The organism is Phaeovulum sp. W22_SRMD_FR3 (genome assembly GCF_052113705.1).
GTDB lineage: Bacteria > Pseudomonadota > Alphaproteobacteria > Rhodobacterales > Rhodobacteraceae > JBGQOG01.
Genome location: NZ_JBGQOG010000002.1, coordinates 56384 through 110754, shown reverse-complemented (window position 1 = coordinate 110754; position 54371 = coordinate 56384). Strand labels below are relative to the sequence as shown.

Here is a 54371-nt window from a genome sequence, read left to right as displayed (position 1 = left end):
ATCGGGGTCGGATTGCACCCGGGGCGCGGCATAGCTGCCCAGCACGTTATAGGCCAGAACCAGCTCGCCCGATTGCACCGCGTCGATCATCGCGTTCGAGCTGTCGAAGAGCCGCGGTGACAGCCCGCCCATCACCTCGGCCAGCCGCCAGAATGTGTCAGAGAGGCGGGCATCCTGCGTGTCAAAAAGATAGCCCACGCCGGAGATCGCGGGGTCATAGGTGGCGATGCGGCCGTCGAACCGCTCCGGGTGATCGCGCAAGAGCTGCGTCAGATCGCGGCGGGTCTGCGGCAGCGGCAGCCCCTGCAACGCCTTGCGCGACACCAGCATCACCACCGGCTCTTGCGCAAAGGCGAACAGCCGGTCCTGCCAGCGCGCCCAGGCGGGCAGCGCCCCGGTCAGCGCGCTGTAAAAGGGCTGCGCCAGACCGTCATTGGCCAGCTTCATCTGCAGATCCATCGCGGTGGAGATCACCAGATCATAGGGGGCGTTCTCATCATTGATCGCGGCAAAGACCTGCAGGCTGTTGGCCACGGTGTAGCGCACCGAAAGCCCGGGATTGCGGGCCTGAAACGCCAGGATCGCCGGGGTCAGAACCTGGGTATCGGTGGTGGAGATGATCGCCACTTCGCCCTGCACCACCGGGCCGAGCGCCGGAAAGCTTGTGTCTTCCTCGATACCAAAGCCAAGGGCCGGGCCAAAGCCAAGGGCCGCCAGCCCGAGGATCAGACCAAGGGCAAATAAAGCGCGGCGCATGTGCCACCTCCTTCACGTTCTTCGATGCTGAAGCGGCCGCCATGCGCGGCGGCGACTTCCTCGACGATGGTCAGCCCGAGACCGGAGCCGACGATGTCGCCGACATTCTCGCCGCGGCCAAAACGCCGTGTCAGAGACGATTGATCGCTGCCCGACAGGCCCCGGCCGCGGTCGCGCACGCTGACGCAGGCCATTTCGTTTTCCGTGGTCAGCGAGAGGGTGATGTCACTTTCGGGCGGCGAATATTTCACCGCATTGTCCATCAGATTGCGCAGCGCCGCCTCGATCAGCAGCCGGTCGCCGGGGATCGGGGGCAGGGCCTCGGCCCGGGTGATCAGCGTCAGATCTTTCAGCTCGGCGGTGGGGCCAAAGCTGCGTTCCAGCCCGGCCAGAAGCGCGGGCAGATCCACCGGCGCGCGGGCCTGCCGGTCGGTGCGGTAGACGACCGTCGCGTGATCGAGAAGCTGACTGGCCGAGCGCGCGCTTTCCTCCACCGCCCGGATCACCGCGCGCAATGTCTCGCGCGCCTCTTCGGTTTCGGCGCGGCGCAGCGCGATCTCGGCCCGCGCCCGCACGGTGGCCAGCGGTGTGCGGATGTGATGCGCGGCCTCGGTGATGAAGGTCTCGGTCCGGCTGAGCGCCGCGCGCAGCCGTGCGATAAAGCCATTCAGCGCCAGCACCAGCGGCACCAGCTCTGCCGGGGTCGGGTGATCCACCGCCCGCAGATCGCGCGGCCCGCGCCGCCCGACAGCCTCGGCCAGCCTGTCGATCGGGCGCAAGGCCGAGCTGGTGGTGATCAGCGACAATACCGCCGCCAGCACGAAAACCCCGAGGCCCAGGGCGGCCGCGCGGTTCGCCACCTGCGCCGCCACCGCCTCTTGCCCCGAGCGGGTCTGCGCCACCATCACCGTCACCGGCATCGGGCGGTCCTGCACCAGGACCGTGCGTTGAAGGGCGGCAATGCGCACCTCGGTGTCACGGTAGGGCAGGGTGTAGAAATAGGGCTGGCTCAATCCGGCGCGCCCGGCCTCCTCCGGCGGTGGCGGCAGGTCATCATAGCCGGTCAGCGTGCCGCCTTGGGTCAGGATGCGGTAAAAGATCCGGTCCTCCGAGATCGAGCCGAGGATGGCAAAGGCTTCATGCGGCAAGTCGATGGTCAGCCCGCCATCGCCGCCGCGCAGCTCATCGGCAATGGCCAGCGTGGCGGCGCCCAGCACCCCATCCAGCGTCTCGCGCGCGGCATCGCCCGCCACGGTGCGCACGATGATATAAAGCAGGATGGCCAGCACCGCCGCCAGCGCCAGCAATTGCAGCATCAGCCGCCGCCGCAGTGAGAGCGGGGTCTGGCGGGCCAAAGACCGTCTCATGCCGCGGTCAGCCGGTAGCCCATGCCGCGCACCGTCTCGATCCGCACCCGGCTGCCCTCCAGCTTTTTGCGCAGGCGGCCGACGTAGACCTCGATCGCATTGTCGGTCACGGATTCCGCATAGGAGAACAACCGGTCGCAGAGCTGGGCCTTGGAAAAGATCCGCTCGGGTGCCGCGAGCAGGATTTCCAGCAGCCGCAGCTCGCGGTTGCGCAGCTCGCGCGCCTCCTCGCCCACGGTCAATTGCGCGGACAAGGGGTTGAAGGTGACGTCAGCGAATCGCTGCACGGTCTGAGTCGCACCGCCGCGCCGGCGCAAAACCGCGCGGCACCGGGCCTCCAATTCCGCAAAATCGAAGGGTTTGGTGACATAATCATCGGCCCCCAGATCGAGCACATCGACCCGGTCTGCCACCCCCGCCCGCGCGGTCATCACGATGATCGGCACATCGCGCCGCGCCCGGCGCTGGGCGATCAAAAAATCACGCCCGTCCCCATCAGGCAGTGAAAGATCAAGCAATATCAGATCATAAGGGGCAACGCCCAGACAATCTTCGGCCTCAGACAGGCTGCAGGCGCGGTCCACCGCATGGCCATCAAGGCGCAGCCTGTCAGCGACCGAGCGGGCCAGTTCATCGCTGTCCTCAACCATCAGATAGCGCATGTTCCAGCCCTCTCCTCGCGAATATGTGACCCCGTGACAGGTTGCTGTCAGGTTTCCCCCGAATCGTTGGCTTCTGCAAGGGAGGACCGGGCCATCGGCGGCGCGGTTTTACCGGCACATAAATGTCTGGGAGGACACCAATGAAAATCACCCTTCTGAAGGCGCTGGGCACCAGCGCCGTGCTGGCTGTGACCGCGGCTCAGGGCGCTTGGGCGACCGAATGCATCGCGCCGGCAAATGCGGGCGGCGGCTGGGACTTCACGTGCCGTCAGATCGGCAAGCTGCTGTTCGATGAGAAGCTGGTGGCGGCGCCGGTTCAGGTGACCAACATGGCAGGCGCCGGTGGCGGTCTGGCCTACTCCTATGTGGTGAACGAGCGCTCCAGCGACGAAGACCTCATCGTGGCGGCCTCCTCGGCAACCACCACCCGTCTGGCGCAGAACGCCTTTGGTGGCGCAACCGCTGACCAAGTGCGTTTCGTGGGCGCCATTGCAGGCGACCCGGGTGTCATCGTTGTGGCGAAAGACAGCCCCTATATGACGCTGAAGGATCTGGTTGAGGCGATCAAGGCCGATCCGGGCTCGGTCACCTTCGCAGGCGGTTCGGCTGCCGGTGGTTTTGACCACATGAAGCCGCTGCAAGTGCTGAAAGCTGCGGGCTTCACCGACATCCGCAAGGTGAAATACATCGGCGTCGACGGTGGCGCGGATGCGATCACCCAAACCATCGGTGGCCACACCCAGGCGATGACCGGCGACATGTCGGAAACCATCGGCTTCATCAAATCGGGTGAAGTGCGGGCCTTGGCGGTGCTGTCGTCTGAGCGGATCCCGGGCTTTGATATCCCGACCGCAAAAGAGCAGGGTTATGACGTTGAAGCCGTCAACTGGCGCGGCCTCTATGTGCCCAAAGACATCTCGGACGATGCGTTCAATCTTTGGGCGAGCCGTCTGCAAGCAGTGGCTGACAGCGCCGAATGGCAGGCCGTGATGGAATCGAACGGTCTGGCGTCCTTTACGCTGGTCGGCGATGATTTCCAGGAATGGGTCAACGGCGTTGTGGCTCAAACCACTGAAATGTCGAAAGAAATCGGGGTTATCCAATAATGAAATCCGACCGGATCTTCGGTCTGGTCGTGGCTCTGGTGGCACTGGCGTATATCGTCAGTGCCACACAGATTCAGACCAGCTTTTTGTCCGATCCCGTGGGCTCGAAGATCTTTCCGATCATCATCGGAGCGGTCGGGGTTCTCTGCGGCATCATGATTATCCTGAAACCCGATGAGGAACCGTCCTGGCCCGACCTGCCGACCTTCCTGCATATGGGTGTCGCGCTGGTGGTGCTGATTGCCTATGCCTATGCGCTGAAACCCTTTGGTTTCCTGTTGCCCACCGCGCTTGCGGCGGGGATCGTCAGCTATCAGATCGCGCCGCGCGTGCAGACGGCGGTGTTCTCCGGCATCGGTCTGTCGGTGGGTTTGTTCGCCCTGTTTAAATTCGGGCTGGGTCTCGGGCTGGTTGCCCTGCCCCGCGCTCTGCTCGGTTAAGGGACCCTCATCATGGAACTTTTGCACAACCTCGCCCTCGGTTTTTCGGTGGCGGTCAATCCCTTCACGCTGATGCTCTCGGTCATCGGCTGTTTCCTCGGCACGATCATCGGCGCGCTGCCCGGCCTCGGGCCGTCGAATGGCGTGGCGATCCTGATCCCGCTGGCCTTCACGCTGGGGCTGGATGCGACCTCGGCGCTCGTGCTGCTGACCTCGGTCTATTACGGCGCGATGTATGGCGGGCGGATCTCCTCGATCCTGCTGAACATCCCCGGCGATGAGCCGGCGCTGATGACCACGCTCGACGGCTATCCGATGGCGAAACAGGGCCGCGCGGGCGATGCGCTGGTGATTTCCGGCGTGGCCAGCTTTGTCGGTGCGCTGTTTGCCACCATCGGCCTGATGTTGGTGGCACCGCTCGTCGCGCGCATCGCCTATCTCTTTGGCCCGGCCGAATATTTCGCGCTTTATCTGCTGGCCTTCACCACCCTCGGCGGCGTCGGTTCCAAGAACCAGGCGAAAGCGGCGCTGGGCGCGGTGATCGGTCTGGGCATTGCGATGATCGGCCTCGACAATACCTCCGGCATGCCGCGCTTTACCGGCGGCAACATGCACCTGAATGACGGCGTCGACTTTCTGGTCGCCATCGTCGGTCTTTTCGCCATCACCGAGGTTTTCTCCTTTATCGAAAGCCACGGCAAAGACAGCGCGATTGGCGTGAAACTTGAGAAAGTGACGCTGCCGGTCAAGGATCTGATCGCCACCTCGGGCGTGATGCTGCGTTCCTCGGTCATCGGCTTTATCGCGGGCATTCTGCCGGGCGCGGGCGCCTCGCTGGGCTCGTTCCTCGCCTATACGACGGAAAAAGGCATTGCCGGGCCCAAGGGCTTTTTCGGCAAGGGCGATCCGCGTGGTGTGGCGGCGCCTGAGGCCGGGAACAACGCGGCCGCAGGCGGTGCGCTGATCCCGATGCTGACGCTGGGCGTGCCGGGGTCGGGAACCACTGCGGTGCTGCTGGCGCTCTTGATGACGCTGAACATCACCCCGGGGCCGACGCTCTTTGCCGAGCAGCCGGAAGTGGTCTGGGGCCTGATCGTCTCGCTCCTGATCGCCAACTTCGTGCTGTTGGTGATGAACATCCCGATGGTCAAAATCTTTGTGCGCATCCTGCAGGTGCCGGCCTATGTGCTGATGCCGGGCGTCACGATGATCTCCTTTGTCGGCATCTACTCGCTGACCGGCAGCTATTTTGACCTGGTGATGATGATGGCCTTCGGCGCGCTGGGCTATTTCCTGCGCAAGCTGGAAGTGCCGACCGTGCCGGTGATCATGGGCATCCTTCTGGGCAACCAGATGGAGGACAACCTGCGCCGCGCGATGGTGATCTCGGATGGTGATTGGACCTATCTCCTGTCGAGTGGTATCTCGGTCGGGCTGTGGGTGGCCGCGATTGCCGGCTTTGTGGCGCCGTTCTTCCTGCGCCGTTTCCTGAAAAAACCGGCAGCTCCGATGGAGGCGCTTGAAGACTGATGACACGTGTACTGATACCGACCGGGGCGCTGGGCCTTGGATATGACCGGGCGGCGCTCGCCCTGGGGGTGGCCAACCGGCCGGATATCATCGCGGTTGATGGGGGGTCCACGGACAGTGGGCCCTCTTATCTTGGGCGGGGGGTGTCAAAGTATTCCCGCGCCTCGACCAAGGCGGAATGGCGCGACCTGATGCGGGCGCGGGCCGAGGCCGGGGTACCTCTGGTGATCGGCACATCGGGTACCTGTGGTGCCGATCTCGCCGTTGACTGGCTCTATGACATCACCGTCGAACTGGCGGCCGAGCTGGGGCAGAGCGTCAAGGTGGCGCGGCTCTATTCCGGCCAAAACGGCGCCGAGATGGCACGGGCTTTGGCGGCGGGGCAGATCCGCGCTTTGCCCGCAGCCCCTGAGATTTCCGAAGAGCTGCTCTTGTCCTGCACCAATATCGTGGCGCTGGCGGGGGCAGAGCAAATTCAGGCGGCATTGGCGACCGGCGCCGATATCGTGATTGCCGGGCGCACCACCGACACGGCGATCATCGCGGCGCTGCCGCTGGCGCGCGGCGATCATGCGGGCGGCGCCTGGCACGGGGCCAAGGTGGGCGAATGCGGCGCGATTGCCACCACGCATCCCGCCTCCGGAACGATCCAGATTGATTTTGACGCGACGGGCTTCACCTTCACCCCCCTGGGCGAGGAGGCGCGGGCAACGCCCTTCACCGTTTCGGCGCATATGCTCTATGAAAACTCCGACCCCTACATCCTCTATGAGCCGGGCGGCCATCTGGATGTGACCGCCGCGCGCTATCAGGCGCTGGACGCGCGTCAGGTGCGGGTTGAAGGCTCGGTCTGGGTGCCGGGCGATTACACCGTGAAACTCGAAGGCGCGCGGGTGGCGGGCTATCAAGTGGTGGCGCTGGCGCTGCTGCGCGACCGCCGCTATGTGGAAAATGCCCGCCGTTGGGCCGATGACTGCATCGCGCAGACCCGCGCGAAAGTGGCAGAGCGGCTGGGCGATATCGACTATGATCTCGAGATCCGGCTGATCGGCGTCGATGCGACGCTGGGCGCGCTGGAAACCCGCCGCACCCTGCCGGTGGAGGTGGGGGCGCTCGGCATCATCACCGCCCCGAGTGAGGCGCTTGCGGGCGAGATCGCGAAATTCCTCAATCCCTATCTCTTGCACCATGCGCTCGAAGCTGAAGAGGCGATGCCGACTTTTGCCTTCCCCTTCTCGCCTGCCGAGATGAATCGCGGGGCGATTTATGAGTTTTGCCTGAACCATGTGCTGCAGTTGCAGGACCCGATGGCCGCATTCCGGCTGGACGTGACGGAGGTGAACCATGGCTGAACTGGGCGAGATTGCGGAAAAGGTCCGCTCGAAAAACGCCGGGCCGTTCTGGCTGACGATTGATGTTTTCTGCGGAAACAGTGACGTTTTTCAGCGCGTGGTGGCCGGTGTGGATACCGCGCGGGTGGCGGATCTGTTCGGGGTCGATTTGCAAACGGTCAAGCGCTTCGACATCGCCGATCTGAATGTGGTGAAGTTTTCGGTGCCGCGTCCTGTGGTGCAGGGCACCCGCGCCGACCGTGACATGCACGGGGCGGGCTGGGGCGCCTTGTTGGCGGAACTGGTGATCGATTAAGCCTTCGGCACAACCCCATCGGGGGCGGCAAAGATCAGCCCCCGATGATCGGCCAGATAGATGGCAAGCCAGGCGCTGTAGCGCGCCGGATCGCGCGCGACATCTGTGGCGAGGCTGTCCAGATCGACCCAGCGCGTCTCGGCCACTTCGGCGGGGTTGAGCGCAAGGGGCAGATCGGCGGGCGCCTCGGCCACGAAAATCTCGACCAGCTCATGTTCGGTCAGGCCATTGCCCACCTCGGCGCGGTATTCCACCTGCCCCACATGGCGCGGCGCGAGGCCGTGGATGCCCAGCTCCTGCGCGAGACGGCGCTGGGCGCAGTCCAGCGGTGTCTCCTCCCACAGGGGGTGCGTGCAGCAGGTATTGGCCCAGAGACCCGGAGAATGGTATTTGCCCGCCGCCCGTTTCTGGATCAGCACCGCATTGCCCCGCATCACAAAGACCGATACGGCGCGATGGCGCAGCCCGCGCTGATGCACCGCCAGCTTTTCCACCGGGGTCAGCGTGCCATCAACCCAGGCGGGGATCATCTCGGACATGGGGGTTCTTCGCAGCGGCCCGTCGGCGCGGCATCGCGCGGATGGGGGGAGAGGGAGTGGCCGGGCCCCCGCCGTCGCGGCGGGGCCCGGCGCGGGGATCAGGAAACCGGGGCGTCAGCCGGGCGCTGCGCTTCAGCGCGGCGGGCGAGTTCGGCGCGGTAGAGCGCCACGAAATCCACGGTGTCGAGGTTATAGGGCGGGAAGCCGCCATCGCGGGTCACATCCGAGACGATGCGGCGCACGAAGGGGAACAGCATGCGCGGGCATTCGATCAGCAGGAACGGGTGCAGCTGCTCTTCCGGGATGCCTTCGACCTGGAAGATGCCGGCATAATCCAGCTCGACCACGAAGAGCGCGACGCCGTCGGATTTGTTCTTCGAGGTCACCTTGAACTTGGTGATCACCTCATATTGGTGCTCGGCCGGGCGTTTGCGGGCATCAAGGCTGACCTGCACGGTGATTTCCGGCTGCACATCGGCATTGGCCAGACCCTTTTGCGCCACGACATTCTCAAACGACAGGTCGCGCACGAATTGGGCCAGCACGCTCATTTTCAGTTGCGGGGCGGCGGCGGTGCCGTTGGTTTCTTCGGTCATTCAGGTTCTCCGTCCTCAGGTTGCCGATGGTGTAGCATCGCCAACCCGGTCACTCAATGCCGTGTCCAGCCCGAAGGGCCCTGATTTCCCCGGTTTTCCGGGGTAATTTCGATGAAATCACCGTCAATCACCTCGGGCGGCTGACCCGGGCGGGGCGGGCGGGCGTCAGAGAAATCCGTATGCGCCGTGCCGGTCCCCATCTCGAACCGCGCCATCTGCACGCGGGCCGCCACCGCGCGCATCACCCAGCGGCGCACGGGAGCGATCAGCAACAGCAGACCGCAGGTGTCGGTGAAAAACCCCGGGGTGAGCAGGAGCGCCCCCGCCAGCAGGATCATCGCCCCATGTGCGAGCGGCGCCGTCGGATCGCCCAGATCCCGCATCGCCACCCGCAGGTCATTCAGCGCCCGTGCGCCCTCTTGTCGCACCAGAGCGGTGCCCAGAACCGCCGTCAGCACCACAATGGCCAGCGTCGGCCAGAGGCCGATCAGCCCGCCGACCTGAATGAACAGGGCAATCTCGATGACCGGCACGGCCAGAAATGCGATAAACAGCCACATGGGCGCTCCTTTCCCGGCCCAAAGGGCCGTTTCCGCGACAGGTGGACTTGATCCTGCCCGCACCCTACATAAGTTGGATAGCATAGGGTACCAACCCCCGCCGGTGGAATCCCGCCAGCCCGAAGACCTGAGGAAAACCTGACCAATGTCCAATGCCGTTATCCAGCTGCTGGTTCTTGCCGGAATCGCGATCTTTCTGATCCTGCGGCTGAAGAATGTTTTGGGCACACGCGAAGGGTTTGAAAAGCCCGCGGTCCCGGCCGAGGTTGCAGCCCCCGCGCCCCGCAAGGGGTTTGAGGTGATCGAGGGCGGCCCTGACCGTGACATCACCGATCATGTGCCCGACGGCTCTGACAGCGCGCGGGCGCTGGCCGGGATGAAGGGGGCAGAGCCCTCGTTCAACGTGGGCGGCTTCCTGCAAGGGGCGCGCGGTGCCTATGAGATGATCCTGATGGCCTTTGAACGCGGTGAGCTGGACAAGGTGCAGGCGTTTCTCTCGCCCGAAGTTCACGCGGCTTTCGCCGGGGTGATTGCGCATCGGGAAGAGCGCGGGCTGGTGGTGCAGGCGGAGTTTCTGGGCCTGCGCGAACTGGCGCTGAATGAGGCGAGCTTCAACCCCAGCACGCGGGAAGCCGAGCTGACCGTGCGTTTCGTGGGCGAGGTGATCTCTTCGGCGCGCGATGCTTCGGGCACTGTGGTGGAGGGCGATCCGAAATCCGCCCGCAAACAGCGCGATGTCTGGACCTTCGCCCGCGTGATGGGCAGCCCGGACCCGAACTGGCAACTGGTCGCCACGGGCGCCTGAGCCGGTGCCGCGGCTGGCCGATATCCCCGGCTGGGCGGCAGAGGATGCGGCGGCGGCGCTCGTCGCCTACCGCCAAACCTGCGATCTGTGGCCCGAAGCGCCGATCCCCGATGCTGATACGGACCCGCGCCGCTTCTTTGAGGCGGCGTTTGTCGTTTCCGATCCCGGCCCCGCGCATCTGACCGCCTATTACGAGCCGGAACTGCCCGCCGCCCTGACCCGGACTGCGCGCTTTGCGCATCCTTTGCATGGCCTGCCCGAGGGCTGGAGCGATGCCTGCTGGCAGGCGGGCATTCCCTATGCCACGCGGGCCGCGATTCTGGCGCGGGGTGACCTGCCGGTTCTGGCCTGGGTCGAGACGGCGGTGGAGGCGTTTCTGGCGCAGGTGCAGGGTTCGGTCCGGCTGATGCTGGCCGAGGGCGGGCGGATGCGGCTGGGCTATGCCGGGCGCAACGGGCACGCCTATGTTTCGATCGGCAAGGCGCTGGTGGCGGCGGGGCAGGTGCCCGCCGACCGGATCAGCGCCGGGGCGATCCGCGAATGGTGCGCGGCTTCTCCCGATGGTGGCGCGGCGTTCCTCAACACCAACCCTTCTTATGTCTTTTTCCGGCGGCTGGACCTGCCCGAGGAGAGCGGCCCCCTGGGTGCGATGGGGCGGCCGGTGACGGCGGGGCGCAGTCTGGCGGTGGACCCGGCCTTTGTCCCGCTCGGTGCGCCAGTTTGGGTGGAGGTGCCGGGCCTGCCCGGACGGCTGATGGTTGCACAAGATACCGGCAGCGCGATAAAGGGCGCGGCACGGGGCGATATCTTCTTGGGCACCGGCGAGGCGGCAGGCAGACGTGCCGGCGCCTTGTCGGCGCAGGGGCGGATGCTGGTCCTGCTGCCTGCCGCCCCTTCTGTCATCCCACCCGAGGACCTGCCCTGATATGAGCCGCCGCCGCAAACTTACGCCCGAGGAACGCGACCTGTGGTCGCGCGTGGCGCATACGGCGGCACCGATGCATGCCGCACGGCCGGTCACCATGCCAGAGCCGGAACCGGATCAAACCGCCAAGCCCCGCCCGAAAAAGCCGGAACCACTGGCCAAGCCGATGCCGCGCGATTTCCGCATCGGGCAGATGGCGCGCGCAAACCTGCGGCACGATCTGGCCCCGAGCCCGGCCGAGGCTTTGGCCGCCGCGCCGCTGCGCATGGACCACAAGGCGCATCAGAAGATGACGCGCGGCCGGATCGAGCCGGAGGCGCGGATCGACCTGCACGGCATGACCCTGGCCGAGGCGCATCCCGAACTGATCCGCTTTGTGCTGAACGCGCATGATGCGGGCAAACGGCTGGTGCTGGTGATCACCGGAAAGGGCAAGCGCGGCGAGGATGATGGCCCGATCCCCCGGCGGATGGGCGTGCTGCGGCATCAGGTGCCGCATTGGCTGCATCTGCCGCCCCTCGGGCCGGTGGTGCTGCAGGTGACGCCCGCGCATCTCAAACACGGCGGCACCGGGGCCTATTACGTCTATCTGCGGCGGATCCGCTGAGGCCTCAGGGCGTCATCACCACCTGCGTCGCCTGCTGCAGCGTCAGCACCACGCCGGGCAAAAGCCCCGTCCGCCCCGCCTGATCCCGCGCCAAAGCCCGGTCCAGATCACTGACCTGCGCCAGAAGCGCCAGAAGCGCGGGCGAGCTGCCGGGGGTGAAATGCCCGTCCCCGGTGGAATAGGCCCCCACCTCGACGAGTGTTACCTTGAGATCGGCGACGCGGCTCAGATCCTCGAGATTGCCCAGCCGGTTCGTCTCGCCCGAGAGTTTCGCTGCCAGCGCCAGTGCCCGGTCGCGGCGGGAAGTGAAAATCAGGAAGGGTTGCGGCAGGGTGCCGATGCGTTTGGCCTGGGCGCGGAACACATCCACATCAAGATCGGGCGAGATGAGGACGACGCCCGCGATCCGGTTGATCACCCGCCGATCCCCGGCAATGGCCATCTGCCGCAGCGTCTCCATCGTCAGCGCGCCGCCCATCGAATGCGCCACCAAGGTGATCCGTTTCGCCCCGGCGGCGGCCAGCTGATCCAGCGCCTCTTCGAACCCATCCCGGGCAAACAGCGCGGAATCGCGGTCATAGGCATAGCCAAAGGCCTGCCCGCGCGAGGGCCAGGAATAATGCACCAGCACGCCGGGCAACTTCAGGTCATGCCCCAGCTGTGCCAGACGGTAGAGCCCGTCGGCCATCGTATCATTGTACCCATGCACAAAGACCACGGCGTCACCGCCGTTCGCCGCCATCGCCCGCGACAGATCCTGCCGGAACGGCGCCGCGCCGGGGAACAGCACCCGGTCGGTGACCAGAAAATCCTGCGCCGGATCCGGCGCGCGGCCGGGTTTGGGAAAGCTGATGGTGCCGGGCTGGTGCCCGGGCGGCACGGTGATGTCAAAGCGGGCGTAGCGGACGCTGGCCGAGCGGCTGCGCCCCATCTGCACCCCCGCCTCCACCGGCCCATCGGTTCCGCGGGTGGTGGCGAGGTATATTGCGCGGGGAGTCACGGTTTCCGCCGCCTGCGGATAGAGAGTCAGCCCCCCGCGCGGCGCGCAGGCGGCCAGCAGCACAAACAATCCGACAAATAGTCTCTGCATCTCGCCCCCCCATTCGCCCGGCAGGCTAGCACGGGCAGCGGGCGAGGCCAGCCCCCCAGACTGCCACGGGCGGGCATGCCGGGGGCTGACGTTGCGGTATCAGAGCACGTAGCGGCTCAGATCGGTCGAGGCCGCCAGATCGCCGAGGTAAAGCTGCACAAAGGCCTCGTTCACCTCAACCGACTGGCCGCCCCGGTCAGGGGCGTTGAAGGACAGCTCCTCAAACACCCGCTCGAGCACAGTATAAAGCCGCCGTGCACCGATGTTTTCCACCGAACGGTTCACCTCGGCCGCAATCCGCGCCAGCGCGGCGATGCCGTCGGTGGTGAAACTCACGGTGACCTCTTCCGTGGCCAACAGCGCCGTATATTGCCGGGTGAGCGCATTATCCGTCTCGGTCAGGATGCGGACGAAGTCATTCTCGGTCAGCGGTTGCAGCTCGACCCGGATCGGCAGGCGGCCCTGCAATTCGGGCAAGAGGTCCGAGGGTTTGGCGATGTGGAACGCGCCAGAGGCGATGAACAGGATATGGTCGGTTTTCACCGGGCCATATTTGGTCGAAACCGTCGTCCCCTCGATCAACGGCAACAGATCGCGCTGCACCCCCTCGCGGCTGACATCGGCGCCCCGGGTTTCGGCGCGGGCGCAGACCTTGTCGATTTCATCGATAAAGACGATGCCCTGTTCCTGCACCGCTTCCAGGGCGGCCAATTTCACCGCCTCGTCGTCCAGCAGTTTGTCCGCCTCTTCCGAGATCAGATAATCATAGCTCTGCGCCACGGTGAGTTTCTTGCGGGTCTTGCGGCCGCCAAAGGCCTTGCCAAAGAGATCCTGCAACCCCTGCATCTGCATTTCCATGCCGGGCATGTTCAGTCCCATCGCCGGGGTCGAGGCGGTATCGGCAATCTCGATCTCGATCACCGTATCGTCCAGCTCGCCGCGCTTCAGCTTGCCGCGGAACATCTCGCGCGTGGCCTCGCGGGCGTCCTTGCCGGCGATCACCTCCACCACCCGCTCTTCGGCGGCGGCATGGGCGCGGGCGGTCACCTCTTCGCGCATCCGGGCGCGGGTGTCGATCATCGCCGTGTCGCACAGATCGCGGATGATCTGCTCGACATCGCGGCCGACATAGCCGACTTCGGTGAATTTCGTGGCCTCGACCTTGAGGAAGGGCGCGCGGGCGAGTTTCGCCAGACGGCGGCTGATTTCGGTTTTGCCGACGCCGGTGGGGCCGATCATCAGGATGTTCTTCGGATAGACCTCTTCGCGCAGGTCATCCGGCAGCTGCTTGCGCCGCCAGCGGTTGCGCAGGGCCACCGCGACGGCGCGTTTCGCCGCCGTCTGGCCAATGATGAAACGGTCAAGTTCCGAGACGATCTCGCGCGGGGTGAGGGAGGTCATGCGCTGATCCTTTCCACGGTCAGTCTGCCATTGGTGTAGACGCAGATGTCGGCGGCAATCGCCATCGCCTTGCGGGCAATCGCCTCGGCATCCAGCCCGGTTTCCATCAGCCCGCGCGCGGCGGCGAGGGCGAAATTGCCGCCGGAACCGATGGCGGCAATGTCATTCTCGGGCTCCAGCACATCGCCCGCACCGGTGATCACAAAAAGCTCGGTGCCGTCGGTGACGATCAGCATCGCCTCCAGATTGCGCAGGTATTTGTCCATCCGCCAGTCTTTCGCCAGCTCGACACAGCCGCGCGCCAGTTGGCCGGGTTGCGCCTCCAGCTTTTTCTCCAGGCGTTCCAGCAGGGTAAAGGCATCGGCGGTGGAACCGGCAAAGCCCACCACCACATCGCGCCCGCCAGGCGAGAGGCGGCGCACCTTGCGGGCCGAGCCTTTGATGACGGTCTGGCCGAGGCTGACCTGCCCGTCGCCCGCCACCACCACTTCGCCGCCGCGCCGGACCGCGAGAATTGTCGTCCCGTGCCAACCGGGGAATTTGTCTTCTGCCATGAAAGCCTCCGTTTGCCCCGATATGTGCCTCACAGGCCCGGCTTGCAACCCGCGCGGCCGCACCCTAGCGTGATCGTCATGCCGCAGCCCGTGCCCCTCCGCCTTTATCTCGATACGCCGACCCTGTCACAGGTGCGGGCGGGGCAGCACAATTTCTTCAACCGCTTGCGCGGCGCGGTCGAGGGGCAGGGCTGGCGGGTCGAGCTGCGCGAGAACACTTTGGCCGAACTGGCAAAAGCGCCCCTGCGGCGGGGACATGCGCTGTTTCACATGAGCGTGCCGCATCCGGGGGCGCTGACCTGTCGACGCAGCTATCTGGGGGCGTTCTGGCGCATCGAAGCCTGCGCCGAGCGCTGGCGCTGGCCAGTTGCCCTTGCGGCCTTTGATGCGGCGGCGGTGGACCCCGAACTGGCCCGCCGCTTTGCCGGGCGGTTGCGGCAGAGCCTGCATCCCGCCGGGCTGCCTCAGCGGGATCCGGCGGGAATGATCTTTGTACCCCTTCAGGGGCGGCTGTCGGAACACCGCAGTTTTCAGTCGATGTCACCCCTCGCGATGTTGGAAACCCTGCTGCAAAGGTTCAGCCCGCGCCCCGTACTGGCAACGCTGCACCCGCGCGAGAGCTATCTCGAGGCGGAACTGCAGGCGCTGGACCGGCTGGCCGCGGCCCATCCGAATTTCCGCTGGCAAAACGGCGGCTCGGCGGCGGCACTGGCCGACTGCGCGCTGGTCGCCACGCAAAACAGCGCGATGGCCATTCAGGGCTATCTGTTGCACAAACCCGCGCTGCTCTTTGCCGAGATCGATTTTCACCACATCGCCGCCTCGGTCCCGCGTGAGGGGATGGCGGCGCTGGACCGTGCGCTGACGCAGCGCCCGGATTTTGACGCCTATCTGTGGTGGTTTCTGCAAGAGCAGGCAATCAACGCCGGGCGTCCGGAATGCGAGGCGCAGATCCTCGCGGCGCTGCGCCGGGGCGGCTGGGCAATCTAAGCGCCAAAATGCAAAAGACGCCCCGGAGGGCGCCTTTCGGATCACATCGGATCACGCTCAGATCGAGGCGTTGATCCAGGCGGCGAGGGCCGCTTTCGGTGCAGCGCCGACTTTGTTCGACACGACCTGACCGTCTTTGAAAAGGAACAGCGCCGGGATCCCGCGCACGCCCAGAACGGCCGGGCTGTCGGGGTTTTCGTCGACGTTCAGCTTGACGATCTTGACCTTGCCGGCCAGCTCTTCCGACAGCTCTTCCAGAGCCGGGCCGATCTGACGGCACGGGCCGCACCATTCGGCCCAAAAATCGACAACGACCGGAAGGTCGGAATTGCGCACCTCGGTATCGAAGGTGGCATCGGTGACGGGCTGCGTGGCCATGGGAAACTCCTGATGCGGTGGGTTGGATCGGAACCTAGGGATCGGTCCCGCAGACGTCAAGGCAAAGGGCGCATTCAACATAGGGGGGTTGCGCGCAGTGCATCCCCCAATTGTGCGATTGGGAGGGGCATGAGGTCGCCGGTGGCGGTCCAGAAAACCGCGGCCTCAACCCGGCGGCCGGGATAAATCTGGTTCAGCGCCGCGACATAGGCGCCCATCTGCCGCAAGATCCCCTCGGGCACGGCGCTGGCATCCCGGGGCACGGTGCGGTTCGATTTATAATCGAGCAGCAGAATGCGATCGTCTGTGATCACAAGCCGGTCGATGATCCCATGCATCCGCCGCCCGCCGAGTTCGGGCAAAACGGCGGTCAGCTCGACTTCGGCCAGCGCGTCGGGCCCGTGATAGGGGGCGAGAACGGTGGCGGTCAGAACCCGCCGCGCCTCGGCCAGCACGGTGTCGATCTCGGCGGCCAGCGCGGCATCCTCGCCGGTCAGCAGGAGGCTGGCGGCAATCGCGGGCCAATCGACCTCGGGCCAGTCAGGCAGATGCTCCAGCAAGAGGTGCAGCTGCCGCCCATGCCGCTTGGCGGCCTCCTCCTCCAGCCCCAGCTCGCCCGGCAGCGCCTTGGCCCCGCCGAGGTCCGACGGGGAGAGCGCCTTGTCCGGCTCGGGCACCGGGGCGGCACGCTCTCCGGTCCAGGCGGGCAGGATCACCGGCGGCGGGGCGGTGGTGGCCTCGCCGGGTTCAGGTTCCGGCCAATCGCCAAAGCTCAGCCGCTGGAAAGGGGCAGCATCGGTCTCGGCCCGGCTGAGCGTAAAGCCCGCCGTGGCGCCCGCCTTTTGCATCGCATCCGCCACCAGCCCGTACCAGCTGTCCGGACCCGTCCCGACCTCGCCCGCCGCGCAGAGGATCAGCCATTTCTCCGCCCGCGTCAGCGCCACATACAAAAGCCGCATCCGCTCTTCGCGCTGCCGCTCCAGCTGGTCATCGCGCAGCGTCACCGCCAGCGGCGGCATCGCATCCGAGCCGGGCCGCCAGATCGCCGGACCCTGACCGGGGCGCAGCACCTCGGCGGGGCGCGGATCGCGGCGTTTAGCGGTCTCGGGCAGGATGACGATCGGCGCCTCCAGCCCCTTTGAGCCATGCACCGTCATCACCCGGATCGCCCGGCCGCCGCTGTCGAGCTGCCGTTTCACCTCGACATCATCGGCCTGCAACCAGCCGAGAAAACCGGTGAGGCTGGGCACTTCGCTGCGCTCAAAGGCGAGGGCCTGCGACAGGAGTTCGTCAATCCCGTCCTCGGCCTCCGGCCCCAGACGCGCCACCAGATTGGCGCGGCCCCCATGCCGGGTCAGCAGACGTTCGATCAGCTCATAGGGGCGCAGGTAATCCGCCGCATCGCGCAAACTGGCCAGAACAGAGACGGTTTCCGCATGTTCCGGCTGGTTGCGCAATGCCTCCCAGAGATAGCCGGGGCGCGGTTGCGCCAGCGCGTAGAGCTGGCCCTCGCTCCAGCCAAAGAGCGGCGAGCGCAGGACAGCGGCCAGCGACAGGTCATCCTCTGGCGTTGCCAGAAAGGCCAGCAGCGCACCGATGTCGCGCACCGCGAGTTCGGCACCAAGCTTGAGCCGGTCCGCCCCGGCAATCGCCAGCCCCGCCGCCTTGCAGGCCCGGATGATCTCGGCAAAAAGCGCGGAGCGGCGCTGCACGAGGATCAGAAAATCGCCCTCATGCACCGGCCGCGCGCCCTCGCGCCCCGGCAGACGTTCGCCCCGGGTGATCATCGCCTTTATCTCGGCGGCGATGCGGCGCGCGAGCACCACGGTCTCATGGCTCTCGCCGCGCAGATCGACCGGGTCCTGCCAGTCATCCTCTTCGGCATCGCCCGCTTTCGGCACCGGCTCCCACAGATCCACCCGCCCCGGCAGATCGCTGTTGAAGGCGCGGTGACGGGTTTCGCCGCCCAGGCCCTGCTGCACCCGCTCATCAAAGGTCAGATCGACCAACCGCAGGATAGCCTCGGAGGAGCGGAAGGAATGCTCCAGCGTCAAATTCTGCAACGGCTGCCCGGCTGCGGTGAATTTCTGGCTGAAATAGTCCCGCATTTTCTCGAATTCGCGGAGATCGGCACCCTGAAAGGAATAGATCGACTGTTTGCGGTCGCCCACCACGAACAAGGTCCGCGTCTCGCCGCGCGCGCCCACCCCGGCGGTGAATTCCTCGGACAGGCGTTCGATCACCAGCCATTGACCGGGGCTGGTGTCCTGCGCCTCATCGACCAGAATGTGGTCAATGCCGCCATCCAGCCGGAAGAGCACCCATTGCGCCACCGAAGGGTCCGAGAGCAATTGCCCCGCCCGCCGGATCAGATCGTCAAAGTCGAGCCAGCCGCGCGCCGCCTTGCGCCGGGCGTAGTCAGGCAGCCAACTGCCCGCAAACCGATGCAGCGCAAGGGTCTTTTCCGCCGCCATCAGCGCACAGCGGCGCGGGCGTGCCGCCTCCACCCGCCGCATCAGCGCCTCCAGCCGGTCCATCAGCGGGGCGGCGGCCCCATTGGCCAGTCCCTTGGTGGGAAAGCTGCCGATCTTGGCAGAAAACGGCAGCTTCGCCGAAGGGCCGGTCAGCAGCACATCCTCAAACAGCAGCAGCGATTTCAGATCGGGTGTGCCGCTGCCACGCAGCTTGGCGGCGGCCTTGCTGTCATTGGCGCCGCTGCCTGCGAGCAGGGGCACCAAGGCCGCAATCAGATCGGCCTCATCGCCCAGAAACACCTCGGCCAGAAGGGCATCCATGTCGTACCCGCCCGGCAGATCAAAGAGCGCCAGCGCGCCATCCCGGCTGAGCGGCACCGCAAATGCGTCACTATGTCGGCTGATTTCGCCCAGAAGGCCGTCGAAGTCTTCGCCGGGGAAATGCCGTGCAAGGGCGTCAATCGCCTCGACATCGCCGCCCGCCGCCATCTCGTCCAATATCTCGGCGCGCAGGATCGCACCCGCGCGGTCGTCCATCTCGGCAAAGCCATGCGGCACGCCGGCCTCCAGCGGAAACCGGCGCAGAAGGGCGGCGCAAAACGAGTGGATGGTCTGGATCTTCAAGCCACCCGGCGTCTCGATCGCCTTGGCAAAAAGGCGCCGCGCGCGGGCGAGCGTCTCGGCGTCAATTCCCCCGGTTTCGCCCAGATCCAGCAGCGCCTGCCGCAATTTGGCATCGGGCAGCATCGCCCATTCGCCCAAACGTTTGAGCAGCCGGTTCTGCATCTCGGCGGCGGCGGCCTTGGTATAGGTGAGGCACAGCACCTTTTGCGGCTCGGTGCCCGCCAGCAGCAGACGCGCCACGCGGTCGGTCAGAACGCGGGTCTTGCCCGAGCCCGCATTGGCCGAGAGCCAGGTGGAAAACAGCGGATCGGCGGCCTGAACCTGCCGTTCGGTGGCGTCATCGCGGCGCATCAGCCGATATCCTCCGGTTCAGGGGGCGCCGTCATTTCCCATTCGCCAAAGCGCGACAGGTGATCGTAATCGCTGCGATCTTCGGTGCGTTGCAGGGCGCGGCGGGCGGTATAGCCCGTCTCGGCTTTGAAATAGCGGGCGATCAGACGGCCAAGGCCGGTCCAGGTGGCGGCAAGCGTGTCGGGATCGGCGAAATGCGTGGCGACTTCGCCCGCACCGCCCAGCCGCAGATAGCTCATCCCCCGCACCGGACGCGCGCCCAGCGCTTCAAACCCGCCACGCTCGGCCATCGCCGCTTCGAGATAGAGCTGTTTGTCAAAGGCGGCCATCTCTTTAGCCGTTGGGGGTGTGCCGGATTTATAATCGTAGATCTGCGCCTGCCCGTCGCTGAGCAGGTCAATCCGGTCCGGCGTCGCCGTCAGGGTGAAATCGAGGTTTTTCAGCGGAACAGAGCCTTTTTTCTCGATCACCACCGGCGTGCCCTCGGCCGCGCGCCGCGCCTCATCGGCCACGAATTTGTCGGCAATCCGCGCGATGCGCGCACGCCAGAGCCGTTGGGCAACGGGCCATGGCACTTCGGTCTCAAGCACGGTGTCGGTGACCTGCAGCAGCCGGGCGCGCGCCTGATCCAGAGGTTCGTCGGCGGGGCGGGCACGCACGAAAGCCTCGACGATCTCGTGCAGCAGCGTGCCGCGCAGGCGCGGGTCAGGCTCGGGGCGCAGCGGGTCCAGCGGGCGCAGCCGCAAGATGCGGGCAGCATAAACCGCGTAGGGGTCGCGGATCAGCGTCTTGATCGCGGTGACCGGCAGGGTTTTGGGGCGGTGATCGACTGGCGGGCGCGGCGCGGGCCGTTTGGCGGAGGGCACTTTTTCGGGCACAGACAGCGCGGCGGCCAGATGCAGCCATTGGCTGCCGCGCGCCTGCATGGCCGCCAGCGCCGCCGGGCCGTTTTGCTCCGGCAGCCCTGACAGCAGATTGGTCAGCCGGTTCATCCAGCGCGAGGGCACGCATTCCGCATCCGCGCTCCGTTTGGCGCGGCTGAGCACCACGCGGGGCGCGGCAATCGCCTGTTCAAAGTCATGTGCGGAAAGGCCGATCTGCCGTTCGGGCAGCAAAAGGCCGGAATCGAGCCGCATCTTGCGGCTGAGCCAGGGGTCAGGCTTGGCGGGTTCGGGCCAGCTGCCCTCGTTCAGACCGGCCAGAATGACCAGATCGGCGCCTTGTCCGCGCACCTCGAGCGTGCCCTGAATCGAGATCAGCGGATGCGCTGCCTGCACCTGCCGCACGGTGCCGCCCTGCAAGAGGCCCGAGAGCAGATCGGCATATTGCGCGGCGGAATAGGTGCCGCCATGCGCGGCCTCGCGGCGCAGATCCTCGATCACCCGCAGCGCCTCGCGCCCGCCGTCCTTGTTCCACAGGCCGCTGGCGCCGACGCTGCCGCCCGGTCCGGCGGCCAGATCCTCGGCCAGCGTGGTTTGCACCGCGACCCAGTCGGTCAGGGGCATCTCGTGCAGTGCATCGAGACCTGAGAGCCGGGCCCCGATCCAGGCTGCCCAGAGAATCCGCTCCGGCTCACGCCCTTCGGCCCATGTGTTCAGCGCGGTCGCATCCGGAAAGGCCGGGCCGTGGCGGCGCAGATGCAGCTCCAGATCGCGGGTAAAACGCAGGTGGTTGCCGCGGTCCGCACCGGTGGCGGTCAGCGGGTGTTTGAGCAGGACAAACAGGCTCTCCACCGTCAGCTTTTGCCCGAAAAGCCCGGCGACATGCCGCAGGAAACGCCCCGGCGGCGTCAGCTGCAAGGGCTGGCCCGCGCTGTCATCGGGCACGATGCCCCAACGGTCGAGCGCCGCCGCCACCCGCCGGGTCAGCAGCCGGTCGGGGGTGACCAGTGCCGCCGTGGTGCCGCGCTCTGCCGCCTCGCGCAGCATCAGCGCGATGGCCAGCGCCTCTGACCGGGGATCGGGCGCTTCGATCAGGCTCAGCCCTTCGGTCGCGGGGATCAGATCGCCCAGTCCCGCACCATCGCGCATCCATTGGTCGGTGACCGGCGCCGGACGCAGCGCCAGCGCCACGAGGCGGTTGCGCCCGGGGCTCGGCTCGCGCGTTTCGCGCCAGCGGGCGATCTGGGACGGGGCAAGCCCCAGCAATCCGGCAAGCGCAACAAAGCGGTATTGCGGATGGTCTTCGGCGGGGACCGGCCCGGCGGTGAGCGCGTCCCACAGGCTCTCGGGTTGCTCAAAATCGAACCCCGGCAGCACCACCATGCCCTGCGGCAGGGCCGCCACCGCCTGCATGAAGCGCTGCGTGGCCCCGCGCGAGCCGGTGGAGCCGGCGATGATCACCGGATGCGCGGGCGGTGAGATGGCCCAGCGTTCCGCCAGAGCCTCGACCACGCGGCGCTGGCGCGCGGCAGGATCGGGCAGGCTGTCGGCCTCAAAATACCGCGCGACGATGCGGATGAAGGCAAGGCTGCGCTGCCAATGCGCGGCATGTTCACCGACATCCAGTGCCTCCAACGTCGCGGGATCGACGCCCTCGCTCTGCATCTCGGCCATGAGATCGGCGAGGCTGTCGGCCAGCGCATAAAGCCCGGCGCCGGGGGCGAAATCCGGCTGCGCTTCCGCCAGTTGCGCGATCAGTTGGGCCAGCTCAAGGCGGCGGCGCAGTGGCGGCACGGCGGGGGCGAGGCCCGAAAGCGGATCGCGGCCAAGGTCGGTGATCAGCCGCAGACGCGGCAAAAAGCGGGTGCCGTGGCGGTCAAACGCCTCGCGCACGCGGCGCAGCATGCGGCTGGTGTTGAGATAGAGCTCAACCCGCGCCATCGCCTCGGGCGGCTGACCCGCCATCCGTTCGATCAGGCCCGCGACCAGTTCGGCTGGGAAATCGACGCCGGGGGGCAGCGCGAAGAGATGCGGTTCAGACATGCGCGGCCTGCAGCATGCTTTCGGCCAAGGGAATGCTCTCGGGGCGGCCGACATCGCACCAGCCGCCGGGATGCACCACGCCGTAAGCGCGCCCTTCGGCGATCATCCGGTCCCACAGGATGTTGAGGGAAAACACCCGCTCCGGGATGTCGTGCAAGCCTCCGGGGTCAAGGATCTGTGCCCCGGTATAGACATAGCCCGGACCCCGCTGAATGCGCCCTTCGGCGTCCATTGCGAAATCGCCCGCCCCGCGATAGCCCATCGCCCGTTCCACCGGCACCAGTGCCAGAAGCGCGGACATGGCTTCGGGTCGCCAGGCGGTGCGCAGGGTGGTGAGGACATTCGGTCCGGTCCAGACCGCATCGGTGTTGAGCGTCATCACCGGCCCGTCGCCCAAGAGCGGCAGCGCCTGCCGCAGACCGCCGCCGGTTTCGAGGATTTCTGCGATTTCAGGTGAAACAGTGACGTTTTGACCGGCCAGATGCGCGGCGAGTTGCTCTGCCCGGTAATGGCTGTTGGCGACCACCGTGCCGATCCCGGCGCCGCGCACCAGATCCAGCGCATGGTCGATCAGCGCGCGCCCGGCGACCGGGATCAGCGGCTTTGGACGTTCCGCGGTCAGCGGTCCCATGCGGGTGCCAAAACCGGCGGCAAAGAGCATCAGCGCATCGGGTGTTGGCCGCATTGGTCCTGGATCCTGTTCAAAATATCGGGGGTGGGCGCGGGCATGTCCGCCATCAGCGCGGCAAGCTCGGCGAGGCCCGGATGCGTCAGATTGTGCTGGATATGCCGCCAGACGCGGGGGATCAGATCGACGTACTGCGCCTTGCCCATCGCCAGACAGAGGCGGGTGAAGACGCCCAGAATCCGCAGATTGCGTTGCAGGCCCAGGAGCGCGCAGAGCGCCGCAAAACGGCTCTGATCCAGCCCGTTTTGAGTGGCGTAGCGGGCGATTTCGCGGGCAGCAACCGCGGGCGAGACATCGCGGCGCGCGTCTTGTAGGGCCGAAATCAGGTCATAGCCCGGATGCGCGGCGACAGCGTCCTGAAAATCCAGCAGGCCGAGGCAGGCCGTGCCCGCCCGCGCAGGCAGCCAGAGCAGGTTTTCGGCGTGAAAATCGCGCAGCGCCAGCACCGGAGCCTCTTGGTTCAGCGCCTCGTAGAGTGCGGCGATGGCGGCGGGCAGGGCGGTGCAGCCACTGCCCCCGGCGATGGGCAGGTACCAATCCAGTGTCAATTGCACCAGTGATCCCAGCGCCGGGCCGTCGAGCGGGGCCACAAAATCCGGTGCGGGATGCTGGTGCAGGGCGGTCAGGAAATCGGTGACCTCGGCGTAGAGCGGGCCTTCGCGCGCGGGGTCGGCGGCGATCAGCCGGGCGAGGAGATCGTCCCCCAGATCTTCGAGCAGCATCAATCCCTGATCGGGGGCTTCGGCGAGGATCTGCGGTGCGGAAAAGCCGCGCTCGGTCAGCCAGCGGGCCAGGCGGCTGAAACGGGCCTGTTCCCGCGGATCGACGGGCGCGCGCATCAGGACGGCGCTGTCGCTGCCGCGGATCAAGCGTTCATAGCGGCGGGCGGAGGCGTCACCGGCGAGCGGGGTTGCGGTGGCGCTGCCCCATCCGGCGGCGCGCAGAAAGTCTTCAGATCCCATCGGCGAGGCCTTTGATCCGCTCGGCCCAGGCGGCCGGGCCGGAGAGCACCAGATCACGCGAATAACCCCCTTGGCTGAGGGTAAACTCCAGCCGCAGCGCCGATGTCGGGGCCATATCGCCCAGCCGGTCGGGCCATTCGATCAGGCAGATCGCCGTCTCGAACGCCTCTTCCAGACCGAGTTCCGCCGCCTCATCCGGATGCGTCAGGCGGTAAAGATCGGCGTGCCAGATCTCGGCCAGATCATCGTCATAGGTCTGCACCAAAGTGAAGGTCGGCGAGGGCACATCTTCGCGCAGCCCCGCATCGGCCAGTCGTTTCTGGATCAGACTGCGCGCGAAATGGGTTTTGCCCGCGCCGATCTGCCCGGCCAGCAGCAGGACATCGCCGGGGCGCAAACGCGCGGCAAACCACTGACCCAGCCGGGTGGTGGCTTCGGCATCCGCAAGCGGCAGGGTGAGGAGATGCGCTGTGGTCATGGCGCAGTTTTACCCTGCCAGACCGTGGCCGCAAGGGTGCTCAGGCCTTGGCGCCGACTTTGTCCCTTTCAAGGAAACCGGAGGTTTTCGGCACCGCCGGGGCATCCGCCTCGAGCAGGCTGAAGCTGGCCAGGGTTGAGCCCCCGGCAAGCGGCGCGAAACGGCAGCCCAACCGGCGGCCATCTTGCATCCGCGCCTCGGCGGTCCAGACCGTGCGCGGGCCGATTTTGCCCAGATAGTCACGGGCTTCGGCCCAGATCGGGTTCGGCTCGGACAAAAGTTGCCAGGTGCGCAGGGCGTCAATCGCCGTCATCTGCCCCAGAGTCGCGCCGGGATCGACCCCCCAAAGTTCGGTATAGGCGATGTTGGAGGTGACCAGTTCGCCCGAGGACAGGAAAACCGCCATCGCCTGTGGCAGCGCGTCGATGACCTCTTGCCCCAGTTCGAGTTCCGCCCGAAACCGCCGGGTCAGGGACACTTCCGAGCTGATGTCCTCAAAGAGGAACGCCACGGCGCCGTCGGGATGCGGGCGGCCCGTCACCCGGTAGGTCTGGCCCGAGGGCAAGGTCCAAGTTTCCGAATGGTGCCCGGCGGCCGAGGCCTGCTCCAGCTCGGCCATTTGCTGGCGCCAGCTGCGGTAATCCTTGGGCTCGGGCATCATCCGGGTTTCGCGCAGCCGGTCGAGAAAGGCGTAAAGCGTCGGGCGGCCGGACATGAATTCCGGTGCCACGCCCAAGAGATCGATCAGCGCCGGGTTGAACAGCTGCAATTGCCGCTGCCGGTCAAAGATGGCCAGCCCGATCGGCAATTCGGCAAAGGTTTTGGTCAGGGTCTGCACGAAATCGCGCAGCGCCCGCTCGGCCCGCACGATCGCATCGGCGGGCAGCGCGAAATGCAACACGCCCTTGTCGAGGATATAGGAGTGGCAATCATACCAGGCGTTCTTGTCATCGCCCTGCTCCAGCTTCAGCCGCCGGGGCTTGGTTGAGGTGATCGAGTTCTGATCAATCTCAAAGATGCGCGGCAAGGGCCAGACAAAGGTGTCAGACCCCGCGCTATAGGCCTCGGAGCGCAGGATATAGGCGCGGTTGGCCCAGGTGACCTCGCCCGCCGCATTCTCGCGCCAGGCCAGCGCGGGCAGCCGGTCTGATGCCTGACGCAACAGCCCCAGTTCCTCCTCCAGCGCGCGATGCGAGAGCACATCGACCAAAAGGCCCTGCCCCTCGGCGCCGGGATCAATCAGCGTCAACCGGGTCAGGCCATTGGTGTATTCCGCCTTGAGCCGCAGCGCGGTGCCGTCCTCCCGCTCAGGCCCCACCAGGGTCATGCTGTGCATTTCAGGCAGCCGGTCGAGCGCTTTGCTCAGCCCCTCGAACCGAGGCGCGAGATAGGCGGTCAGCCGCGTCCAGTCGCCATCGGCACCCGGCACCGTGTCCAGCAACGCGCGCGCGGGTGCGGTGGCATCGACCAGTTCCAGATCGTCAAAGAGGAAGGCGGTTTCCTCCAGCACCGGGCGCGGCATGGCGGCGGCCTTGCGGCGGGCGGGCCCCGCCGCGCGCATGGACAAAAGCGCAAGCGCAATGACGGCGGAACCCACCGACGTTGCCACAACGCTGGCGCTCAGCACGCCGACGTTCATCCACCAATCACCGACCATATCACCCGGTCCCTTCGATACACCCCGCGTCAGTGTTGCGCGCAATAGTTAACGCGCCGTTAATCTTTCTGGGGGTGAGCCGCAAAAATTAACTTATGTGAAAGATTTAAATCTCGAATCGCTGATTTTCACCCAAAGCGGTGCTCTCGGGCGCGACGAGAGCCTCGCGCGGCCAGATCAGGGTGACCTGAGCGCCCGAGCGCTCACCCCGCTCACCGGCCGCCAGGAACGGATCAGCACCATTGCCGAAAATCAGCCGTGCCCCGGTGCGTTCGAGCAATGTTTTGGCGATGAAGAGGCCAAGCCCCATGCCTTGGTATTGCGGTCTGATTTCACGCTCATCCGGGCGTTTGCCGATGAACGGATCGCCAATGCGGCTGAGCACAGCGGGCGTATAGCCCGGCCCATCGTCCGAAATGGTCACCCGGATGTCGGTCGCGCTCCATCGGGCATCGACCCATACCGTGGTTTGCGCGAAATCCACCGCGTTCTGGATGAGGTTGCGCAGGGCATGGATCAGCTCGGGCAGGCGGTGGATCGTGGGCTGCCGCTCAGCCCCGGGCGCGGTGGCAAACACAATCTCGCGGCCACGGTCCAGATGCGGCTCTGCCGCCTCGCGCAGCACCGCCATCAGGGGGGCGGTGCGCAGGTGCAGGTCGTCCTTGCCTGCCCGGCCCATGGATTGCAGGATGTCGCGGCAGCGGTCGGCCTGCGCGCGGATCAGCAGCGCATCTTCGCGGTGGACGGGGTCGGTCAGCTCATCGGCCAATTCGGCGCTGACCAGTTTGATGGTGGCGAGCGGGGTGCCCAGTTCATGCGCCGCCGCCGCCACCACGCCGCCCAGATCGGTCAGCTTTTGCTCGCGCGAGAGCGCCATTTGCGTCGCCAGAAGGGCATCGCCCATGGAATGGATCTCAGAGGCGATGCGCCGCGCGTAAAGCCCCATGAAAACCACGCCGATCACGATGGCCAGCCAGAAGCCAAATTCAAAATCCGCGGGAACCGAGATTTCCTCGCCACCCAAAGTGACAAGGGGCAGGTGAAAGATCGCAACGGCGGTGATCATCACAATGGTCGCGGCCACCAGATAAATCGTGGCATTGGTGCGCAGCGCCGTGGCGGCGATCGTGGCCGGGGCGAGGATCAGCACCGCGAAGGGATTGTTCAGGCCACCGGTCAGCGCCAGCAACAGCGCGAGTTGGGTGATGTCGAAACACAATGTGGCGGCGGCCTCGTTCTCGGTCAGGCGGCGGTTTTCCGGAAACAGAAAGATCGACACCAGATTGGCCGCAATCGCCGCCCCCACCACCGCCAGACACAATGGCAGATCCAGCATGATGTCATAGCGGGTCACCGCCACAATGATCGCGGCCAATTGGCCGGTGATCGCCGCCCATCGCAACAGGATCAGCGTCCGCATCCGCACCCATTCGCTGTGCATTTCGCGGGGTTGCGGATCATGGGTCATTCGCAACGGGGCCTCAGAACGCATGTTTTGCCTTTCCGCGGCCGCTCGGTCGCCATCTTGTGACTGAGGTCAGTTGTCGCATTTCAGCGTCTTGCATTGATAAACCCAGCGGTTTGAGCAATCAATGCTCGACCCAAAAAAGGACATCTCTCATGGCGATTTCAACGCGCAGCTATGCCGCCGGCGCAGTGGCAGTTCTGGCCGTATTGCTGGGGGCGAGTTGGTACGCCACGCGGTCCGACGGGTCTGATCTGTTCGCCCAATGCGCCAAAGGGGCGGTGGCGGGCGGGGCTGCTGCAATCGGCGGGCCGTTCACCCTGACCGATGAGAACGGTGCGACGGTGACGGATCAGGACGTGATCACCGGGCCGACGCTGGTCTATTTCGGCTATACTTCCTGTCCGGATGTCTGCCCGCTGGACAATGCCCGCAACGCTGAGGCAACCAGCCTGCTGGAAGAGCGCGGCATTCAGGCGACGCCCGTCTTCATCTCGGTGGATCCGGCACGCGATACGCCGGAGGTGATGCGCGACTTTACGGATGCCATGCATCCGCGGATGCTGGGGCTCAGCGGGACGCCCGAGCAGATTAAGGCGGCCGCCCAAGCCTACAAAGTCTATTATCATATCGGCGATACCACCGATCCTTATTATTTGGTCGATCACACCACCTACACCTATTTGATGTTCCCCCAGCGCGGCTTTGTTGAATATTTCAACCGGGACACCACGCCCGAGCAAATGGCCGATACGGTGGCCTGTTATACGGCGGCGGTGAAACGCGCGGGCTAGGCCAAAACCGGGGCAGGACGGCGCAAATTTGACCCGCAGTCCGCAACACTCTAGATAAGTCCAAACCATGCGAGGAGCAGACCATGGCCGATGATGATTTTGCCGAACTCGGCCCCGACCGCAGCCTGTTGCTGGTGGATGATGATCTGCCCTTTCTCACCCGTCTGGCGCGCGCGATGGAAAAGCGGGGCTTTGCGCCGCTGACCGCGGAAACGGTCGCCGCAGGCAAGGAAATCGTGCGCAGCGCGGCGCCGGCCTATGCCGTGGTTGACCTGCGGCTCGAGGATGGCAATGGCCTCGATGTGGTTGAGGCGTTGCGGGACCGGCGCCCCGATGCGCGGATCGTGGTGCTGACCGGATATGGGGCGATTGCCACCGCGGTGGCCGCGGTGAAAATCGGCGCCACAGATTATCTGTCCAAGCCCGCCGACGCCAATGACATCACCAACGCTTTGCTGGCCAAAGGCGAAGCGCTGCCGCCGCCGCCGGAAAATCCGATGTCGGCAGATCGGGTGCGGTGGGAGCATATTCAACGTGTCTATGAATTGTGCGACCGCAATGTTTCGGAAACGGCCCGGCGCCTGAATATGCATCGCCGGACATTGCAGCGGATTTTGGCCAAACGTAGCCCGAAATAGTTTGAATGGGCGCACGGCCTTTAAAACATGTTGTACTCTCTCGGATTCATTGGAATATGAGGCTGATCACTATTTAAGGAAGCGTGATGACGATCAATCTCGAACAAATGGCTCTGAAAGAGCTTCGCGATCTGAAAGTGCGCGTCGAAAAGGCGATCAGCACTTATGAAGACCGCAGGAAGCAAGAAGCGCTTGTTGAGCTGGAAGAAGTCGCCCAAAAAATGGGTTTCTCTCTGGCTGATTTGACCGGTATCTCTGTTGCGAAAAAGCGTAAACCTGCTGAGGCGAAATATGCCAATCCGGCGGATTCCTCGGAAACCTGGACCGGGCGGGGCCGCAAGCCGCGCTGGGTGCAGGCTGCACTGGAGAGCGGAAAAAGTCTGGAAGACCTCGCGATCTGAATGATCTGCACGAGGGGAACAAGAAGGCCGGGGTTCAAACCTCGGCCTTCAGCCATTGTACAAATGCCTGTGCTGCCGGCCGCCGGAGTCCGGTGGGGGAAACGATATAATATCCCAAGGCATCGCTTTTGAAATCATGCACTTTTATTAAAGTGCCATCGTTGAGATCGGCTTCGATCAAGGTGGCGCTTTCGACATGCAGTCCGAAACCCTGCCGGGCCGCTTCAAGGGCCAGTTCCTCGGTTGGAAATTCGGTGAAGCGCAGCTGTTTCGGATCGAGGCCGATCGCCTCCAGCCATTGCGTCTGTTCGGGCCAGTCGCGCTCACGCACCCAGGGCAGGGCCGCCATATCGGCCGGGCTGAGCTGCCGCCCCGCCAATGTTCCCGTCAGAAGGTCAGGCGCCGCCACCACGATGTAATGGGCCGGGGTCAGAAACTCCGCGCTGACCCCGGGCCAATGGCCGTCGCCGTAGCGGATGCCGAGCTCCACCCCTTCGGCGCGCAAATCCAGCACCCGGTGATCGGGCAGCAGCGACAGCGCCACATCGGGATGCGCCTTCCAGAACCGCCCCAGCCGCGGCATCAGCCATTGCGTGGCAAAGGCGGGGGGCAGCGTAACCGAGAGCGGACGCGGCCCCGCGCCCTGCCGCGCGGCGGCAAGCCCGCTTTGGATTGTGGCAAATCCCTCCGAGAGGCTGGCCGCCAGTTTTTCGCCTTCCGGTGTCAGCCGCAGCCCGCGGCCGTCGCGCCAGACCAGCGCCACGCCCAGCTCGGCCTCCAGCGCGCGCACCTGCTGCGCCACGGCCGCGGGGGTGACGTTCAGCTGACGCGCGGCGGCGCTGAACCCACCCTGCGCCGCAGCCGCCGCAAAGGCCCGCAGCGCGGCCAGCGCGGGCATCTGTCGCCAGTCAATCTCGGCCATGTGATAGCCTGCCTTTCATATCGTCAGTTTTAATGACTCGCAGATCCACGGAATATCAGCTTAAAAGCGCCGCGAAAGCTCCATCAACGGAGGGATTAGAGATGTTCAGACTCATAGCAGAAGTAATGGCTCTTGCCATTGGCGGTCAACGCCCCACCCCGCAGACCCATCGCCGCGAGACCGTCCGCTTCGCGGGCTGATCCGGTCAGGCGGCGGGGATCGCCGCCAACAATTCACGGTGGCGCGCCGTAAAATCGGCGCGCACCTCGGCGGGCGGGCGCAGACGGATGCTCAGGCCCCGCAACAGCACCGGATCGGGTTTCTTGAACAGCCGGTTCGCCTCAGCTTCCGAAAATCCCGCGATCTGCACCGCTTCCAGCCAGGCCGAGACGGTATCCGCCGCCTTGATCGCCTTTTTGATCGCGGCGGGCAGGGTGGCGGGCAGACCAAAGCGGCGGTGGACGGCTGCCGTCAGCCGGGCGTCCAGCTCGCCGTAGCCCGGGCCAATCGCGGCCTTGACCGGGCTGATCATGTCGCCGATCACATATTCCGGCGCGTCATGCAGCAGCGCGGCCAGTTGCCAGCGTGCCCCGATCCCGGGATGGGCGCGGGCAAAGATCTGTTCGACCAGAAGCGAATGCTCGGCCACTGAATAGGGCCAGTCGCCGCGCGTCTGCCCGTTCCAGCGCGCCACAAAGGCCAGACCATGCGCAATATCCTCGACTTCGATGTCCATCGGCGTCGGGTCCAGCAGGTCCAGCCTGCGGCCCGAGAGCATGCGTTGCCAGGCGCGGCTCATGGCTGCACCAGAAGGGCGGCGCTGACATCGGCGGGGGCAGACAGAACCATGCGGCAGATCCCGGTGGCTGGTGGCGAGGAGGGGCAGATTTTCCCGTCGCCCCAGCGATAGGCAATCGCGCTCTGCCTGTAAACAGGCTGTGATCGGGCCGGAAACGGGAACTTTCAGCGCCCCGCGCACGTTGATGCGGTAACCGGCGCCGCGGCGCCTTTGCGTGGAAAGGTGCATGTGATGCCCCGTACCCAAAATCTGAATCCCCTGTTGGCAGTGACGGCTTTTGCCGCGGTCTTTGCCGCATCCGCCATAGTCTGGGCCGATCCGGGCCGCTCTGCCACCGAAGACAAACCGCTGCAAAGCTATGCGGCGATGCCGGGCGGGTCGGATGCGCTGCCGGTGCCGCAAGACCTCTCGGTCTATGATACCGTGGCAACGGCCGATCAGAATCCGGGCGCGGATGAGCCCTATTGTGACGCGAAATCCGTGCTGACCGACACTTTGGACCATGATTTTGCCGAACATCCCACCGCCGAACAGGCACGGGACGATGGCACCTCGGTGGCGCTCTGGGCTTCGGAAGAAATGGGCACCTGGACGGTGGTCTACACCCGCCGCGACGGCAAGGCCTGTGTGATTTCCTCGGGGACCGGCTGGAACCCGACGCGCAGCGCCGATGAGATCCTGTCGCAGCCCGGGATGATGATGTAAACGACCTGCGTTCATTGCTCTGAAACGCTTGCGGTGTTAAGTCGGCTGCAACTTTTCAGAGGAATCCGTGATGGCCGATTATATCGTCAAAGACCTGTCGCTCGCCGCCTATGGCCGCAAAGAGCTCGACATTGCCGAAACCGAAATGCCGGGCCTGATGGCTTTGCGCGAAGAATACGGCACCACCAAGCCGCTGGCGGGGGCCCGTATCGCGGGCTCGCTGCACATGACCATTCAGACCGCCGCGCTGATCGAGACGCTGACGGCGCTGGGTGCGGATGTGCGCTGGGCCTCGTGCAACATCTTCTCGACCCAGGATCATGCGGCGGCAGCGATTGCCGCCTCGGGCGTGCCGGTTTTCGCGATCAAGGGCGAAACGCTGGAGGATTACTGGGCCTATACCGACCAGATCTTCCAGTTCGGCGGCGAGGGCGGCACCTGCAACATGATCCTCGATGATGGCGGCGATGCCACCATGTACATCCTGCTCGGCGCGCGCGTTGAGGCCGGTGAGACGGATATCATCGAAGTGCCGACGAGCGACGAGGAAGTCTGCCTGTTCAACCAGATCAAGAAACGTCTGAAAGCCTCGCCGGGCTGGTTCACCAAACAGCGCAATGCGATCAAAGGTGTGTCGGAAGAGACCACCACCGGCGTGCACCGCCTCTATGATCTGCACAAAAAGGGCCTGCTGCCCTTCCCGGCGATCAATGTGAACGACAGCGTCACCAAATCGAAGTTTGACAACAAATACGGCTGCAAGGAATCGCTGGTCGACGGCATCCGCCGCGCCACCGATGTGATGATGGCGGGCAAGGTTGCCGTGGTCTGCGGCTATGGCGATGTGGGCAAAGGCTGTGCTGCCTCGCTGCAAGGTGCCGGCGCCCGCGTCAAAGTGACCGAAGTCGACCCGATCTGTGCGCTGCAGGCGGCGATGGACGGGTTTGAAGTGGTGGTGCTGGAAGATGTGGTGGCGGACGCCGACATCTTCGTCACCACCACCGGCAACAAGGACGTGATCCGCATCGAGCATATGCGCGAGATGAAGAACATGGCCATCGTCGGCAACATCGGCCATTTCGACAATGAAATTCAGGTCGCGGCGCTGAAGAACCACAAATGGACCAACATCAAGGATCAGGTGGACATGATCGAAATGCCCTCGGGCAACAGGATCATCCTTCTGTCCGAAGGCCGCCTGTTGAACCTCGGCAATGCCACCGGTCACCCGTCTTTCGTGATGTCGGCCAGCTTTACCAATCAGGTGCTGGCGCAGATCGAGCTCTGGACCAAAGGCGCGGAATATCAGCCGGGCGTCTACATCCTGCCGAAGGCGCTGGATGAGAAGGTCGCACGTCTGCATCTGGCCCGGATCGGTGTCAAGCTGACCCAGCTGCGCCCGGATCAGGCGGCCTATATTGGCGTGACCGTCGACGGCCCGTTCAAGGCCGAACATTACCGCTACTGATGCGCCGCGCGGCACTTTTGCTGGTTCTGATGCTCGCGCCCCTTGTGGCGCGGGCAGAGGACCGCGTGGTGACGCGGCACTATCCGGTCTCGGCGCTGACAGCGGCGGGGCTGGAAGAAGAAATGCAGGCCCGGGGCCCGAAAGGGTTCTGGGCCTATACCACCTGGCATGTCGACTGGACGCCGGGTTGCCAGGTCAGCCTGACGGTCAGCTATACCCTCCCCGAGCATCTGCGCCCCGAGGCGATGCCGCGCGCGCTGCGCCTGCGCTGGCAGGCGATGCTTGCCGCGTTGAAGCAGCATGAGCAGGGCCATGCGGCGCTGGGCGCGAAGGCCCGCCGCGCCGTTCAGGCGGCACGGTGTCGCAATACCGGGCCGATTTTTGCGCGTATTGCTGCCGAAGAACGCAATTATGACGCGAAAACCCGGCATGGCGCCCGCGATGGGGTGACGCTCAGGTAAGTTTTCGCTTTGAACGGGCGGGGCCTTCGTCCTAACCTTCCTGCGCCAGAGTGGGCAGAACGAAAGGTGAGGAACGATGGGAAAACGGGACGATTTGATCGCGAAATACGCCGAGGATCTGAAAGTGAAATGCGGGATGAGTCCCGACATGGACCTGCTGACCAAGGTGACCATCGGCTGTGGCCCGGCCATCTACAACGATGATGCCTCGACGGTGGCGGCCAGCCAATCGGAAGAGCTGGAAACGGTGAAAACCAATTTCCTCATCAAGAAGCTGGGCCTGAAGGATGGGCCGGAGCTTATGGATGCCATTCACGCCGTGATCGAGACCTATGGCAAGTCGGAGCGCAACAAATACCGCGCGGTGGTCTATTACATGCTGACCAAACATTTCGGCAAAGAGGCGGTCTACGCCTGATACCTGCGCTGTGGTGTGTGCGGGACTGCGCGGTCGGGCCATTTGCTGGCCCGGCCTCGGGTCCTATGGCACAAGCTGCTTGATGCCCGCCACCAGCGCGGGCTGTGCCGCCATCGCCGCTTCGGCGAGACCGCGTGCCTGTGCTTCAAGATCCTGCGCGGCCGCGATCGCCTCCACCAATCCCCAGTCCCGGGCGGTATCGGCCGTGATTTTCTGCCCGCCCATCAGGATCCATTTGGTGCGGGCGGGGCCGATCAGCCGCGCCATGCGCCGCGCATCGGAGGGCTGCGGCAAAAACCCGAGTTTCATCACCGGATAGAAGAAATTCGCCTGTGGCACGCAGAGGCGCAGGTCGCAGGCCAGAACCATGCCAAGGGCGCCACCCGCCACCGTGCCGTTCAGCGCGGCAATCGTCAGCGCGGGCAGATCCGCGACGGCGCCTGACAAGCGCTCCCACAGATCCGAGGTGGCAAGGCCCGCATGTGCCTCCGCCAGATCGGCCCCCGCCGAGAAGACCTTGCCGCTGCCGGTCAGGATCAGCGCGTTGATTTGCGCCTGTTTTGCCGCGGTAAATGCGTCGATCAACGTCTCTAACATGGCGGAAGTCAGGGCATTCGCCTTGTCCGGACGGTCGAGCTGGACGGTCCAGAGCCCCGGGGTCTTTGTCACGTTGATCATCCGGTATTCCTTACCTTGTCGGCCTGCGCGCACGACCTGCCCTTGACCATTTCACCGGCACGCGGGATGCTGTCGCCGAATACATTCTTAGAACCCGGGGTTCATCATGGTACAGTGGAAATCGACCGTCGCCATCGCGGCGCTTTCAGCAATGCTCTTGCCGGGGGCAGGCGCTGCTGCTGTCACCGCAGATGAGGTCTGGCAGAGCTGGGTCGATTACTACACCGCGCTCGGCTATGAGGTGAACACCGCCTCGGACAAGATGATGGGCGACACGCTGGTGCTCACCGATATCGATCTGTCCATGGTCTCCGAGATTGGGGAAACCAACTCCGAAAAGGTCCGCACCGAGACGAAGATCTCCATTCCCGAAGCGCGGATGAAGGAAATGGGCGACGGCACGGTGGAAGTGACCCTGTCGAACCAGATGCCGATGACCAGCAAGACCGAAGTCCCGGACGGCGACCCGATCAACACCGAGATGATGATCGCGCAGCAGGGTCTGAAAATGACCGCCTCGGGTGAGGTCGGCGATATTTCCTATGCGATGAAGGCCGATGAGGTGGCGGTGGAAATGACCGGCTTTGAAGCGGTCGAAACCGATGTGCCCGCCAAGATGCGCTTTGCGATGAACGGCATTGTCGGCACCTACACGATGGCCTCGGATGATGAGGCGCAATCGATCACCTCGGACATGACCGCGGCCAGCGCCGATCTGACGGTTTCGGGTGCTGACCCCGAGGCCAACAGCACGATCAACATGACCGCCAATGCCAAAGACGTCAAAATCACCAGCGACATGTCGCTGCCCGAAGGGCTTGATATGGCCGATTTCGGTCCGGCGCTGGAGGCAGGCTTTGCCATGTCGGCCAGCCTGGCCTATGGCGCTTCGACGATGTCGGCGAATTTCGATGGTGCCGAGGGCAAGGGCACGATGAGTTCGAGCGGCGAGAGCGGCGCGTTTATGATGGATCTCTCCTCCGCGGGGATGACCTATGATGCCAGCGCCAAGGGCACCAAGGCCGAGCTGACCACCGCGCAACTGCCGTTCCCGATCTCCTTCGGCCTCGACGATGCGGCGTTCAAGATCGCCATGCCGCTCTCGGCCAGCGAGGAACCTGCGGATATGGCGCTGGTGCTGAAACTGGCGGGGCTGAGCCTGTCGGATCAGATCTGGGGCATGTTCGACCCGTCGGGCCAGCTGCCGCATGATCCGGCGACGCTGCATGTGGATCTGTCGGGCAAGGCGAAACTGACCGCCAATCTCTTCAACCCGGAAGAAATGACTGCGCTGGAAAGCTCGCCGTTTGAGCCGCAGAGCGCCACGCTGAACACGCTGGAAGTGACGGCGGCGGGGGCCTCGCTGACCGGGACCGGGGCGGCGACCTTTGACAATTCGATGGGGATGCCGATGCCGAAGGGCGCGGTGGATCTGAAACTGGTTGGTGGCAACAAGCTGATCGACACTTTGGTGGCGATGGCCCTGCTGCCCGACGAACAGGCGATGGGCGCGCGGATGATGCTGGGTCTGTTCGCGGTTCCGGCCGGGGATGACGTGCTGACCTCAAAGATCGAGATGCGCGACGACGGCGGGCTTTACGCCAACGGCCAGCGCCTGCAATAAGGGGGTCCCGGAGGGGCCTTGGCCGCCCGGTGATGCCGGGCGGCTTTTTCATGGCCGTGCCTCTGGCGAGCGACAACGGGGCCAGACCCCGGAACGGAGATGACGATGCAGGACGACCGGCTTTCCTCCCTGACCGAGGCGCTTTTGGCGGCGGCGAAACGTGCGGGTGCCACGGCGGCGGATGCGATGGCGGTCGATGGCCGCGCGGTCTCGATCGATGTGCGCGCGGGCGCGCTGGAGCAGGCGGAACGCGCCGAGGGGGTTGAGATTGGCCTGCGGGTGCTGATCGGCGGCCGTCAGGCCTGTGTTTCCGCCTCGGACATTTCCGCGCGCACCATCGAAGAGATGGCCGAGCGCGCGGTGGCGATGGCGCGTGAGGCGCCCGAGGACAAATGGCTGGGCCTGGCCGAGCCCGCGCAACTGGCGCAGGGCTGGGATCTGGCCGCGCTTGAAATGGAAGATACCAGCGCCGAACCTGCGGCGGCGGATCTGGAGGAGGACGCCCGGCGTGCCGAGGCGGCCGCTTTGTCGGTGGCAGGCGTGGCGCAGGTGCAATCCGCCTCGGCCAGCTATTCGCGGCGCCGGTTGCATCTGGCGGCCTCCAACGGGTTTTCCGGTGGCTATGGCCGCTCGTCCCGCTCGATCTCTGCCGTTGCCATTTCCGGCGAAGGGCTGGAGATGGAGCGCGATTGGGCCGCTGAGAGCCGCATATATCAGGCCGATCTGCCGGATGCCGAAGGGATTGGCCTTTTGGCGGGTGCCCGCGCGGTGGAGCGGCGGGGTGCCAAGCAGCCGCCCACTGGTGCCTATCCGGTGCTCTATGACGAGCGTATCGCGGGCGGCTTGATCGGTCATCTCTTGGGCGCGGCCAATGGCGCACAGATTGCGCGCGGCGGCAGCTGGCTGCGCGATGCCTTGGGCCAGCAGGTGCTGCCCGAAGGGCTCTCGATCCTGGAGGATCCGCTGCGGCCCCGCATCGCAGGCTCGCGCCCCTTTGATGCCGAAGGGCTGGCGACCCGGCAGCGGCTGATCGTGGAGAACGGTGTGCTGACCGGCTGGACCCTCGACCTTGCAACGGCGCGCAAGCTGGGGATGGAGAGCACCGCCAGTGCCGGGCGCGGCACCTCCTCGCCGCCCAGTCCGGGCGTGTCGAACATCATGCTGACGCCGGGGGTGAAAACCCGCGAGGCGCTGTTGGCCGAGATGGGCACCGGCCTCTTGATCACCTCGATGATCGGCTCCTCGATCAACGCCACCACCGGGGATTATTCGCGCGGTGCGTCGGGCTTTTGGGTGGAGAATGGCCAGATCACCTATCCGGTGAACGAATGCACCGTGGCGGGCAATCTGCGCGAAATGCTGCTGCGGATCACCCCGGCCAATGACGCGCGTGCGCATCTGAGCCATGTGGTGCCGAGCCTGCTGGTTGAGGGGTTGACGCTTGCAGGGGCCTGAGCCGGATCAGGATCTCGCGCTGCTCGTTGATGCGGCGCGCGCGGCGGGCGAGATTGCCAAACGCTTTTGGCGGCGCGACCCGGAGGTCTGGGAGAAAGACGCCGGGGCCGGGCCGGTGACCGAGGCGGATCTGGCGGTCAACGCCATGCTGGAGGCCGAGCTGCAGGCGGCCCGGCCCGATTATGGCTGGCTGTCGGAGGAAAGCCCGGATGACACCGCGCGGCTGGGCGCCGCGCAGGTGTTCATTGTGGACCCTATTGACGGCACCCGCGCCTTTATCGACGGCCAGGACAGTTTCGCGCATTCGCTGGCGGTGGCGCGCGATGGGGTGGTGACGGCGGGGGTGGTCTATCTGCCGCTGCGCGATCTGCTCTATACCGCCACAATCGGGGGTCCGGCGCTGCTCAATGGCGAACCGATGACCGGGGCGGTGCCGCGGGCACTCGAGGGCGCGCAGGTGCTGACCTCGGCAATATCGCAGGACCCGGCGCATTGGCGGGCGGGGGCGGCGCCTGCCTATCGGCGGGTGTTTCGCCCCTCCCTCGCCTGGCGGCTTTGTCTGGTGGCCGAGGGGCGCTATGACGCGACCATCTCGCTGCGGGCGGCCTGGGAATGGGATATTGCGGCGGGCGCGCTGATTGCCGAGCGGGCCGGGATCACCGTCAGCGACCGCAATGGCCAGCCCATCCGCTACAACGATCCGAAGGCGCAGGCCAATGGGCTGTTGGTCGCCCCGGGCAGCCTGCACGCGGATTTCGTCGGGGCGCTCTGGCCGCGTCCCGACTGATGCGCGCGCTTACCAGCGCAGCAGTTTCGGCCCGAGAAATGCGCCGAGCATGGTGATTAGCGCAATGCCCACCGAATACCAGGTGGCGTAGAACAGCGGGCTGTCCTCCGGGCAATGCAGCGCATAGATCGACGCGCCCATCGCCCCGGCCGCAAGACCCGCCACGGCGCCGGTGGCGCGCGGCGCCAGCGTCGCGCCATGGCGCAACGCGATCATCAGCCCCGCCAGCATCGGCAGCGACAGGAGCGGCACGCTGACGAGGCAGGGCCAGAGATCATTGCCGCCGAGAAAGGCCGCCGCCCAATCGGCACGCGGCGTGGTGATCAGCGCGGCGATCTGCATCAGCACCGCCGCCGCTGCCAATCCGCGCAGCACCGCGCGCAATCCATCGACCCGCGCGATGGGATGCGCCAGCCGCACCACCAGCACGAGGGCGGTCAGCGCGGTCAGCGGCGGCAGAATGACCTTCGGCAGCGTCAGCGGCGCCATCAGCGCCGCGCCCAGACCGTGCCGCAACCCGAGCGTCAGGGAAAAGACGCAGATCGACAGCACCAGCCCGGCCAGAAGTGTCCGTGCGAGAACCGGGCCGAGGCCGCTCTGGGCCCGGCTGTCCTGCGCCAGCGTCGCAATCAGATCCTCGGTTTTCATTCCACATACCTTTCCCTGAGCAGCGCCAGCCGCTTCAGTGCGCGGTGCAGGACCACCCGCACCGCACCTTCCGTCATCTCCATCCGCCGACCGGTGTCGGCAATACTCTCGCCCTCCAGCCCGATGGCGCGCACCACATCCGCCGCGCGCGGCTCAAGATGGGCGATCATCCGCTCCATATCCGCGCGTTCGGTCGGATCCGCTTCGGGGGCGGCGGGCAGCACCTCGGCGAAATCCTCGATCGGCACGAAAATCCGCCGCCCGCGTTTGCGGAACGCATCCACCACCTTGTGTCGCGCAATGGCATAGACCCAGGGCGCAACCGGCTCTTCCTCGCGCCAGGTGTGGCGCTTGAGATGCAGGGCCAGCAGGACATCTTGCAAGATATCCTCGCATTCCTCGGCGCCGAGACCCGCCCCGCGTCCCCGCACCACGGTGCGGATCACCGGCGCGACCAACTGCAGGAACTGCGCATAGGCCCGCGCGTCGCCGCCATTGGCGGCCCGCAGCAGTGCAGCCCAGTCAGCCTGTCGATCGTGCATCATCACCCCTGCATTTCGTGCAACCGCGCCTGAGTGTTACAGCCTGCGGCAAAAATATTATATCCCGCTTTTTGCGTTCACGGATGCGTGATCGCTGTAACGTCGGGGGCAGGGTCGGCGAATGGTCTGTCATGGAGCCGATGACGGTTCCCCAACACATCCGACAGGAGAGTACCATGACCAAGACCCAAACCGCTCTGAGCCTCGCTGCTGCCCTGACCACCGCGCTGAGCCTGGCCGGTGCTGCCCGCGCCGATGATACGGCGATGGAGAAATGCTTCGGCGTGGCCATGGCCGACGAGAATGATTGCGCGGCCGGTCCCGGCACCACCTGCGCCGGGACGGCCACGATGGATTATCAGGGCAATGCGTTCAAACTGGTGCCCGCCGGCACCTGCGTGACGATGGAAACCCCGCATGGCATGGGCTCGCTTGAAGCGAAAAAGATGTAATCAGCTGCGCTGAACCCGGTCACAGCTTTGGGGGCGTGGCGTGCTGCGCCCCCAAAACGTCTCTAACCTTCCTGAAATCCATGCTGACGAGGTGCTCTGATGTCTTTGCCGCCGCTGCCCGGACTGGGGTTCAAGCCCCAACATTATGCCGCGATCCGCGAGATGCGCCCGGCCTTGGGTTTCTTTGAGGTGCATGCCGAGAATTACATGGGCGCGGGCGGGCCGCCGCATGCGATGCTGACCGCCTTGCGGGCGGATTACGCGCTGTCGCTGCATGGGGTGGGCCTGTCGATCGGCGGCCCCGATCCGCTGGACCGCGACCACCTCGCCCGGCTGCGCGCCCTGAACGACCGCTATCAGCCCGAGAGTTTCTCGGAGCATCTGGCCTGGGCGAGCCATGGTGGCGAATTTCTGAACGACCTGCTGCCGTTGCCCTACACGCCCGAAACGCTGGGGATTGTCTGTGATCACATCGATCAGCTGCAGGAGGCTTTGGGCCGCAAAATCCTGCTGGAAAACCCGGCGACCTATGTGCTGTTCGAACAATCCGAGATTCCGGAAACCGCGTTTCTGGCCGAGATTGCCGCGCGCACCGGCTGTGGCCTTCTGCTCGACATCAACAATGTTTTTGTGAGCTGTACGAACCACCGCAGCGATCCGCGCACCTATCTCGACGCCTTCCCGATGTTCGCCGTGGGCGAGCTGCATCTGGGAGGCCATGAGGAAGAGGAGCTGCCCTCCGGCTCGCTTTTGATCGACGCGCATGGGGCGGCGGTGGCGGATCCGGTTTGGACGCTTTACGCCGAAACAGTGACGAAATTCGGCGCTCTGCCGAGCCTGGTGGAATGGGACAATGACGTGCCCGACTTCCCCGTCTTGCTGGCCGAGGCCGAACGCGCCTTTGGCATTCTCGAGCGTGCGAGGCTGGGCCATGTCCGTGCATCCTGAGGGGCACGCGGGTTTTGCCACCGCCTTTCGTCAGGGGCTTGCGCAGGGGCACTTGCCCCCCGGCCTGACCGCCCGGGCCCCGGATGAGGCCGCGCGGCGCTTTGGCGTCTACCGCAACAATGTCATGCACGGTCTGATCGAGGCGCTGAGGACGCGGTTTCCGGCGGTGGAGAGACTGGTCGGGGCAGAGTTCTTTGCCGCCATGGCCCCGGTTTTCATCGCGGCGCATCCGCCACAAAGCCCGGTGATGCAGCTCTATGGCGGCGCCTTTCCCGAATTTCTGGAGGGCTTTCCCCCCTTGGCGGCGTTGCCCTATCTGGGCGATGTCGCGCGGATCGAACTCGCCCGGGGCCGGGCCTATCATGCCGCCGATATGGCAGGGATTGACCCTGCCGCGCTCGCCGCTTCCCCCGATCCGGCGGCGCTGCGGCTGGGCCTGCATCCCTCGGTGCAGATCCTCAGCCTCGCGCATCCCGCCGGGCGGATCTGGGCCGCGCAGCAGCCGGATGGGCCACCCGCGCCGAAGCCCGGGGATTGGGGGCCGGATCAGGTGATGATCGCCCGTGTCGGGTGGGAGGTGCCGGTGCGCCTGCTGTCGCCACAGGAGGCGGGCTTTTTGCTGGCGCTGCAGGCGGGGCACCCGCTTGGCACCGCCGTGCCGGAGGGCTTTGACCCCGCGCCGCTGCTGGGCCATCTGCTGGCGGCCGAACTGATCGTGACCTGTGAGGTGGAGTGATCCCATGCTGAAATCGACCCTAATCCGCCTCAATCGGCTCCTCTCGGCCCTGCCAGAGGTTTTGCCGCAAACGCTCGCGCGGGTGATCCCGGCGGTGATCTTCTGGCAATCGGGCCAGACCAAGGTGGAGGGGTTCCACATCAAGGCCAGCACCTGGTATCTTTTCAAAGAGGAATATGCGCTGCCGCTGATCCCCTCGGATTGGGCGGCGGTGGGGGCCGTCACCGCCGAGCATCTGTTCCCGGTGCTTCTGGTGCTCGGCCTCTTCACCCGGCTCTCGGCGCTGGGGCTGCTGGGGATGACGCTGGTGATCGAGGTCTTTGTCTATCCCGACGCCTATCTGACGCATGGCCTCTGGGCGATTGCCTTCCTGTGGATCATCGCGCGCGGACCCGGCCCCCTGTCGCTGGACCGGGTTCTGCGGCTCGACCGTTAGTCGAGCCGGGCGATGCGGGCGGCCAATTGGCTGACCGCTTCGGTCTGCGCCGCGGCAATCGCGGCCGGCCCCTCGCCCGCCAGCGGCACCCGGATGTCAAAGCCGCGCACGATGTCGCGCCCGGTGTAATCGGTGGGTGCCACGAAATACTGCCCGGCAAGGCGCAACTGGCCGTCGGCGCCCGGCAGCATCTCCGACACCCGCACCTCCAGCCGCCGGTCCGGCCCCTCTGCCAGCGGCCAAGGCTCGGCGATTACCGTGGCGCCGGAGCGGCCTGAGATCTGGCTGGCCAGGAGTTGCGTGACCGCGCGGGTCGGCGCATCGGCCCAGATGTTGTCGGGGGTCGAGCGCAAAGCGCCATCGGCGGTCTGGAACACCACCTCTTGCCCGGCGGCATATTGCGGCAGCGACACCTCGCGCAATTCGGTGCGGCCGAGGCGGTTGGGCAGATCCTGAACCACCGCCGAGGGCGTCAGCGGATATTGCGCCGTCTTCTCGGGGTTCGAGCAGGCGGCGAACAGGGTGGGCAGGGCGATGAGCAAAAGGGGCGTCAGGCGCGAATTCATGGGGGGCTCCTATCGGCCAAGGATGAAGGCTTGCGGGTTGCGTTCGATGGTGCGGGCCAGCGCCCCGAAGGAGGCGGCGGCGCGGCGCAACTCGCTGAGCGTGTTGACCATTTCCGCGTTGAAGGGTGAGCGTTCGCCGTAGGCCGCCACCAGTGACTCGGCGCGGCTGAGCAATGCTTGCAGACGTTGCGTCACCTCGGGCAGGCGGTCGGCGGCGCTTTGGATCGAGGTGGCCGCATCCCCCGCCGAGGCCAGCGCGGTGGAGAGGTTTTTCGCGGCATCCGCCTCGCGCAATTCCTTGAGCAGGCTGGCGGTCTCTTCCAGCGCGGCCGAAAGGTTAGCGGGCAGCTTCTCGGTTTCCGCGCTGGCGACGGTGGCGCGCAGGTCGGCCAGAAGCCCGTCCAGCTCGGTGCCGATGCTGCCCAGCGGGATCTCATTGGCGTGCTCGGCCAGGGTCTTCAGCTCGGCGATCACCGGCGGCACCTCGTCCATCACGCTGTAGGTGGTGTCGGCGGCCTGCATCACCGCATCCACGGCTTTCAGCGTCCGGTCGGCCAGTTGCCCTTCGTTCATCTGCTGCGTCAGGGTTTTCAGCTCGGACATCAGCGCATTCAGCTCGGCGGGAACCTTCTTGGTCTCGTCGCTTTCGGCCACGGTGCTGATCGAGTTCATCATCCGGATGGCGCTGTCCATCACCGCCTCGATCGGCAGGGCGTTGACGCGGGCAAAGACCCCCTGCGCCGAGGCGGCCAGATCGTTTTGCGCGGCAGGGCCGGTGGGAATCATCGGCAGCGGGCCGGTGTTGTCCAGCTGCGCGGGGGGCGCGGCGGGCAGATCGGTGAGTTCGATCACCAAAGTGGTGCCAAAGAGGCCGGTGCCCGAGATGCGCGCGCGCAGACCGCCCGCCACTTCGTCGGTCAGGAAGCTGGTGACGGTCGTGGCATCGGCATCCGCCGCCAGACCCAGCCGCTCGGGCGAGAGGGCGATGACCATTTGCTGGCGGACCTTGCGTTCCTTGCCCTCGCCGTCGATGCGGATCGACAGCTCGGTGACCTCGCCCGCCTCAACCCCGCGGAAGGTGACCTTGGCACCGCGTTCGATGCCGCGCGCCGCCTCGTCGAACAGCAGGGCAAAGCGCACCGGCTTGCCCGTGGTGGTGTCAAAGATGCTGTCTTTGGCGGCCTGTTCTTCGGGGTAGAGCTGATAGCTGTGCCCCTGTTCGACCGCCGTGCCGCCCGAGGTCAGCGTGGCGAATTCCACGCCCCCCTGCACCAGCGAGGCCAGCGAGCGGACATTCAGGCTGATCCCGCCCGCCCCGAGCGAGACGGAAAAGCCGGAGGTGTCCCAAAAGCGGGTGCTGGAGGTCAGCAATTTGTCATGCGGCGCGTCAATGAACGCATCGGCCTGCACACCGCCCCCGGCGGGGTCGAGGCGCAGGTTGCTCAGCCGGCCCACTGGTAGGCCCCGGTAAATCACCGGCGCACCCTCGGCCAGACCACCGGCATCGGCGGCGACCACGGTCACCCAGGTGCCCTTGGTCGGATCGGGCGACAGCGGCGCCTTGTCCAGGCCTTTGAAGCGGCTTTGTGGCTGTGTGGGCTGCGCATCCCAATAGCCGTCGATGAAGGTCCCCGAGAGCACGGTGTCGAGGCGCGAGATGCCCTGCGTCGAGACTTCCGGACGCACCAGCCAGAATTGCGCCTGATCGTCGATATAGGGGGCGACGTCCTTGTTGACGCGCACGCCCAGCACCACCTCGCTCAGATCGGCGCTGAACCCGACAGTTTCCACATGACCCACGGTGACTTCGCGAAATTTCAGGGCGGTTTCGCCGGGATTGATGCCGGTGGCATCGGCAAAGGTAATCTCGATCAGCACGCCACGGTCGGACCAGGTGGACCAGGCGACACCCAACAGGATCACCAGCGCCGCCAGCGGCACCAGCCAGATCAGCGACAGCCGCTCCCACAAGGGCGCCCGGGCGGGTTTGCGGACCATCTCGGCCGGGCGCAGCGGTGCGGCACCCTGCTGCGCTTCGGACTGCGCTGTCTCAGACTGCGGATCGTGGGGGGGCGTGTCGGTCATCGGGGCTGGTCTTCCGCAGACAGAGGGGAGGGAGGGCCGCGCCAGATCATGCGCGGGTCGATACTTTGGGCCGAGAGCATGGTGAAGGCCACCGAGAGCGCGAAGGAGACCGCCGCCGGACCCGGATGGATCGAGGCGACAAAGCCCAGTTGCACCAGTGCCGAGAGGATGGCCACCACGAAGACATCAACCATCGACCAGCGGCCGATAAATTCCACCACCTCATAAAGCCGGTGGTGGTGGTGGTTCCCGCGGGAACGCTCATGCCCGACGGCGAGGGTGAGATAGGTGATGGCGATGAACTTGCTGATCGGCACCACGATCGAGGCCACAAAGACGATGGTGGCGACGCCGTAATTGCCATGCGCCATCAGCTCAACCACCCCGGCCAGAATCGTGCTCTGGCTGTGCCCGGTGATCAGATCGGTGCGCAGCATCGGATAGAGATTGGCGGGGATGTAAAAGATCAGCCCCGCCACCAGCCAGGCCCAGACCGCCTGCAGCCCGTGCCCGTCCACCGGCCGCAATTTTGCACCACAGCGGCCGCAGCGGTGATCTTCGCGCGGCCAGACGCGGCCACAGCGGGTGCAGCCGGTCAGCCCGGCATCCTGCGCGGTGAGAACGGGGGGGTGAAATGGGGGGCGCGCGCTCATTGCGGGTCGAGTGCCTCCCAGATGGCCCAGCGGCTGAGGAAATTGTTCTTGAGCGCTGTGACGATGATCAGCGCGGCAAAGGCCCAGAAGGCCGGACCAAATCCCACCGTCGCCAGCCCGGCAACCTTGACCAGCGCCACCGCGGTGCCGATCACGAAAATTTCGGCCATCGACCAGGGCTCTAGCTCTCCCGCGAGGCGAAAGGCGCGGGCGGCATGGGCAAAGGGCGGGCGGCCCCGTGCCAACGGCCAGAGCGTGTAGATCAAGGCAATGAAGCGCAGCACCGGCAAGGCCACGACGATCACCAGCACCGCCAGCGACAAGGGCGCGAGGATGCCGCTGGAATAGGCCATAGCCGCCCCGAACACCGATGTCGTGTGGCTGAGCCCCTGCGCCGAGACGGTGAGAAAGGGGAAAAACACCGCCGCCGCCATCAGGATCAGCGCGGTGAACGACAGCGCCATCACCTCGACCACCGAGCGCAGGCGGGGCGCGATCAGCACCGTGCCGCAGCGCTGACAGGAGGCGGATTCGCCGGGGGCCAGCGGGATGACATGGTGCAGCGCATCGCATTCCGGGCAGGCCAGCAACTGCCGCCGCTCGGCAGCGGAGAGGGGCGTCCGGGACAGGGGGGCGGCGGGCGGCAGGTTCATCCGTTTCAACATAGACCGCGCCGCACCGCCCGCAAGGCATGACGGTACCCTGTCCTCAGAAATCCATGGGATTTTATCGGTTAAGGCGGTTTTAAGGCGGGGCGTGTTACCTCGGAGGCTGGGTGAATTTAGAGGGGTGATAGTAATGGCTCCGCGAGATGGCGCGGCACCGATTATCATCAAACGAAAGAAAGTCGTTGCCGGCGGCGGCCACCACGGGGGAGCGTGGAAAGTGGCCTATGCTGACTTCGTGACGGCCATGATGGCCTTCTTTCTGCTGATGTGGCTGCTGAACGCAACAACCGAGAAACAACGCAAGGGGATCGCGGATTATTTCAATCCGACGGTGCCGATCAACCGGATCTCCGGCGGCGGTGAAGGCGCTTTTGGCGGCGATTCCGTGTTTTCCGAAGATCAGATCGCGCAATCGGGCACCGGCGCCACCTCGCAGCGGCCCAGTGAAGAGCGGCAGGCCCGCGGCCAGAGCGGCACCGAGAGCGACAAGCCCGATGCCGAGGACGGCAAATTTGATGAAGTGCAGAAGAAGATCGACGAGGCCCTGATGGGGATCGGCGGGGAATCGATGGTGAGCGAGCAGATGGCCCGCCATATCGTCACCCGCGTCACCGATGAGGGGCTGATTGTCGAATTCTTCGATCTGGAAAATGAGCCTTTGTTTGAAGGCGATACGGCGGTCCCCACGCGGATCACCACGGAAATCGCGGGCATGCTCAGCCGGGTTTTTGGCCTCGTCGACAACAAGGTGGCGGTGAATGGTCATCTGCGCTCTTACCCCGAAATTCTGAAGGCGAATCCGGTCTGGGATCTGTCCACCGCACGGGCACAGCAGTTCCGCCTGATGCTGGGGGCGGCCAATTTCCCGGCCAACCGGGTGCAGCGGGTGACCGGCTTTGCCGACCAGCAACCGGCGGTGAAAAACCCGATGGCTTTGCGCAACAACCGGCTTGAGCTGATCTTGCTGCGGTCCAAACTCTAGGCACCGCAGAATCGCTTTGCGCCGCTGCCGCTGCCCCGGGAAACCACGGCGCAGGCAGCGGCGCCGCCCCGCCCGCGAACGGGCGTGGTGATTTCAACCAGGGCGTCGGACAGAACTCCGCGCTGACATAGAGATAATCCCTTTGTATTCAGGTATTTGACGGGCCTCTTTGCGGGGGCTTTGCTGTTCCGGACGCCGCGCAATCTGCGGCGGAATATCCGTAGGCTTTTATCTGTTAGGACGATCTTAAGAGTGCGCACTGCAAATTGCTTCCATCGACGGACGCAGCTTCAGAAAGGCGCTAACCTATGTCCATCTCCTCCTCGCTCAATGCCGGTGTGGCGGGCCTCTCGGCCAACGCGACCCGACTTGCGACGATTTCTGATAACATCGCCAACTCTGGAACCTACGGCTACAAACGCGCCACGGCCGATTTCGAGAGCATGGTTATCAACAAATCCCGTGGCGCCGGGACCTATTCGGCTGGCGGCGTGCGCGCCTCGACCAGCCGTCTGATCGAAGAGCGCGGGTCGCTGGTGTCGACCTCCAACGCCCTCGACCTCGCGATTTCCGGCCGCGGTATGCTGCCGGTGATTCCCTCGGCCTCGGTGGATAACATCTCTGGCGATCAGCCGATGATGATGACCACCACCGGCTCGTTCCGCACCGATTCCAACGGCATGCTCAAGACCGACTCGGGCCTTGTGCTCCTCGGCTGGCCGGCGAATGCCGACGGCACCATCCCGACGCTGCCGCGCGATACGGTGACCGGCCTGCAACCGGTGGTGATCAACGCCAACCAAACCGCGGGTGACCCGACGACCAAGATGAACCTCGGCGTCAACCTGCCCGCCGTCGCCACCGAATCCGGTGCGGCGGGGGATACTTTGCCGCTGTCGGTCGAGTATTTCGGCAACCTCGGCACCTCGGAAACGCTCGACATCACGTTTGAGCCGACGATTCCCGCGACCGGCGCGTCGAACACCTGGACGATGATCATCAAGGATTCGGCGCAGGCGGGTGCCACGATCGGCGAATACACGATCACCTTTGACGCGACGCGCGGGAATGGCGGTACCTTGGCCTCGGTGACGCCGGTTGGCACCAGCCCGGCCTATGATTCGACGACGGGGACGCTGGATCTGCAGGTGGCGGGTGGTCCGCTGGCGATGACCATCGGGAAACTCGGCGATGCCAACGGGCTGACCCAGCTGTCCGACAGTTTCGCGCCGACCGCCATCAACAAGGACGGCTCGCCGGTGGGGAACCTGACGGCGGTGGAAGTGGATGAGAACGGCTATGTCCGCGCCACCTATGACACCGGCTTCATCCGCACCGTCTATCAGATTCCACTGGTGGATGTGCCGAACCCGAACGGCCTGACCGCGCTGAACAACCAGACCTTCCAGGTCTCGCCCAGCTCGGGGTCTTTCTTCCTGTGGGACGCGGGCGACGGTCCTACCGGGGCCATGGTGGGGTACTCCCGCGAAGGCTCAACCACTGACGTTGCCGCCGAACTGACCAACCTGATCCAGACCCAGCGCGCCTATTCTTCGAACGCAAAGGTCATCCAGACCGTCGATGAGATGCTGCAGGAGACGACCAACATCAAACGCTGATAGCTTCATCGGCGGCCTTTAAAATGGAGGCTGAGACATGAGCATAACCGGCGCGATGAATTCTGCGCTGTCAGGGATGACCGCGGTATCGCGGGCAGCATCGGTCGTTTCGTCCAACACGGCGAACGCCCTGACGGAAGGCTATGCGCGACGCGAAGTGTCACTGGCCGCGACGCAGGTGGGAACCACCGGCACCGGCGTTAAAGTAACCGGCGTCAATCGGGTTGTGAATCAGACGGTTGTCAATGATCTGCGCTTGGCAGAGGCAGATCTGGGCAACTCGAACATCCGCACCGATTTTCTGTCCGGTGTTGAAAAGATGGTTGGCGAGTCCGGGGAACCCGGCTCGCTGTCCGCGCTTTTGGCAGGTTTCGATTCGGCGCTGATCTCGGCGGCCAGCCGTCCGGACAGCGATGCACGGCTGACCTCGCTGCTGAATGCCGCGCAGGGCGTGGCCAAACAGCTGAACACCATTTCCGACAATCTGATGCAGGTGCGCACCTCGGCCGATGATCAGATTGCCAATCAGGTTGATACGCTGAACAATTCGCTCAAGCAGATTGCTCAGCTGAACCGCACCATTACCGCGCAACAGGCCAGCGGTGTCGACACCGGCGCCCTGCTGGACCAGCGCCAATTGCTGGTCGATCAGGTCAGCGCGATTGTGCCCGTGCGCGAAGTCATGCGCGAGAATGGCCAGATCGCGCTCTTTGCGACGGGTGGCGCCGTGCTGCTGGAGGGGTCGAAACCCTCTGAAATCGGCTTTGATCCCGCAGGTCTGGTCACCGCCGACATGACACTGGCCTCGGGTGCGCTCTCCGGGCTTACGCTGAATGGTATGGCGATTTCGACCAGCGACGACAAGCTGATCGGCGGCGGCTCGCTGGGCGCGCTGTTCGCCGTGCGCGATGAACTTGCACCGCAGGCACAGACGCAAGTCGATGCATTCGCCCGCGATCTGATCTCGCGCTTTCAGGATCCGTCTGTGGATCCGACCCTGGCCGTGGGCGATCCGGGGCTGTTCACCGACAAAGGCGTCGCGCTCGACACCACGCAGGAGGTGGGGCTGGCAGGCCGGATCGAGATCAACGCGCTGGTGGATCCGGCACAGGGCGGCGCCATTTGGCGGCTGCGTGACGGGCTGGGCGCCACGACCCCGGGGGCGGTGGGCGATTCCACCTTGCTCACCGCGCTCGGCACCGCGCTCAGCGATCCGCGGGTGCCGGCATCGGGTGATTTCAGCGGCACCAAAAAGAGCAGTTCCGGTATGGCCGCCGACATTCTGTCGCAATTTTCCAGCGCCCGGCAGACCGCCGAGACGCAGCAGGCCTATTCCAGCTCGCGGCAGTCGACCCTGAAAGAACTGTTTTTGGCCGATGGCGTCGATACCGATCAGGAAATGCAGAAACTGATGCAGATTGAGCAAGCCTATGCCGCCAATGCCAAGGTGATTTCGGCAATGGATCAACTGCTGCAAACATTGCTGGGGATGTAATCATGAACCTCGTATCCATCGGTGACATGGCCCAGGCCTATCAGCTGCGCAACCATAGCACGCAGATGAAGGCGCGGATGAATCAGCTGACCAATGAAATGGCCAGCGGGGTGAAATCCGATATTGGCGCCGCGATAAAGGGTGACTTCAGCACGCTGGCCGGGATCGACCGGTCGCTGACCACGCTTGACGCCTATGCCGCCAGCAATGCCGAAGCGACACAATTTGCCTCCGGCCTGCAAACCTCGCTGCAGAGCATTCAATCGATGACCACCGCGGCGGGGCCGGGGCTCTTGTCCTCTTCTTCCTCGACCGCGGGCTCCATGATCAACTCGGCGGCGCTGGATGCGCGGCAAAAGTTTGACAGTGTGATCGGCATCATGAATTCCTCAAGTGCCGGTCGCTATGCCTTTTCGGGCGTGGCGTCGGATACGGTTCCGCTGGCCACCCCCGATGAGATCATGACGGCGCTGCAAACGGCGATTTCGGGCCAGACCACCGCGACGGGCATTGCCGATGCGGTGGCGGATTGGTTTGCCGCGCCCGCCGGGGGCGGTGGCTATCTTGATGTCGCCTACAAGGGCGGCGCGGCGGCCTCGCCGTTGCGGCTGGCCGATGGCGAAACCGCCAGCATCAATGTGACGGCGACGGATCCGGCCATCATCGACACGTTGCAGGGCTTTGCGCTGGGCGCGCTGGTGGACGCCGGCGCGCTCAGCTCTGATGCCGCGGGTCAGGGCTTTTTGCTGCAAAAGGCCGGGGAAAAGGTCATGGCGGCCGATGTCAAACTGGTGGCGGTGCAAACCCGCGTGGGTCAGGCCGAAAGCCAGATCGACGATGCCACCACCCGCAATGCCAACGAAAAAACCGCGCTGACCATTGCGCGGAACAATCTGGTGCAGGCCGATCCCTTTGAAACGGCGACGGCGCTCACCGCAGCACAAGCGCAGATGGAAGCGCTTTACACCCTCACCGCGCGTCTCGCGCAATTGTCATTCACGGATTACATGCGATGAAAAAACTTCTTGCAGTACTCCTGTGCCTGCTACCGCTTATGGCGGGCGCCGCGCCGATCCGGATCAAAGATCTGGTGGAGTTCGACGGCGTGCGGGGCAACGATCTGGTCGGATACGGCCTGGTCGTCGGCCTGAATGGTACGGGCGACGGGTTGCGGAACGCACCCTTCACCGAAGAAATCATGTCCAATGTTCTGGAGCGCCTCGGCGTGAACGTGACCGGTGAGCAATTCCGGCCGAAGAACGTGGCTGCGGTGCTGGTCACCGCCACGTTGCCGCCTTTTGCGCGGGCGGGCAGCCAGATCGACATTACCGTCTCGGCGATTGGTGATGCGAAAAGCCTGCTCGGCGGTACGCTGATCATGACGCCGCTGAATGCCGCCGATGGCGACATTTACGCGGTGGCACAGGGCACGATCATCGCGGGGGGCGCCTCGGCCACTGGGCAGGGGGCCAGCGTGACCCAAGGCGTGCCGACGGCGGGGGTCATCCCCTCGGGCGCGCGGGTCGAGCGGGAAATCGATTTCAGTTTCAAGTCGATGAATGATGTGCGGCTGGCCTTGCGGACGCCCGATTTCACCACGGCGGGCCGGATCGAGCAGGTGATCAATCAGGAATTTGGCAAACGGGTGGCCACGATGGAGGATTCGGGCACGGTCACCGTCAGCATCGCGGCGGCCAACATGCGCTCGCCCGCGCATGTGCTGGGACGGCTGGAGAATCTGACGGTGGAGCCGGAGCAGCGCGCCCGTGTCGTGGTGGATCAACGCTCGGGCACGATCGTGATGGGCGAGGATGTGCGCATCAGCCGCGTCGCGGTCAGCCAGGGCAACCTGACGCTGCGGATCCAGGAAGCGCCGATTGCTGTGCAGCCCAACCCCTTTGCGCAGGGCGAAACCGTGGTCGTGCCGCGCACCGAAGCCTCGATCACCGAAGAGCCGGGGCTGAACATGGCCGAGATTGCCGAATCTTCCTCGCTTTCCGAGGTGGTGGCGGGGCTGAACGCCCTGGGTGTCAGCCCGCGTGACATGATCGACATTCTGAAAAGCATCAATGCCGCCGGCGCCCTGCATGCGGAGTTTGTGGTGAACTGACCGCCGCGCAATGCGCGGCCAAGAGACCGCCCCCTGTGGCAGCAGGGGGCGGTTTTTTTTATGCTGCAAAGGCGGCACACTGGCCCCGGCGGGGTGATTCCCCCTGAGCGGAGGCGAGAGCAGATGCACAAAGGATCCTGTCTGTGCGGCGCGGTGCGGTTTGACGTGGCGGGGGATTTGCCGCCGCCGAATGCCTGCCATTGCAGCATCTGCCGCAAGCAATCGGGGCATTTCTGGGCCTCGACCGATGTGCCGCGCGCGGCACTCACCCTCTGGGGCGAGGAGAATTTGCGCTGGTACGACAGTTCTGCCAAGGCGCGGCGCGGCTTTTGTGGCAGCTGCGGCGCGCCCTTGTTCTTTGCGCCGGTGACGGGCGACTGGATCGCGGTGGCGATGGGGGCGTTTGACGCCCCGACCGATGCCCGGCTGGCGCTGCACATCTTTGTGGCCGACAAGGGCGATTACTATGAAATCGCCGATGGCCTGCCGCAAAATCCGCAATAGACAGGCAAAAGCCGCCCGGGGTCAGAGGACCGGACGGCTTTCGGGAGACCCGGGGAGAGCGGGGTATCAGAAGTAACTGCGCACCAGGGCCGCGGAGATCAGGGTCCAGCCATTGGCCACCACGAAGAAGGCCAGTTTGAACGGCAGTGCCACCACCGCGGGCGGCACCATCATCATCCCCATCGACATCAGCACCGCCGAGATCACCAGATCAATGATCAGAAAGGGCAGAAAGATGAGAAAGCCGATTTCAAAGGCCCGTGAAATCTCGGACAGCAGGAACGAGGGCACGAGGGTCGACAGCGGCGCGTCCTGCAGCGGCCCGGCCAGTGAGGCATCGGGGCGCAGTGCGGCCAGCGCGGCATAGGTATCGGGATCGACCCTGTTCGCCATGAAACCGCGGAACGGCACGATCCCGCGCAAGAACGCGGTCTGAAAATCAATCGTGCCATCCATCAGCGGTTGACCTGCGACATTCCAGGCCTCGGTGAAGACCGGCTCCATGATGAACCAGCTGAGAAACATCGCCAGACTGACGATCAGCATGTTCGGCGGCGAGGCCTGCAGCCCCAACGCCTGCCGCAGGATCGACAGCACGGTGACGATGAAGGGAAAGCAGGTGACCATGATCGCCAGGCCCGGCGCGATGCTGAGCAGCGTCAGCCCGACGATCATCAGGAGCGAACGCCCGGCGAGGCTTTGCCCGTCGCCCAGCGAGATAGAGATGTCCTGTGCGGAAGCGGCCCCCGCGCACAGGATCAGGCCCAGCAGGGCCAGCGGCAGCAATTTGCGCATCGGATTACAGCCCGTTTTGCAGATCTGCCACTTCGGTCAGGCGCACGCCCAGCTGTCCGGCCTGATCGCCTTCAAGTTCGGTCAGCTCGCCGCGGGCGATCAGTTTATCGCCGACATAGAGTTCCACCGGGTCATCGACCCGGCGATCGAGCGGGAGCACCGCATCGCGTTTCAGGCGCAACAGATCGCGCACCAAAGGCCGGGCTTTGCCGACCGAAATGGTGATCTCAATCGGGACCTGCGTGAACGGATTGGCGTTGCTGGTGTCCGGGCGGTTGGCGTCATCCATCGGGGTTCTCCTCGGAAGCGATGCGGAAATGGGCGCTGACTGCTTTTTGAATCGCAGCAATCACGCCATCGAGGTCGATCCTTGTCTCGGCTTCTCCAAGACGCAGATAGACTTGAC

The 54371-nt window shown here is 65.2% G+C and carries 58 protein-coding genes (2 of these 58 running past the window's edge); 29 read left to right on the top strand and 29 right to left on the bottom strand.

From position 1 onward, the window contains the following. The 3 genes in view from ACEN2S_RS02815 to ACEN2S_RS02805 are tightly spaced (at most 8 nt apart) and all read right to left on the bottom strand, a layout consistent with a single transcriptional unit that may run on beyond the window. Positions 1–756, bottom strand: partial view of an ABC transporter substrate-binding protein gene (locus tag ACEN2S_RS02815; RefSeq protein WP_441862109.1) — the 5' portion only. It extends 294 nt beyond the left edge of the window; only the first 756 of its 1050 coding nucleotides appear in the window; it begins with the start codon at positions 754–756; its stop codon lies beyond the left edge, outside the window. Continuing rightward, a complete protein-coding gene (locus tag ACEN2S_RS02810; protein WP_441862106.1) occupies positions 726–2111 on the bottom strand; it encodes a sensor histidine kinase in 1386 nt (461 codons plus the stop codon). The genes ACEN2S_RS02815 and ACEN2S_RS02810 overlap by 31 nt, the downstream gene beginning before the upstream one ends. A gap of 8 nt (positions 2112–2119) precedes the next feature. Next, positions 2120–2785: a response regulator transcription factor gene (locus tag ACEN2S_RS02805; RefSeq protein WP_441862104.1), complete on the bottom strand. Its 666-nt coding sequence runs from the start codon at positions 2783–2785 to the stop codon at positions 2120–2122. 140 nt (positions 2786–2925) lie between these two features. On the opposite strand from ACEN2S_RS02805, the gene ACEN2S_RS02800 reads away from it, so the two are divergent. The 5 genes from ACEN2S_RS02800 to ACEN2S_RS02780 are packed head-to-tail and all read left to right on the top strand — an operon-like array spanning position 2926 to position 7508. After that, positions 2926–3891 (top strand): Bug family tripartite tricarboxylate transporter substrate binding protein, encoded by a 966-nt coding sequence (locus ACEN2S_RS02800; RefSeq protein ID WP_441862103.1) that lies wholly within the window; start codon positions 2926–2928, stop codon positions 3889–3891. Then, on the top strand, positions 3891–4331 hold the full coding sequence (locus ACEN2S_RS02795; protein ID WP_441862101.1) for a tripartite tricarboxylate transporter TctB family protein: 441 nt from the start codon (positions 3891–3893) through the stop codon (positions 4329–4331). Before ACEN2S_RS02800 ends, ACEN2S_RS02795 begins: the two co-directional genes overlap by 1 nt. A 12-nt stretch (positions 4332–4343) precedes the next feature. Beyond that, positions 4344–5861 carry a tripartite tricarboxylate transporter permease gene (locus ACEN2S_RS02790; RefSeq protein WP_441862098.1) on the top strand — a complete coding sequence of 506 codons (1518 nt, stop codon included), beginning with the start codon at positions 4344–4346 and terminating at the stop codon, positions 5859–5861. Then, on the top strand, positions 5861–7213 hold the full coding sequence (locus tag ACEN2S_RS02785; protein ID WP_441862096.1) for an acyclic terpene utilization AtuA family protein: 1353 nt from the start codon (positions 5861–5863) through the stop codon (positions 7211–7213). Before ACEN2S_RS02790 ends, ACEN2S_RS02785 begins: the two co-directional genes overlap by 1 nt. After that, the gene (locus ACEN2S_RS02780) at positions 7206–7508 is read left to right on the top strand and encodes a DUF4387 family protein (protein WP_441862094.1); all 303 of its coding nucleotides are present in this window, start codon (positions 7206–7208) and stop codon (positions 7506–7508) included. The genes ACEN2S_RS02785 and ACEN2S_RS02780 overlap by 8 nt, the downstream gene beginning before the upstream one ends. Here the strand turns inward: ACEN2S_RS02780 and idi are convergent. From idi to ACEN2S_RS02765, 3 genes are all read right to left on the bottom strand, one after another. Continuing rightward, positions 7505–8047 carry an isopentenyl-diphosphate Delta-isomerase gene (gene idi, locus ACEN2S_RS02775; protein ID WP_441862091.1) on the bottom strand — a complete coding sequence of 181 codons (543 nt, stop codon included), beginning with the start codon at positions 8045–8047 and terminating at the stop codon, positions 7505–7507. The genes ACEN2S_RS02780 and idi overlap by 4 nt on opposite strands. A 98-nt stretch (positions 8048–8145) precedes the next feature. Then, positions 8146–8643, bottom strand: coding sequence for a protein-export chaperone SecB (gene secB / locus ACEN2S_RS02770; protein WP_441862089.1), 498 nt, complete (start codon positions 8641–8643; stop codon positions 8146–8148). A 53-nt stretch (positions 8644–8696) separates the two neighbouring features. After that, on the bottom strand, positions 8697–9203 hold the full coding sequence (locus ACEN2S_RS02765) for an FxsA family protein (protein ID WP_441862088.1): 507 nt from the start codon (positions 9201–9203) through the stop codon (positions 8697–8699). A gap of 145 nt (positions 9204–9348) precedes the next feature. Here ACEN2S_RS02765 and ACEN2S_RS02760 point away from each other — a divergent pair, with 145 nt between their 5' ends. Genes ACEN2S_RS02760 through ACEN2S_RS02750 form a run of 3 tightly spaced genes read left to right on the top strand, consistent with a single transcriptional unit; the run spans position 9349 to position 11540 of the window. Continuing rightward, the gene (locus ACEN2S_RS02760; RefSeq protein WP_441862085.1) at positions 9349–10008 is read left to right on the top strand and encodes a Tim44/TimA family putative adaptor protein; all 660 of its coding nucleotides are present in this window, start codon (positions 9349–9351) and stop codon (positions 10006–10008) included. A gap of 4 nt (positions 10009–10012) precedes the next feature. Further along, positions 10013–10933 carry an MltA domain-containing protein gene (locus ACEN2S_RS02755; RefSeq protein ID WP_441862083.1) on the top strand — a complete coding sequence of 307 codons (921 nt, stop codon included), beginning with the start codon at positions 10013–10015 and terminating at the stop codon, positions 10931–10933. 1 nt (position 10934) lies between these two features. Beyond that, positions 10935–11540 (top strand): Smr/MutS family protein, encoded by a 606-nt coding sequence (locus tag ACEN2S_RS02750; protein ID WP_441862080.1) that lies wholly within the window; start codon positions 10935–10937, stop codon positions 11538–11540. Positions 11541–11544: 4 nt separating this feature from the next. Here ACEN2S_RS02750 and ACEN2S_RS02745 read toward each other — a convergent pair whose 3' ends face one another. The 3 genes from ACEN2S_RS02745 to hslV form a co-directional block, all read right to left on the bottom strand. Next, a complete protein-coding gene (locus tag ACEN2S_RS02745; protein ID WP_441862078.1) occupies positions 11545–12630 on the bottom strand; it encodes an alpha/beta hydrolase in 1086 nt (361 codons plus the stop codon). A 99-nt stretch (positions 12631–12729) separates the two neighbouring features. Beyond that, complete coding sequence (gene hslU / locus ACEN2S_RS02740) at positions 12730–14031, bottom strand: ATP-dependent protease ATPase subunit HslU (RefSeq protein WP_441862076.1); 1302 nt, start codon at positions 14029–14031, stop codon at positions 12730–12732. After that, positions 14028–14585, bottom strand: coding sequence for an ATP-dependent protease subunit HslV (hslV, locus tag ACEN2S_RS02735; protein ID WP_441862074.1), 558 nt, complete (start codon positions 14583–14585; stop codon positions 14028–14030). The genes hslU and hslV overlap by 4 nt, the downstream gene beginning before the upstream one ends. Before the next feature lie 90 nt (positions 14586–14675). On the opposite strand from hslV, the gene ACEN2S_RS02730 reads away from it, so the two are divergent. Continuing rightward, a complete protein-coding gene (locus ACEN2S_RS02730) occupies positions 14676–15575 on the top strand; it encodes a hypothetical protein (protein ID WP_441862072.1) in 900 nt (299 codons plus the stop codon). Between the two features lie 57 nt (positions 15576–15632). Here ACEN2S_RS02730 and trxA read toward each other — a convergent pair whose 3' ends face one another. From trxA to regB, 8 genes are all read right to left on the bottom strand, one after another. Further along, the gene (gene trxA, locus ACEN2S_RS02725) at positions 15633–15953 is read right to left on the bottom strand and encodes a thioredoxin (protein WP_441862070.1); all 321 of its coding nucleotides are present in this window, start codon (positions 15951–15953) and stop codon (positions 15633–15635) included. Between the two features lie 74 nt (positions 15954–16027). Beyond that, positions 16028–19402 carry a double-strand break repair helicase AddA gene (gene addA / locus ACEN2S_RS02720; protein WP_441862068.1) on the bottom strand — a complete coding sequence of 1125 codons (3375 nt, stop codon included), beginning with the start codon at positions 19400–19402 and terminating at the stop codon, positions 16028–16030. After that, positions 19402–22326, bottom strand: a complete 2925-nt coding sequence (gene addB, locus ACEN2S_RS02715; protein WP_441862066.1) for a double-strand break repair protein AddB — start codon at positions 22324–22326, stop codon at positions 19402–19404. Before addB ends, addA begins: the two co-directional genes overlap by 1 nt. Then, entirely contained in the window at positions 22319–23011 is a 693-nt protein-coding gene (locus ACEN2S_RS02710) for a nucleotidyltransferase family protein (RefSeq protein ID WP_441862065.1), read from the bottom strand. The genes addB and ACEN2S_RS02710 overlap by 8 nt, the downstream gene beginning before the upstream one ends. Further along, positions 22987–23976: an aminoglycoside phosphotransferase family protein gene (locus tag ACEN2S_RS02705; RefSeq protein WP_441862063.1), complete on the bottom strand. Its 990-nt coding sequence runs from the start codon at positions 23974–23976 to the stop codon at positions 22987–22989. Before ACEN2S_RS02705 ends, ACEN2S_RS02710 begins: the two co-directional genes overlap by 25 nt. After that, positions 23966–24454 (bottom strand): tRNA (adenosine(37)-N6)-threonylcarbamoyltransferase complex ATPase subunit type 1 TsaE, encoded by a 489-nt coding sequence (gene tsaE, locus ACEN2S_RS02700; protein WP_441862061.1) that lies wholly within the window; start codon positions 24452–24454, stop codon positions 23966–23968. Before tsaE ends, ACEN2S_RS02705 begins: the two co-directional genes overlap by 11 nt. 40 nt (positions 24455–24494) lie before the next feature. Continuing rightward, positions 24495–26111, bottom strand: coding sequence for a PAS-domain containing protein (locus tag ACEN2S_RS02695; RefSeq protein ID WP_441862059.1), 1617 nt, complete (start codon positions 26109–26111; stop codon positions 24495–24497). 106 nt (positions 26112–26217) lie between these two features. After that, positions 26218–27603, bottom strand: a complete 1386-nt coding sequence (gene regB, locus ACEN2S_RS02690) for a sensor histidine kinase RegB (protein WP_441862057.1) — start codon at positions 27601–27603, stop codon at positions 26218–26220. A 128-nt stretch (positions 27604–27731) separates the two neighbouring features. Here regB and ACEN2S_RS02685 point away from each other — a divergent pair, with 128 nt between their 5' ends. The 3 genes from ACEN2S_RS02685 (at position 27732) to ACEN2S_RS02675 (ending at position 29409) form a co-directional block, all read left to right on the top strand. Beyond that, on the top strand, positions 27732–28370 hold the full coding sequence (locus ACEN2S_RS02685) for an SCO family protein (protein WP_441862054.1): 639 nt from the start codon (positions 27732–27734) through the stop codon (positions 28368–28370). An 83-nt stretch (positions 28371–28453) separates the two neighbouring features. Then, positions 28454–29008, top strand: a complete 555-nt coding sequence (locus ACEN2S_RS02680; protein ID WP_441862052.1) for an ActR/PrrA/RegA family redox response regulator transcription factor — start codon at positions 28454–28456, stop codon at positions 29006–29008. Positions 29009–29094: 86 nt separating this feature from the next. After that, entirely contained in the window at positions 29095–29409 is a 315-nt protein-coding gene (locus tag ACEN2S_RS02675) for an H-NS histone family protein (RefSeq protein ID WP_441862050.1), read from the top strand. A gap of 34 nt (positions 29410–29443) precedes the next feature. Here the strand turns inward: ACEN2S_RS02675 and ACEN2S_RS02670 are convergent, their stop codons facing one another. Both ACEN2S_RS02670 and ACEN2S_RS02665 read right to left on the bottom strand, forming a co-directional pair. After that, on the bottom strand, positions 29444–30331 hold the full coding sequence (locus ACEN2S_RS02670) for a LysR family transcriptional regulator (protein ID WP_441862048.1): 888 nt from the start codon (positions 30329–30331) through the stop codon (positions 29444–29446). Positions 30332–30536: 205 nt separating this feature from the next. Continuing rightward, a complete protein-coding gene (locus ACEN2S_RS02665) occupies positions 30537–31130 on the bottom strand; it encodes an HD domain-containing protein (protein ID WP_441862046.1) in 594 nt (197 codons plus the stop codon). A gap of 231 nt (positions 31131–31361) precedes the next feature. Between ACEN2S_RS02665 and ACEN2S_RS02660 the strand changes: the two genes are divergently transcribed. From ACEN2S_RS02660 to ACEN2S_RS02645, 4 genes are all read left to right on the top strand, one after another. Then, positions 31362–31835, top strand: a complete 474-nt coding sequence (locus tag ACEN2S_RS02660; RefSeq protein ID WP_441862044.1) for a hypothetical protein — start codon at positions 31362–31364, stop codon at positions 31833–31835. Positions 31836–31905: 70 nt separating this feature from the next. Then, positions 31906–33303 (top strand): adenosylhomocysteinase, encoded by a 1398-nt coding sequence (ahcY, locus tag ACEN2S_RS02655; protein WP_441862043.1) that lies wholly within the window; start codon positions 31906–31908, stop codon positions 33301–33303. 29 nt (positions 33304–33332) lie between these two features. After that, the gene (locus ACEN2S_RS02650; RefSeq protein WP_441862041.1) at positions 33333–33764 is read left to right on the top strand and encodes a DUF922 domain-containing protein; all 432 of its coding nucleotides are present in this window, start codon (positions 33333–33335) and stop codon (positions 33762–33764) included. A 76-nt stretch (positions 33765–33840) separates the two neighbouring features. Next, complete coding sequence (locus ACEN2S_RS02645; protein ID WP_441862039.1) at positions 33841–34182, top strand: DUF2853 family protein; 342 nt, start codon at positions 33841–33843, stop codon at positions 34180–34182. A 63-nt stretch (positions 34183–34245) separates the two neighbouring features. Here the strand turns inward: ACEN2S_RS02645 and ACEN2S_RS02640 are convergent, their stop codons facing one another. Continuing rightward, positions 34246–34860 carry an enoyl-CoA hydratase/isomerase family protein gene (locus tag ACEN2S_RS02640; protein ID WP_441862037.1) on the bottom strand — a complete coding sequence of 205 codons (615 nt, stop codon included), beginning with the start codon at positions 34858–34860 and terminating at the stop codon, positions 34246–34248. Positions 34861–34966: 106 nt separating this feature from the next. On the opposite strand from ACEN2S_RS02640, the gene ACEN2S_RS02635 reads away from it, so the two are divergent. From ACEN2S_RS02635 to ACEN2S_RS02625, 3 genes are all read left to right on the top strand, one after another. Beyond that, positions 34967–36484, top strand: coding sequence for a DUF2125 domain-containing protein (locus ACEN2S_RS02635; RefSeq protein WP_441862035.1), 1518 nt, complete (start codon positions 34967–34969; stop codon positions 36482–36484). Between the two features lie 99 nt (positions 36485–36583). Next, complete coding sequence (locus ACEN2S_RS02630; protein ID WP_441862033.1) at positions 36584–37939, top strand: TldD/PmbA family protein; 1356 nt, start codon at positions 36584–36586, stop codon at positions 37937–37939. After that, positions 37926–38726, top strand: coding sequence for a 3'(2'),5'-bisphosphate nucleotidase CysQ (locus ACEN2S_RS02625; RefSeq protein WP_441862030.1), 801 nt, complete (start codon positions 37926–37928; stop codon positions 38724–38726). Before ACEN2S_RS02630 ends, ACEN2S_RS02625 begins: the two co-directional genes overlap by 14 nt. A 9-nt stretch (positions 38727–38735) precedes the next feature. Here the strand turns inward: ACEN2S_RS02625 and ACEN2S_RS02620 are convergent, their stop codons facing one another. Both ACEN2S_RS02620 and ACEN2S_RS02615 read right to left on the bottom strand, forming a co-directional pair. Continuing rightward, positions 38736–39374, bottom strand: a complete 639-nt coding sequence (locus ACEN2S_RS02620) for an NrsF family protein (protein WP_441862027.1) — start codon at positions 39372–39374, stop codon at positions 38736–38738. Next, positions 39371–39916 carry a sigma-70 family RNA polymerase sigma factor gene (locus ACEN2S_RS02615; protein ID WP_441862024.1) on the bottom strand — a complete coding sequence of 182 codons (546 nt, stop codon included), beginning with the start codon at positions 39914–39916 and terminating at the stop codon, positions 39371–39373. Before ACEN2S_RS02615 ends, ACEN2S_RS02620 begins: the two co-directional genes overlap by 4 nt. Positions 39917–40092: 176 nt before the next feature. On the opposite strand from ACEN2S_RS02615, the gene ACEN2S_RS02610 reads away from it, so the two are divergent. From ACEN2S_RS02610 to ACEN2S_RS02595, 4 genes are all read left to right on the top strand, one after another. Continuing rightward, entirely contained in the window at positions 40093–40368 is a 276-nt protein-coding gene (locus ACEN2S_RS02610; protein WP_441862022.1) for a BufA1 family periplasmic bufferin-type metallophore, read from the top strand. 99 nt (positions 40369–40467) lie between these two features. After that, complete coding sequence (bufB, locus tag ACEN2S_RS02605; RefSeq protein ID WP_441862020.1) at positions 40468–41316, top strand: MNIO family bufferin maturase; 849 nt, start codon at positions 40468–40470, stop codon at positions 41314–41316. Beyond that, positions 41300–42052, top strand: coding sequence for an HvfC/BufC N-terminal domain-containing protein (locus tag ACEN2S_RS02600; protein WP_441862017.1), 753 nt, complete (start codon positions 41300–41302; stop codon positions 42050–42052). Before bufB ends, ACEN2S_RS02600 begins: the two co-directional genes overlap by 17 nt. A gap of 4 nt (positions 42053–42056) precedes the next feature. Then, positions 42057–42488: a DoxX family protein gene (locus ACEN2S_RS02595; RefSeq protein WP_441862014.1), complete on the top strand. Its 432-nt coding sequence runs from the start codon at positions 42057–42059 to the stop codon at positions 42486–42488. Here ACEN2S_RS02595 and ACEN2S_RS02590 read toward each other — a convergent pair. The 4 genes from ACEN2S_RS02590 to ACEN2S_RS02575 are packed head-to-tail and all read right to left on the bottom strand — an operon-like array spanning position 42485 to position 46457. Next, positions 42485–43054 carry a PqiC family protein gene (locus tag ACEN2S_RS02590; protein ID WP_441862012.1) on the bottom strand — a complete coding sequence of 190 codons (570 nt, stop codon included), beginning with the start codon at positions 43052–43054 and terminating at the stop codon, positions 42485–42487. The genes ACEN2S_RS02595 and ACEN2S_RS02590 overlap by 4 nt on opposite strands. Before the next feature lie 9 nt (positions 43055–43063). Continuing rightward, entirely contained in the window at positions 43064–45139 is a 2076-nt protein-coding gene (locus tag ACEN2S_RS02585) for an MlaD family protein (protein WP_441862009.1), read from the bottom strand. Next, positions 45136–45792, bottom strand: a complete 657-nt coding sequence (locus ACEN2S_RS02580) for a paraquat-inducible protein A (RefSeq protein ID WP_441862007.1) — start codon at positions 45790–45792, stop codon at positions 45136–45138. The genes ACEN2S_RS02585 and ACEN2S_RS02580 overlap by 4 nt, the downstream gene beginning before the upstream one ends. Next, positions 45789–46457 carry a paraquat-inducible protein A gene (locus ACEN2S_RS02575; RefSeq protein ID WP_441862004.1) on the bottom strand — a complete coding sequence of 223 codons (669 nt, stop codon included), beginning with the start codon at positions 46455–46457 and terminating at the stop codon, positions 45789–45791. The genes ACEN2S_RS02580 and ACEN2S_RS02575 overlap by 4 nt, the downstream gene beginning before the upstream one ends. Before the next feature lie 133 nt (positions 46458–46590). Here ACEN2S_RS02575 and ACEN2S_RS02570 point away from each other — a divergent pair, with 133 nt between their 5' ends. The 6 genes from ACEN2S_RS02570 (at position 46591) to ACEN2S_RS02545 (ending at position 53170) form a co-directional block, all read left to right on the top strand. After that, positions 46591–47442, top strand: coding sequence for a flagellar motor protein MotB (locus ACEN2S_RS02570; RefSeq protein WP_441862001.1), 852 nt, complete (start codon positions 46591–46593; stop codon positions 47440–47442). A gap of 308 nt (positions 47443–47750) precedes the next feature. Then, the gene (locus ACEN2S_RS02565; protein WP_441861998.1) at positions 47751–49061 is read left to right on the top strand and encodes a flagellar hook protein FlgE; all 1311 of its coding nucleotides are present in this window, start codon (positions 47751–47753) and stop codon (positions 49059–49061) included. A gap of 37 nt (positions 49062–49098) precedes the next feature. Next, the gene (gene flgK / locus ACEN2S_RS02560) at positions 49099–50556 is read left to right on the top strand and encodes a flagellar hook-associated protein FlgK (RefSeq protein WP_441861996.1); all 1458 of its coding nucleotides are present in this window, start codon (positions 49099–49101) and stop codon (positions 50554–50556) included. 2 nt (positions 50557–50558) lie between these two features. Beyond that, entirely contained in the window at positions 50559–51572 is a 1014-nt protein-coding gene (locus tag ACEN2S_RS02555; RefSeq protein ID WP_441861994.1) for a flagellin, read from the top strand. Beyond that, a complete protein-coding gene (locus tag ACEN2S_RS02550; protein WP_441861992.1) occupies positions 51569–52666 on the top strand; it encodes a flagellar basal body P-ring protein FlgI in 1098 nt (365 codons plus the stop codon). Before ACEN2S_RS02555 ends, ACEN2S_RS02550 begins: the two co-directional genes overlap by 4 nt. A 123-nt stretch (positions 52667–52789) precedes the next feature. Next, positions 52790–53170, top strand: coding sequence for a GFA family protein (locus ACEN2S_RS02545; protein ID WP_441861989.1), 381 nt, complete (start codon positions 52790–52792; stop codon positions 53168–53170). A gap of 66 nt (positions 53171–53236) precedes the next feature. Here ACEN2S_RS02545 and fliP read toward each other — a convergent pair whose 3' ends face one another. The 3 genes in view from fliP to ACEN2S_RS02530 are tightly spaced (at most 4 nt apart) and all read right to left on the bottom strand, a layout consistent with a single transcriptional unit that may run on beyond the window. Further along, positions 53237–53965: a flagellar type III secretion system pore protein FliP gene (gene fliP / locus ACEN2S_RS02540; RefSeq protein ID WP_441861987.1), complete on the bottom strand. Its 729-nt coding sequence runs from the start codon at positions 53963–53965 to the stop codon at positions 53237–53239. 4 nt (positions 53966–53969) lie between these two features. Next, complete coding sequence (locus ACEN2S_RS02535; protein WP_441861984.1) at positions 53970–54254, bottom strand: FliM/FliN family flagellar motor switch protein; 285 nt, start codon at positions 54252–54254, stop codon at positions 53970–53972. Beyond that, positions 54247–54371, bottom strand: partial view of a flagellar biosynthesis protein gene (locus ACEN2S_RS02530; RefSeq protein WP_441861982.1) — the 3' portion only. It continues 478 nt past the right edge of the window; only the last 125 of its 603 coding nucleotides appear in the window; its start codon lies off the right edge, out of view; its stop codon occupies positions 54247–54249. The genes ACEN2S_RS02535 and ACEN2S_RS02530 overlap by 8 nt, the downstream gene beginning before the upstream one ends.

Bases quoted from the DNA above. Each gene is read 5' to 3' on its own strand.
- ACEN2S_RS02805 (WP_441862104.1), bottom strand. From the start codon at position 2,785: ATGCGCTATCTGATGGTTGAGGACAGCGATGAACTGGCCCGCTCGGTC.
- ACEN2S_RS02800 (WP_441862103.1), top strand. From the start codon at position 2,926: ATGAAAATCACCCTTCTGAAGGCGCTGGGCACCAGCGCCGTGCTGGCT.
- ACEN2S_RS02795 (WP_441862101.1), top strand. From the start codon at position 3,891: ATGAAATCCGACCGGATCTTCGGTCTGGTCGTGGCTCTGGTGGCACTG.
- ACEN2S_RS02790 (WP_441862098.1), top strand. From the start codon at position 4,344: ATGGAACTTTTGCACAACCTCGCCCTCGGTTTTTCGGTGGCGGTCAAT.
- ACEN2S_RS02785 (WP_441862096.1), top strand. From the start codon at position 5,861: ATGACACGTGTACTGATACCGACCGGGGCGCTGGGCCTTGGATATGAC.
- ACEN2S_RS02780 (WP_441862094.1), top strand. From the start codon at position 7,206: ATGGCTGAACTGGGCGAGATTGCGGAAAAGGTCCGCTCGAAAAACGCC.
- idi (WP_441862091.1), bottom strand. From the start codon at position 8,047: ATGTCCGAGATGATCCCCGCCTGGGTTGATGGCACGCTGACCCCGGTG.
- secB (WP_441862089.1), bottom strand. From the start codon at position 8,643: ATGACCGAAGAAACCAACGGCACCGCCGCCGCCCCGCAACTGAAAATG.
- ACEN2S_RS02765 (WP_441862088.1), bottom strand. From the start codon at position 9,203: ATGTGGCTGTTTATCGCATTTCTGGCCGTGCCGGTCATCGAGATTGCC.
- ACEN2S_RS02760 (WP_441862085.1), top strand. From the start codon at position 9,349: ATGTCCAATGCCGTTATCCAGCTGCTGGTTCTTGCCGGAATCGCGATC.
- ACEN2S_RS02750 (WP_441862080.1), top strand. From the start codon at position 10,935: ATGAGCCGCCGCCGCAAACTTACGCCCGAGGAACGCGACCTGTGGTCG.
- ACEN2S_RS02745 (WP_441862078.1), bottom strand. From the start codon at position 12,630: ATGCAGAGACTATTTGTCGGATTGTTTGTGCTGCTGGCCGCCTGCGCG.
- hslU (WP_441862076.1), bottom strand. From the start codon at position 14,031: ATGACCTCCCTCACCCCGCGCGAGATCGTCTCGGAACTTGACCGTTTC.
- hslV (WP_441862074.1), bottom strand. From the start codon at position 14,585: ATGGCAGAAGACAAATTCCCCGGTTGGCACGGGACGACAATTCTCGCG.
- trxA (WP_441862070.1), bottom strand. From the start codon at position 15,953: ATGGCCACGCAGCCCGTCACCGATGCCACCTTCGATACCGAGGTGCGC.
- addA (WP_441862068.1), bottom strand. From the start codon at position 19,402: ATGCGCCGCGATGACGCCACCGAACGGCAGGTTCAGGCCGCCGATCCG.
- addB (WP_441862066.1), bottom strand. From the start codon at position 22,326: ATGTCTGAACCGCATCTCTTCGCGCTGCCCCCCGGCGTCGATTTCCCA.
- ACEN2S_RS02710 (WP_441862065.1), bottom strand. From the start codon at position 23,011: ATGCGGCCAACACCCGATGCGCTGATGCTCTTTGCCGCCGGTTTTGGC.
- ACEN2S_RS02705 (WP_441862063.1), bottom strand. From the start codon at position 23,976: ATGGGATCTGAAGACTTTCTGCGCGCCGCCGGATGGGGCAGCGCCACC.
- tsaE (WP_441862061.1), bottom strand. From the start codon at position 24,454: ATGACCACAGCGCATCTCCTCACCCTGCCGCTTGCGGATGCCGAAGCC.
- ACEN2S_RS02695 (WP_441862059.1), bottom strand. From the start codon at position 26,111: ATGGTCGGTGATTGGTGGATGAACGTCGGCGTGCTGAGCGCCAGCGTT.
- regB (WP_441862057.1), bottom strand. From the start codon at position 27,603: ATGCGTTCTGAGGCCCCGTTGCGAATGACCCATGATCCGCAACCCCGC.
- ACEN2S_RS02685 (WP_441862054.1), top strand. From the start codon at position 27,732: ATGGCGATTTCAACGCGCAGCTATGCCGCCGGCGCAGTGGCAGTTCTG.
- ACEN2S_RS02680 (WP_441862052.1), top strand. From the start codon at position 28,454: ATGGCCGATGATGATTTTGCCGAACTCGGCCCCGACCGCAGCCTGTTG.
- ACEN2S_RS02675 (WP_441862050.1), top strand. From the start codon at position 29,095: ATGACGATCAATCTCGAACAAATGGCTCTGAAAGAGCTTCGCGATCTG.
- ACEN2S_RS02670 (WP_441862048.1), bottom strand. From the start codon at position 30,331: ATGGCCGAGATTGACTGGCGACAGATGCCCGCGCTGGCCGCGCTGCGG.
- ACEN2S_RS02665 (WP_441862046.1), bottom strand. From the start codon at position 31,130: ATGAGCCGCGCCTGGCAACGCATGCTCTCGGGCCGCAGGCTGGACCTG.
- ACEN2S_RS02660 (WP_441862044.1), top strand. From the start codon at position 31,362: ATGCCCCGTACCCAAAATCTGAATCCCCTGTTGGCAGTGACGGCTTTT.
- ahcY (WP_441862043.1), top strand. From the start codon at position 31,906: ATGGCCGATTATATCGTCAAAGACCTGTCGCTCGCCGCCTATGGCCGC.
- ACEN2S_RS02650 (WP_441862041.1), top strand. From the start codon at position 33,333: ATGCTCGCGCCCCTTGTGGCGCGGGCAGAGGACCGCGTGGTGACGCGG.
- ACEN2S_RS02645 (WP_441862039.1), top strand. From the start codon at position 33,841: ATGGGAAAACGGGACGATTTGATCGCGAAATACGCCGAGGATCTGAAA.
- ACEN2S_RS02640 (WP_441862037.1), bottom strand. From the start codon at position 34,860: ATGATCAACGTGACAAAGACCCCGGGGCTCTGGACCGTCCAGCTCGAC.
- ACEN2S_RS02635 (WP_441862035.1), top strand. From the start codon at position 34,967: ATGGTACAGTGGAAATCGACCGTCGCCATCGCGGCGCTTTCAGCAATG.
- ACEN2S_RS02630 (WP_441862033.1), top strand. From the start codon at position 36,584: ATGACGATGCAGGACGACCGGCTTTCCTCCCTGACCGAGGCGCTTTTG.
- ACEN2S_RS02620 (WP_441862027.1), bottom strand. From the start codon at position 39,374: ATGAAAACCGAGGATCTGATTGCGACGCTGGCGCAGGACAGCCGGGCC.
- ACEN2S_RS02615 (WP_441862024.1), bottom strand. From the start codon at position 39,916: ATGCACGATCGACAGGCTGACTGGGCTGCACTGCTGCGGGCCGCCAAT.
- ACEN2S_RS02610 (WP_441862022.1), top strand. From the start codon at position 40,093: ATGACCAAGACCCAAACCGCTCTGAGCCTCGCTGCTGCCCTGACCACC.
- bufB (WP_441862020.1), top strand. From the start codon at position 40,468: ATGTCTTTGCCGCCGCTGCCCGGACTGGGGTTCAAGCCCCAACATTAT.
- ACEN2S_RS02600 (WP_441862017.1), top strand. From the start codon at position 41,300: ATGTCCGTGCATCCTGAGGGGCACGCGGGTTTTGCCACCGCCTTTCGT.
- ACEN2S_RS02595 (WP_441862014.1), top strand. From the start codon at position 42,057: ATGCTGAAATCGACCCTAATCCGCCTCAATCGGCTCCTCTCGGCCCTG.
- ACEN2S_RS02590 (WP_441862012.1), bottom strand. From the start codon at position 43,054: ATGAATTCGCGCCTGACGCCCCTTTTGCTCATCGCCCTGCCCACCCTG.
- ACEN2S_RS02585 (WP_441862009.1), bottom strand. From the start codon at position 45,139: ATGACCGACACGCCCCCCCACGATCCGCAGTCTGAGACAGCGCAGTCC.
- ACEN2S_RS02580 (WP_441862007.1), bottom strand. From the start codon at position 45,792: ATGAGCGCGCGCCCCCCATTTCACCCCCCCGTTCTCACCGCGCAGGAT.
- ACEN2S_RS02575 (WP_441862004.1), bottom strand. From the start codon at position 46,457: ATGTTGAAACGGATGAACCTGCCGCCCGCCGCCCCCCTGTCCCGGACG.
- ACEN2S_RS02570 (WP_441862001.1), top strand. From the start codon at position 46,591: ATGGCTCCGCGAGATGGCGCGGCACCGATTATCATCAAACGAAAGAAA.
- ACEN2S_RS02565 (WP_441861998.1), top strand. From the start codon at position 47,751: ATGTCCATCTCCTCCTCGCTCAATGCCGGTGTGGCGGGCCTCTCGGCC.
- flgK (WP_441861996.1), top strand. From the start codon at position 49,099: ATGAGCATAACCGGCGCGATGAATTCTGCGCTGTCAGGGATGACCGCG.
- ACEN2S_RS02555 (WP_441861994.1), top strand. From the start codon at position 50,559: ATGAACCTCGTATCCATCGGTGACATGGCCCAGGCCTATCAGCTGCGC.
- ACEN2S_RS02550 (WP_441861992.1), top strand. From the start codon at position 51,569: ATGAAAAAACTTCTTGCAGTACTCCTGTGCCTGCTACCGCTTATGGCG.
- ACEN2S_RS02545 (WP_441861989.1), top strand. From the start codon at position 52,790: ATGCACAAAGGATCCTGTCTGTGCGGCGCGGTGCGGTTTGACGTGGCG.
- fliP (WP_441861987.1), bottom strand. From the start codon at position 53,965: ATGCGCAAATTGCTGCCGCTGGCCCTGCTGGGCCTGATCCTGTGCGCG.
- ACEN2S_RS02535 (WP_441861984.1), bottom strand. From the start codon at position 54,254: ATGGATGACGCCAACCGCCCGGACACCAGCAACGCCAATCCGTTCACG.